The sequence below is a fragment of the Enterobacter cloacae complex sp. IR5441 genome (genome assembly GCF_049238215.1).
GTDB lineage: Bacteria > Pseudomonadota > Gammaproteobacteria > Enterobacterales > Enterobacteriaceae > Enterobacter > Enterobacter hormaechei_C.
This window is the reverse complement of sequence record NZ_JBMKIA010000001.1, coordinates 114,814-171,472: the sequence shown is the minus strand read 5'-3', so window position 1 is coordinate 171,472 and position 56,659 is coordinate 114,814. Positions and strand designations below refer to the sequence as shown.

Genomic DNA, 56,659 nt, shown 5'->3' with positions numbered 1-56,659 from the left:
TAGGCCCGCGCAAGCGAAGCGCACCCGGCAAAATCTTCTCAAAAGCCGCCTCCGGGCGGCTTTTTTCATGGCGAAATCTGGAGAGTGGCACGCAAAAGTGGTATAACAAATCATTCGCCGTACCCTGCCTGGAGCGCATATGGAAATCACCGAATCACGTCGTTTATATCAACAACTTGCCGCCGAGCTGAAAGATCGCATCGAGCAAGGGGTCTATCTTGTCGGTGATAAACTTCCCGCTGAGCGTTTCATTGCGGATGAAAAAAGCGTCAGCCGTACGGTGGTCCGCGAAGCCATCATCATGCTGGAAGTGGAAGGATATGTTGAGGTACGCAAAGGTTCCGGCATTCATGTGATTTCCAGCCAGGCGAAACACTCCCCCACCCCGGACGAAAGTCTGGAGTTTGCCAGCTACGGTCCGTTTGAGCTTCTCCAGGCTCGCCAGCTGATTGAAAGCAACATTGCGGAATTTGCTGCGACGCAGGTGACCAAACAGGACATCATGAAGCTGATGGAAATCCAGGATCACGCGCGTAAAGAAAAATGTTTCCGCGATTCCGAATGGGACCTGCAATTCCACGTCCAGGTCGCCCTTGCGACTCAGAACACGGCGCTGGCGGCAATCGTTGAAAAAATGTGGACTCAGCGCGTTCACAACCCGTACTGGAAGAAATTACACGATCACATTGATTCCCGCACGGTAGATAACTGGTGTGACGACCACGACCAGATTCTTAAGGCTCTGATTCGTAAAGATCCGCATGCGGCGAAACTGGCAATGTGGCAGCACCTGGAGAACACCAAACAGATGCTGTTTAATGAAACAAGTGATGACTTTGAATTTAACGCTGACCGCTATCTTTTTGCCGATAATCCGGTCGTTCACCTCGATACCGCGACCAATCTCGCAAAATAACGCCCCGAACTGCTGGCAGGCGCACCGCCGCGCCTTCCGGCCAGACAGGGTAAGAAAACCTCTATAGTGTCAGCCTTTGTAAAATTTCTCGCTCCCCTCCGTGGCTTACGCCAAAATCGTGTTTCCCCTCAAATTCTGTGACGCAGAACGTCGGGCTTTGTTACAATTGGATTCACTTCGTTATTTTGTAAGTTAGTGCTTGCTAACCAGCCAATTAACAGGGAACAGTGTTGGCCACACATCAATGTGTCCGCGAGCGACCATAATGAAATCATAACAATGTCGCCGTGCTGTTTTCCCGAATGACAGGCGTGACGTTAACCGATTTCCAGGAACACTGAATGGAACTTTTGACCCAACTACTGAACGCCCTCTGGGCTCAGGATTTCGAAACGCTGGCCAACCCGTCCATGATTGGCATGCTCTACTTTGTGTTATTTATGATCCTGTTCCTTGAGAACGGTCTGCTGCCTGCTGCCTTTTTACCCGGCGACAGCCTGCTGGTGCTGGTCGGGGTGCTCTGTGCAAAAGGGGCGATGGCTTTCCCGCAAACGGTCCTGCTTTTGACCATTGCCGCCAGCCTGGGCTGCTGGGTGAGTTACATTCAGGGGCGATGGCTGGGTAACACGCGAATCGTTCAGAACTGGCTTTCGCACCTTCCGGCCCATTACCACCAGCGAGCGCACCACCTTTTCCATAAGCATGGGCTTTCCGCCTTACTGATCGGCCGCTTTATCGCATTCGTACGCACCCTGCTGCCCACCATTGCGGGCTTGTCCGGCCTGAGCAGTACGCGCTTCCAGTTCTTTAACTGGATGAGCGGCTTGCTGTGGGTGCTGATCCTGACCACGCTCGGCTACGCGCTGGGTAAAACGCCGGTCTTTATGAAATATGAAGATCAGCTGATGTCTTGCCTGATGCTACTGCCCGTCGTTCTGCTGGTGTTTGGCCTGGTCGGGTCCCTGGTCGTACTGTGGAAGAAGAAATACGGAGCCAGGGGTTAACGATGGTTATCTCCCCGCTCGCGCTGCGCCGCTTCTCTTACGCTATCGTCGCGCTGATGATGTTCAGCGCTCTTATCCTGCTGTGGTCTGCGCTACAGCATCAGGAGTCGACGCTGGCTATCCGTCCTGTGAGCCAGGGAACCAGCGTGCCGGATGGTTTTTCCATCTGGCATCATCTGGACGCAAACGGGATCCGCTTTAAGAGCATCACGCCGCAAGACGATGTGCTGCTGATAAAATTTGACTCCAGTGCGCAAAGCGCCGCGGCGAAAGCCGTGCTGGACCGCACGCTGCCGCAGGGTTACATCATTGCGCAACAGGATGATGACAGCCACGTAGCCTCCTGGATGTCACGGTTACGCGACACGTCGCATCGATTTGGTTAACGACTAAGATTCCGAATATTTTCACCTACTTTGGTGAAACTCCCGTTTACTTACTATGCTTAAGTACGCGGAGCACCCCTCAGATGTTCTCCGCATAGTTCTGGAACACGGCTTACGCCGTAACACAATGGAAGGTTTCTATAATGAAATACCGCATCACTCTGGCTCTGGCCCTTTTTTCTTTAAGCACAGCTTCCTTCGCTATGTCTCTTTGTCAGGAGAAAGAACAGGATATCCAACGCGAAATCAGTTATGCCGAAAAGCATAAAAATCAGCACCGGATCGACGGGCTGAAAAAAGCGTTGAGCGAAGTGAAAGACAACTGTACGGACAGCAAACTGCGTGCCGATCATCAGAAAAAAATCGCTGAACAGAAGGACGAGATAGCCGAGCGCCGTCAAGACCTACAGGAAGCGAAAGAGAAAGGTGATGCGGAAAAAATTGCCAAGCGCGAGAGGAAGTTGCAAGAGGCGCAGGACGAACTGAAAGCGCTGGAAGCTCGCGATTATTGAGTTAACGGAAATCTCAACAGGAGAGAATCATGTCAAAAGATACAACTTCAGAAAATCTGCGCGCTGAACTGAAATCCCTGGCGGACACCCTGGAAGAGGTGCTGAACTCTTCTGCGGATAAATCGAAAGAAGAAGTAAGTAAACTGCGCAGCAAAGCGGAGCAGGCACTGAAAGAGAGCCGTTACCGTCTGGGCGAAACCGGTGATGCGCTGGCGAAACAAACCCGCGAAGCGGCAGCGCGCGCAGACGAATATGTACGTGATAATCCATGGACGGGTGTAGGTATTGGCGCCGCAGTGGGTGTGGTGCTGGGTGTCCTGCTGACGCGTCGTTGATTATGGAAGATCCACGTCACGCACAAGGGCCTGCTAAAAACGTCCTCGGCATCGGCCAGCGTATTCTTACGACGCTGGTCGGGATTGCCGAAACGCGCGTCCGGCTTGCGGTAGTGGAGCTGGAAGAGGAGAAAGCCAACCTCTTCCAGATGCTGCTCATGCTTGGGCTTACGATGCTCTTTGCCGCGTTTGGTCTGATGAGCCTGATGGTGTTAATCATCTGGGCTATCGATCCACAGTATCGTCTGAACGCGATGATTGCGACTACCGTGGTTCTGCTGGTGGCGGCGCTGATAGGCGGTATCTGGACCCTGCATAAAGCGCGCACGTCGACCTTCCTGCGCCATACGCGCCAGGAGCTGGCCAACGACCGCGCCCTGCTGGAGGATGATAAGTCGTGAGCGACAAAGCCGAACGTCAAAAGCGGAAAGCGTATCTGTTGAGCCAAATCCAGCAGCAGCGGCTGGATTTGTCTGCCAGCCGTCGAGATTGGGTTGAAGCCACGCATCGGTTTGACCGCGGCTGGAACACGGTCCTGAGCCTGCGCTCATGGGCGCTGGTCGGCAGCAGCGTGATGGCGATCTGGTCGGTTCGGCATCCTAACATGCTGATCCGCTGGGCACGCCGCGGCTTTGGCGCCTGGAGCGCCTGGCGTCTGGTGAAAACCACGCTGCGACAACAGCAGTTGCGCTAGCCTTCTTGCCGGGTGACGCTGCGCTTACCCGGCCTACGATTGCGTGTAGGCCGGGTAAGGCGTAGCCGCCACCCGGCAAAACCCCCTCCCTTACTCAATATCTTTGAAGAAGATTAACAGTTTTCCTTGCTAACATTTGCCATCCGCCCCGTTTACACTCCTCTCCATCGACAGCAAAGACGCGGTATCTACCCGAATTTGCACGCAAATAACGTTTAGCCGCTGATGTGGTTTCCTGGAGAGTAAAATGAAAAAATTAGAAGATGTTGGTGTACTGGTAGCGCGTATTCTGATGCCTGTTCTGTTCATCACCGCAGGCTGGGGCAAAATTACCGGCTATGCGGGTACTCAGCAGTATATGGAAGCGATGGGCGTGCCGGGGTTCCTGCTGCCACTGACCATTCTGCTTGAGTTCGGCGGCGGCCTGGCAGTGCTGTTCGGTTTCCTGACCCGCACCACGGCGCTGTTCACCGCAGGCTTTACCCTGCTGACCGCGTTCATCTTCCACAGCAACTTTGCGGAAGGCGTGAACTCCCTGATGTTCATGAAAAACCTGACCATCGCGGGCGGCTTCCTGCTGCTGGCTATCACGGGTCCGGGCACCTACAGCATCGACCGTCTTCTGAATAAGAAGTGGTAAGCAGGCTATACTGATTACATTCAAAGCGAGGAGACATCTCCTCGCTTTTGCTATCTGACGGAGGAGTAAAAAATGGGACAACTCGTAGACGGCGTCTGGCAGGATGTCTGGTATGACACCAAATCCACCGGTGGACGCTTTAAGCGCTCTGTTTCGGCCTTCCGTAACTGGCTGACCGCCGACGGCGCACCCGGCCCGAGTGGCGAAGGGGGCTTTGCGGCGGAAAAAGATCGTTATCATCTGTATGTTTCTCTCGCCTGTCCGTGGGCGCACCGCACGCTGATTGTGCGCAAACTTAAAGGTCTCGAATCGTTAATTCCGGTTTCGGTGGTCAACCCGCTGATGCTGGAAAACGGCTGGACGTTCGACAGTGGCTTCCCGGCCGCGACGGGTGATGAGCTTTATCATCACGATTTCCTGTATCAGCTCTATCTGCGCGCCGATCCGCACTACACCGGACGCGTAACGGTGCCTGTGCTGTGGGACAAGAAAAACCAGACGATCGTCAGCAATGAATCCGCTGAAATCATTCGCATGTTCAATACCGCGTTTGACGCGCACGGTGCCCGCGCCGGGGATTACTACCCGGTTGAGCTGCGCGAGAAAATTGACGAGCTGAACGGCTGGATCTACGACAACGTTAACAACGGCGTCTACAAAGCGGGCTTTGCCACCAGTCAGGAAGCGTACGACGAAGCGGTCGGCAACGTGTTTGGATCCCTGGAGCGCCTGGAGCAGATCCTCGGCCAGCATCGTTATTTAACGGGCGATCGCCTCACCGAAGCAGACATCCGCCTGTGGACGACGCTGATCCGCTTTGATCCGGTATATGTCACCCACTTCAAGTGCGACAAGCATCGCATCAGTGATTACCTGAACCTGCACGGTTTCCTGCGCGACATCTATCAGATGCCGGGGATTGCGGAGACGGTCAATTTTGACCATATTCGCACCCACTATTTCCGCAGTCATAAGACCATCAACCCAACGGGCATTATCTCCATTGGCCCGTGGCAGGACCTGGATGAACCGCACGGGCGCGACGTGCGTTTCGGATAATTATTTAGGGAATCAATTGATTCCCTTTTTTAATTCACAGCATACATCTATCCTTACCTCGATCGCTTAGAAAACAAGTGATTGACTGATTAAGAGGCAAGGAAAAATGGACTGGTATTTAAAGGTACTGCGCAACTACGTTGGATTTGGTGGCCGTGCCCGCCGTAAAGAGTACTGGATGTTCGTTCTGGTGAACTTCGTTCTGATTATGGTGCTGGGCATTGTGGACAAGATCCTCGGCTGGGAACGCGAGGGGGGTGAAGGCATTCTCACCACCATTTATGGTGTGTTAGTTCTGCTGCCTTCATGGGCCGTACTGTTTCGTCGTCTCCACGACACAGATCGTTCGGCGTGGTGGCTGCTGTTGCTGTTGATCCCGCTTATCGGCTGGATCGTGATTTTGATTTTCAACTGTCAGAGCGGAACGCCGGGCGAAAACCGCTTTGGTCCGGATCCTAAGGCAAGCGCGTAAATTCTGCCCGGTGGCGCATACGCTTACCGGGCCTACGCTTATTTGTTGTGGTGGGCAAAGAGCCTGGGAATTTCACGCAAACACCACGATTTGGCTTCGCCCATGCTGTCACGACGCCACGCCATAATGATATCCACTTCGCTGGTGTATTCCGGGCTGACGACGCGCAGCCGCCCTTCTGCAATGTCCTTTTCGACAAACGGATACGGCATAGTCGCCACGCCCAGCCCCGCCAGGAGCGCCTGTCGCTTATCTTCCAGCGACGTTACCGTCAGTCGCGGCTGTTTATCCAGCAACTGTACCGTTAACACCGGGCGCTCTCGGGCGGTATCCGCGACCGCCACACCGCGGTATTTCACGCGCGTGACCTCAGAGAGCGGCTCCGGCTCCTGATGGATCGGGTGATCCGGGGCGGCGACGTAGACGTTCATCACGCTGTACAGTTTGCGCGAATTGATTTCTGACGATGAGCGGAAATGCATGTCCGGCGCAATCACGATATCCGCCCTGCCCGTCTCAAGACGCTCCCACGCCCCGGCCAGCACCTCAGTGATGATCGACAGCTGGGTATTGGCTTTCGCGGCCAGTCTGTCTACCAGCGGGAACAGCGCCTCGGTGGGCACCAGCGCTTCGGTCACCAGCGTCAGATGGGTTTCCCAGCCGCGGGCCAGCGCTTCGGCATCCGTCGTGAGCTTATCCGCCGCTTCCAGCAATACGCGGCCGCGCTCCAGCAGCATCCGCCCAACGTTGGTGAATTTTGTTCGATGACCTGAACGGTCAAAGAGCACAACATCCAGCTCCTCTTCCAGCTTTTGCATGGTATAGCTCAGGGCAGACGGAACGCGCCCCAGTTCATCTGCCGCCGCGGCAAAACTGCCGCGCCTGTCAATCGCGTCCATGACGCGAAGCGCCTCAAGCGTCAATGCTCTCTCTTTAGCCATCTCGTTCTCATTCAGGAAATTTGAACATACCAGGCAGAATATCTGGCTAACAATGCAGCGTCCATACCTTTACCATTGATTTAGTGTAAAGAGAGGTCAAGTTTATGATTACGACAAGAACAGCGAAACAGTGCGGACAAGCCGATTTCGGTTGGTTGCAGGCCCGCTACACCTTTTCCTTTGGACACTACTTTGACCCTAAACTCCTCGGTTACGCTTCACTGCGCGTATTGAATCAGGAAGTGCTCGCCCCGGGCGCGTCCTTCCAGCCGCGCACGTACCCTAAAGTCGATATCCTGAACCTGATCCTGGAAGGCGAGGCAGAATATCGCGATAGCGAGGGCAATCATGTCCAGGCAAAGGCTGGCGAGGCGCTGTTAATTTCCACGCAGCCAGGTATTAGCTACAGCGAGCATAACCTCAGCAAAGATAAAACGCTGACCCGCATGCAGCTGTGGCTGGATGCCTGTCCGGAGCGGGAAAATCCGCTGGTGCAAAAAATCGATCTGAAGGGCGGTAAACAGCAGCTGATTGCCTCGCCAGACGGCAGCAAAGGCAGCTTGCAGTTACGCCAGCAGGTGTGGCTGCACCATATCGAACTGAAAAAAGGTGAACAGGCGAGCTTCCAGCTTCATGGCCCGCGTGCCTATTTGCAGTCCATTCACGGAACGGTGCATGCGGTCACGCATACGGAAGAGAAAGAAGCGCTCACCTGCGGTGACGGGGCGTTTATTCGTGACGAAGCGAATATCACCCTGGTTGCCGATACGCCGCTGCGCGCGCTGCTGATTGATTTGCCGGTTTAAGATCAACACGCCCCCTCGCTCGATCGGTTCCCTCTCCCTATGGGAGAGGGTTAGGGTGAGGGATAACGGGTTGGATTAAATCACAACACCTTACTCGCCATAATCTCAATGATCTGCCGGTCCGTCGCCTGCATTGAGCGGCACGCCAGAGCGCACAGGTTAGAGATAGACTGTTCCACGTCGTGCGCCACAATCCCCTCGTTACCCGTCACGGCAGTGTCATCCAGCGCCATCATCACGGCTTTCCAGGCGCTGGTGACGCTGGTCGAGACCTTCATTGCGCAGCTGTTAGAGGCTCCATCGCAGATCATCCCGCTCACGTCGCCGATCATACTGCCGATCGCCATGGCAATGGTCTGGTAAGATCCGCCCATCAGCCACGCCATCCCCGCCGCTGCCCCCATTCCGGCCGTTGTCGCCGCGCACAACGCGGACAAGCGCGGAAGCTGGTAATGAATATAGATAGCCGACAGATGCGAGAGCATCAGCGCCCGCGCCAGCCGTTCGTCATCGGCCTGAACGTGCTCAGCCACCACCACTACCGGCATGGTGGCGGTGATGCCCTGATTCCCGGAACCCGAGTTGCTCATCGCCGGCAGCGTCGCGCCTCCCATGCGGGCATCCGAGGCTGCGCTGGTGCGGATAATAATGTCTGAACCCAGATCCTGCGCCATCCAGCCGCGTGCGCGCTGTTTATTGAGCGTCGCGCCAATATGCAGCCCCCAGTTGCCACGCAAACCTTCGCGGGAGAGCGCATCGTTCAGCCGCCCCGCATCGAGGATAAAGCGGATCGCGTCGAACGGCACCTGCTCTACAAACTCAAGGATCTGCGACAGCGTGGTGGTCGAGAGTACCGCCAGCGGATCGTCGTTGTTCTGGCTCTGACGATCGTCAAGCCTGAAGCGCGTTTCGCCCTGACAAACTACCTCCACCACGCGAGTGTGCCCGCCAGCGATGGTCACCATCGCCGAGGATTCACCGACGTAAACGCAGGCGCGTGAATAGAGGATCTCCTCGCACGGCTCCTGCAATTTCACCTGCACCAGACCTGCGTTCAGCAGTGCTTTGGCGCGCGTTAGCGCCTCGGCCGACGCGTCTTTCAACACCTCCAGCCCGGCGTGTGCATTACCGCCTGTCGCCCCCAGCGCGGCCGCGATGGGTAAACCGACCATACCGGTGCCGGGCACCGTTACGCCAAGCCCGTTTTTCATCAGGTTCGGCGATACCCACGCCTCGATACGCGTCACCTCACCGTCAAGCTGTCCGGCAGCCATCGCGCACGCCAGCGCCAGCGAGACGGGTTCGGTACAGCCCAGCGCAGGCTTTACCTCTTCCTGCACGGCGCGAATAAAATGGTTCCATAAAGGATTAATTTGCTCAGACATCGTTACGACCTTATTTAACCTCATGAGAAGGCGAGGAAAGGAGAAACACAAAGCAGCAGCCCGGTAATCACAATAATCACCAGCGATACGCCTTTATATTTATGAAGTGCGGGCACTTTGTAGACCAGCCACGCCGGAATTAAGCAGCCCACCATCCCGAAAATAGGGCTACAGATGGAGGTGAAGCTCAGCACCGGCGCGTTTAACACAATCGCGCTCCAGGCCAGCAGGATAGCGAACAGCATAATCCCGCGCTGGACGGTGCTTTCATTGATTTTCTCCGCCGGCATTTTGCGGCGCAGGATGTTCATCACGATGCCCTGCGTCGCCTCACGAAAGCCGAGATAGACGCCAAAGAACGCGGTCATCACGGCAAAAATGTTGAGGATCACGCTGACGATTTTGACCCAGCCCGCACCGTCACCGCTGATGAACTGTGCTGCGATTGCCAGGGCGGAAATATTCTGCTCGTAGGCTTTTACCGCCTCGTCGTGCCCCATCGCCAGCGTAAAGGAGACCGCGTAGAAAAAGACCGTCACAAACAGCACGCCAAAAGCGATATTCATTGCCCGCAGCGCTTTATGACGCGCCACCTCAACGGATTTTTCCCGTGAACGATAGGAAATCACCATCGGGCTTAATGTCTGAATAAACAGAATGGAGGTTAAGGTGAAAGGCAGCGTAATAATGGCGTTTTTAATCAGCAGGCCCATCGGCGGCAGCATACCGACGTTGGCTAAATGCCAGAGGCCAATCATCGAAAGCCCCAGCGCCGCCACCACAAATAATTTGGTCAGCACCATCAGGCTGGAGACTTTAAACAGCAGTTTTTCACCGCGCGACGAAATGGCGACCAGAATGCAGATCAGGAATAAGCCGTAGAACGGATTTTCCGACAGCAAACCGTCGGTTACGCCGAAGGTGTGTAGGTAGGATGCGCTGTCGTTGGTGATAGCCGTGGAATAGACAAACATCCAGATCACCAGCATCACGAAATAAAGCGCACCCAATAAGATGCCCCAGTTTTTACCTAAATAACCGCTAATGACGCTCGGGTAATCTTTGCATTCCGGTGATTCCGCCAGCGTATTAATAAACAGGCGCTGGAACAGGTACATAGCCGGATAACCAATTATCGACGAGAGTAAAAACACCCACAGCCCCATTAACCCGACCTGCACAGGAAGAAAAACGATGCCCGCGCCGATAGCCATCCCGATACTCATGATGACCCAGCCCGTATCGGTGCTGTCGAATTTGATCGCCTCTCGCCATTCGCTTTCGCTCATTCCCGCCCGCCTTGCCGCAGGGGAATCACTCACAATCACACTGCTGTTTGTTGCCATATTCATTGGGCACTCGCTTATTTTGTAGGGTAACTGGTTGTTTTTATAAGGTTCCGATCGCCAGCGATTGCGAGTCAGAGGGTGCAGGTGTGAGTTATTGATATGGGAAGATCATATCCGGAGCGCGGGAGAAAAAAGTCACAACTTTTATAGGGATTTTCTAAAGCGAGAGAATAATATTACTTCGGGATAGCAGAAAGGAGAGTAAGTTTTCTAAAATTGACGGCGTTCACAAAATTAAAAGCCTCCCCATTTGAGGAGGCTGAAGATGAAGCCTGTATTACATCGCCTGCGTAAACGTCCTCGAAATCACGTCCTGCTGCTGCTCGCGCGTCAGGGCGTTAAACCGCACCGCATAGCCTGAAACGCGGATCGTCAGGTTCGGATAGTTCTCCGGATGGGCAATGGCATCCAGCAGCATCTCCCGGTTCATCACGTTGACGTTCAGGTGTTGCCCGCCCTCAATGGTCGCTTCGTGGTGGAAGTATCCGTCCAGCAGCCCGACAAGGTTGGTTTTGCGCACCGGCTCGTCCTTGCCCAGTGCCTGCGGCACGATGGAGAAGGTGTAGGAGATCCCGTCTTTGGCGTAGGTGAACGGCAGCTTGGCGACCGAGGTTAACGACGCCACCGCCCCTTTTCTGTCGCGCCCGTGCATCGGGTTGGCGCCAGGCGCAAACGGCGTGCCGCCGCGACGTCCGTCCGGCGTGTTGCCGGTCTTCTGCCCGTAAACCACGTTGGAGGTGATGGTCAGGATCGACTGCGTCGGTACCGCGTTGCGGTACGTCGGCAGCGCCTGGATTTTCTTCATAAAGCGCTCAACCAGATCGCAGGCGATACTGTCCACGCGATCGTCGTTGTTGCCGTACTGCGGATAGTCGCCTTCGATGACGAAATCGACCGCCAGACCGGTGTGGTCGCGCACCGGTTTTACCGTGGCGTATTTGATGGCCGACAGGGAATCCGCCGCCACCGACAGCCCGGCAATGCCGCAGGCCATGGTGCGGTAGACGTCCCGGTCGTGCAGCGCCATCAGCGAGGCTTCGTAGCTGTATTTATCATGCATGTAGTGAATGAGATTCAGCGCGCTGATGTACTGTACCGCCAGCCAGTCCATGAAGTGATCGAGGCTCGCCATTACGGTGTCGTAATCCAGTACCTCATCCAGCAGCGGCTCGGTTTTCGGCCCCACCTGGATCTTCAGCTTCTCATCCACCCCGCCGTTGATTGCGTACAGCAGCGTTTTCGCCAGGTTGGCGCGTGCGCCGAAGAACTGCATCTGCTTGCCGATCACCATCGGGCTGACGCAGCAGGCAATGGCGTAGTCGTCGCTGTTGAAGTCGGCGCGCATCAGATCGTCGTTCTCGTATTGCAGCGAGGAGGTGACGATCGACACCTGCGCGGCGTATTTCTTGAACGCGATCGGCAGTTGTTCGGACCAGAGGATCGTCAGGTTTGGCTCCGGCGCAGGCCCCATGGTGTGAAGGGTATGCAGGTAGCGGAAGCTGTTTTTGGTCACCAGCGTACGGCCATCCAGCCCCATGCCGCCAATCACTTCCGTGGCCCAGATCGGATCGCCGGAGAAGAGCGTGTCGAACTCCGGCGTGCGCAGGAAACGTACCATGCGGATCTTCATGATGAAGTGGTCGATCAGCTCCTGGGCCTGCACCTCATTCAGCCTTCCTGCCTGCATGTCGCGTTCAATGTAGATATCGAGGAACGAGGCCGTGCGCCCCAGCGACATCGCCCCGCCGTTCTGGGATTTCACTGCGGCAAGGTAGGCAAAGTAGACCCACTGCACCGCTTCCTGCGCATTCATCGCCGGACGTGAAATATCAAACCCATAGTTCGCCGCCATCTGCTGGATCTGGAGCAACGCACGTTTATGCTCCGCCAGCTCCTCGCGCAGGCGGATCGTGGCCTCCAGTTCTTCTCCGCGCTCCAGTTTCCCCTGGAGATCGGCGAACTGAAGTTCACGCTCGCGCACCAGATAGCTGATGCCGTACAGCGCCACGCGACGGTAGTCGCCGATGATGCGTCCGCGCCCGTAGCCGTCCGGCAGACCGGTCAGCACCCCCGATTTGCGGCAGCGCATCATCTCCGGGGAGTAAACGTCAAACACGCCCTGGTTGTGGGTTTTGCGCAGATCTGTGAAGAGATATTCAAACTGCGGATCCATCTCGCGACCGTAGGCTTCGAACGAGCTGCGGATCATGTTGATCCCGCCGTACGGATGCAGGGCGCGCTTGAGCGGCTTGTCGGTTTGCAGGCCAACGATCGTCTCCAGCTCCTGATCAATATAGCCCGGCCCGTGCGCGGTAATAGTAGTGGCGATGTTGGTGTCAAAATCCACCGGAGCGTGAGTAGCATTCTCCTGACGAATGCCGACCATCACCTTCTGCCACAGCGCCGTCGTTGCTGGCGTCGCCTGCGCGAGGAAAGCTTCATCGCCTTCATAAGGGGTGTAGTTATGCTGAATAAAATCGCGCACGTTAATGGCGTTTTTCCATTCTTCACCGCGAAACCCGGCCCATGCGTCGCTGTAAGGCGCGACGCCCGTATCGATTGTTACTTTCATCAGATTCTCGCTTTATCAGGCGTAAGCCGCAGCCGGAGTAACCTTCCCAAGACGGAGGGCGTCCAGTGCGATCATTTTTTCTTCATTGGTAGGGATCACCGCGCAGGCCGCGCGGGACGACTCGGTAGAGATCACGCGCTCGCCCGCGCTGCCCGGCAGGGCATTTTTGGACTCGTCGAGGATGATGCCAAACACCTTAAGATGCTCCACCACCAGCGCGCGGATAAGCACGGAGTTCTCACCGATCCCGCCGGTAAACACCACGCCATCCAGACGGTGCAGGGACGCGGCATGACCGGCGATATGTCGCGCAATCCGGTGGACGAAGGTCTTTATTGCCAGCCGCGCCCGCTCGTTGCCGTCATGCCAGGCTTTCTCCAGCGCGCGCAAATCGGAGGAGATGCCAGAGATCCCCAGCAGCCCGGACTCTTTGTTGACCACGCGCTCCAGATCCTCGAACGACTGGCCGGTCTGCCGGGCAATCCACGCCATCGCGCCAAAATCCACGTCGCCGCAGCGCGTGCCCATCACCAGTCCTTCAAGCGGCGTCATCCCCATGGACGTGTCCACGCTTACGCCGTTACGCACCGCGCAGATGGACGCCCCGTTGCCGAGATGGGCAATCACCAGGCCGCTGTCATCGGGAGAGAGCCCGAGCAGCGCGTGCGCCTGCGCCGACACGTAGCGGTGAGAGGTGCCGTGGAAACCGTAGCGGCGCACGCCCAGCTCTTCAAAATAGCGGTACGGCAAGCCGTACAAATACGCCTGCGGCGCCATGGTCTGGTGGAAGCTGGTATCAAATACCGCCACCTGCTGCACGCCGGGGAACAGGCGCCCGGCGGCTTCCACGCCGCTCAGGTTGGCGTAGTTATGCAGCGGCGCCAGCGGGGAGACCTCGCGGATCTGCGCCATCACCTCTTCCGTGATCAGGGTCGACTCGCTGAAGAGGTCGCCGCCGTGGGCAATGCGATGGCCAATCAAGGCCACGCTGCCCATCAGGTTGCGTTTCTCCAGCTCCAGGGCGATGGCGGCCAGCGCCCCTTCGTAGTCCTGGTGAGCCAGTCTGACCGGCTCCCCCCCATTCACGGAAATAAAGGCTTTTTCTGTGTTGATGCCGTCCGCAATGCCCGTCATCAGGGCATCGCAGCCTGCGGCGTCCAGCACCGAGAACTTAACGGAGGACGATCCGCAGTTAATGACCAGTACTACCGGAAACTCAATCATGGTATGGCTCCGCTCTTCCTGAGCTTTGGTTTAAAACAGTTTGTACACGATGTTCAGAATGGTCAGCAGGCCGACCACGGTTACGAAGATGTTCTCGGTCCGGCCTTTGTATTTCGCCAGCGCAGGCGCCTTGCGGATGGCGTACATCGGCAGCAGGCACAGCAGAGAGGCGATAATTGGCGCGCCCATGGCTTCAATAAGGTCCAGGATGTTCGGGTTGGCGTAGGCCACAATCCAGGTGGAGCCCATGATGAAGACCATGCTGATGGTGTTCAGCTTGCCCACGGAGACTTTCTTCTTGTCGCCCTTGTAACCGAACTTGAGGATCAGACCGTTCAGCCCCTCCAGCGTGCCCAGATAGTGGCCGAAGAAGGATTTAAAGATAGCGACCAGCGCGATGATGGAGGCGCCGTATTCCAGCACCGTGGCGAACGTGGATTTACTGCCTGACATCGACGCGAAGTGGTTCGCCAGGTAAGAGAGCACCGGAATGTTCTGCGCTTTGGCGTCCGCCATGTTCTGCGGAGAGAGCGTAAACAGGCAGCTAAAGGCGAAGAACATCACCACCGCCACCATCAGCAGGCTGGCGCGACCAATGATTTTGGAACATTTCTGCTCGGTAAACTCTTTCCCGAACTCTGGTTCGTACTCTTCGCGTTTGGAGACCACAAACGAGGAGACGATAGGCGAGAAGTTGAAGGAGAAGACCATGATGGAGATCCCCAGCCACACCGTGACCAGAATGCCGTCATGACCGGTGAAGGCGATATCGCTCAGGTTAACCTGGTCGATCACCGCCGAGTTCCAGTACGGGATCAGCGAGAGAGAAATCAACACCAGGCTGGCGATGAACGGGAACACAAGGTAGCTCATCACTTTCACCATCAGGTCTTTACCGAACCAGATAACAAAAGCCATCAGCAGCAGCAGGAATAGCGCCACCACGCCGCGGTTCAGGGCGGGCATCTGGAGCTGGTTTTCCCAGAAGGTCATAAAGGTGTTGGTAATGGTGACGCCGTAAATCCACAGCAGCGGGCAAATGGCAAAGAAGTAGAGGAAGGTGATCACCACCCCGCCGGTCTTACCAAAATGCTCCTCCACCGTTTCGGTGATGTTGCCGGAGACGTTACTGCCGGACAAACACAGACGCGCCAGTGCGCGGTGGCAGTAAAACGCAATCGGAAACGCGAGTACCAGCATCAGCAGGATAGGGATCAGGCCGCCAAAGCCTGCACGGATAGGGAAGAACAGCACGCCTGCGCCAATGGCGGTACCAAACAGGCCGAGCGTCCAGGTGGTATCCGATTTACGCCAGGTGGACGTTTTTGTCTGGCCAACGATAATGCTTTCTGTGTTGCTCATAAGTCATCCTTTATGCGTCAACGAAGCCGGTAATTTGGGAAACACGGGAGAGATCGATATTGCCGCCGGAAATAATGCAGACGGTTTTTCGGCCCTGAATATAGTGGTCCAGCTTGCCGCTTAATAACGCCGCGCACGCCAGCGCACCGGCACCTTCCGTGACCACCTTATTTCGCTGAATAAGCGCGATCATGCTGTTGCGAATCTCGTCTTCGCTGACCAGCACAATGTCATCGACTAATTCACGAACAATTTCGAAGGTTAAATTACCTGGGCGAGACACGTCGCAGCCGTCAGCTAATGTGCCGGTAACACGATGACTGGTTATTTCTCCGGCCTGATACGATGCCGCCATTCCGTGCACATTTTCAGACTGCACGCCGATAATATTGATAGTTGGGTTGATGGATTTAATTGCTGTCGCAATACCGGCAATTAAACCGCCGCCGCCGATGGGGACAATCACGTTATCCACGTCATATAAATCTTCGAGGATTTCCAGGCCGATGGTGCCCTGGCCGGCAATGACTTTCGGATCGTCGTAAGGCGGGATAAAAATGCGCCCTTCCATCTCGACGATTTCGCTCACTTTGGCGATGGTGTCGTTAAAGTTTTCGCCGTGCAGCACCACTTCGGCAGAGTAGTCACGCGTGGCGGCAACCTTGGATTTCGGCGCGCCCATCGGCATGACCACTTTGCCGTCGATGCCGAGCATGGCGCAGGAGAGAGAGACCCCCTGCGCGTGGTTCCCTGCGGAACAGGCCACCACGCCCTTGCGTTTTTCCGCATCGGTCAGCGAGCTTAATTTATTAAACGCCCCACGTATTTTAAACGAACCGGTACGCTGCATATTTTCAAATTTCAGGAATATCTCACCCTTACACCGTTCGCTCAGATAATTCGAGCGCGGCATACCGGTTTTATAGATCTTTCCCGCCAGTCTTTTTCTGGCGTCCTGAATATCTTCAATGGTCACCGGGAGATCGTAAGTAATGTGCATAATATCCTCGTTATAATAATTCATTGTTTTCAGGCAAAGTCAGGGTATCAGAGCGTTAAAAAGCGTCGCTCCGGGTGTTTTAAATCATCATTATTTCTATCGTCGTTTTTCGATATTCATCGACGAATATTGTTTTGCCAGTTCAACTAATACTGACGCCGATTTTTTAATACTGTAATTTTTTGACCACACGGCGGCATAACGCGCCACGGGTAATTCATCTTCCACCGGCAGAACAATAAACTGGTCCGAGCCGAATGGCGCAATCATGTCACGGGGGATCACCGTCAGGTAATCGGCATTGAGGACAAGGTTATAGATGGTGACGACGGAATCGGTCTGGACGATGTTTTCAATGCTGATGTGGTTGTCTTGAAGGGTGGTCAGGAGTTCGTTGTAGTAGCCCATATCGGTTTGCGGCATCACCCACTGCTCGTGCGTGAGCGATGCCAGTCTGGTCGGGCCGGTGCACGTTCGTGATTTACTCGCCACCAGCACAAACTCGGATTCAAACAGTGGCTCAACGTGAAGATCCTGAAGCTGCATCCCGTCGCTCAGCGTGCCGATGGCGAAATCCAGCCGGCCATCGCGAATGGCGGGCAGGAATGAAGAGAGCTGCGCTTCATACATTGAGACACGCGCTTTCGGGAACACTTCCTTGAATTTTTTGATCATCCCGGACAGGAAGGTGAAGCCAATCAGCGACGGATAGCCAAAAGAGACGTCCATGACGGTACTGAAACTGAGGCTGTTAATCTCGCTCACCATGTTTTTCATTTCGCGGGTGATCGACTCAGCGTAGGACAGCAGCACCTGACCGGCGGCAGTGAGTTTTACGCCGGTGTTCTTACGCACCATCACTTCCACCCCAAAGTAGGATTCGATGTCGCTGATGATTTTGCTGACGGCAGGTTGCGTCAGCCCCAGTTGTCTTGCAGCAGAACCTATGGAGCCACTTTTGATGACTTCCTGAAATACCACGAGGTGCTGTGTTTTCGGTAGAATAATAGTATTCATAATATTCTGCGCTTATTTCCCTATGACGCAGCGGATTCTACCCAATATTGTTTCAGGGGGTATGTGCTGTTACTCACAATTTGCCAGGACGCTCTGTTTTCAACCGCACCCGAAATCTATTTATGTCTTTATAAATCAAATACTTATTACAATAAAAATACGCATTTACGCTGATATTGATCAATAAAAAACGCGGTAATAAATTTATTTTATGGCAATAACCAGCGTGAATTTTTTTGCCTTAAAAATATTAATAAAGGCTATCTTTCAGGCAATTAAAGGTTAATAAAACACCATTGTTCCTTTAAAACATTTTTGTGGTTTATCAACTTTACCAGGAATATTTATTCAATTTCCGGTTAAAGAGTGGGATATATCACACATTCACCAGAAGAATGTTTTTAGATTCAATATTAAATTATCAAATGAATAACATTCGGCATCACTGACTAAACATTTACAACATCTGCTCAACACTAAAATTTTCTAATTTTATAGCGTTAAATTTTGTGATTGCGATCATGCGCAGCAGATGAGAGGAACACAAAGTCAACCAAATAGTGAAATGTGCTTAGCGTCGCAAAATTGAGAATTGATGTCGTTTGGCGCTTCGCTTACCCGGCCTGCAACCTTCAGAAAACAAAAACCCCGCCGAAGCGGGGTTTCGTAAGAAGTTGAAGCTGACCGATAAGCCGGGTTCTGTCGTGGACAGTCATTCATCTAGGCCAGCAATCGCTCACTGGCTCAAGCAGCCTACCCGGGTTCAGTACGGGCCGTACCATGTGAACCCCTATTTGGCCTTGCTCCGGGTGGAGTTTACCGTGCCACGGACTGTTACCAGCCGCGCGGTGCGCTCTTACCGCACCCTTTCACCCTTACCTGATCCCGCTTGCGCGGGCCATCGGCGGTTTGCTCTCTGTTGCACTGGTCGTGGGTTTCCCCCCCAGGCGTTACCTGGCACCCTGCCCTGTGGAGCCCGGACTTTCCTCCCCTCCGCCCGTCTCCCCCGAAAGGGACGACGACGAAGCGGCGACTGTCTGGTCAGCTTCGGCGCGCAGTATAGAGGGTTTGCGCGCCGCTGTCACCCCTGGCTACGCATGCCTACCTGCAATGTGGCCGCGATATTCCGCGAGGCGCGGTAAATGTTGTCATACGCTCCCTGGAACGCCTCTTCCAGTGAACCGATGCGGGTCAGTACGCTGAACACCGCGTCGATGCCGTACTGATGCACCACACCCACATCCTGCGTCAGACTTCCGGCAATCCCGATCACCGGCTTATGGTATTTTTTGGCGACGCTCGCCACGCCTACGGGCACTTTGCCATTAATGCTCTGGCTGTCGATGCGCCCTTCCCCGGTCAGCACCCACGTGCAATCGTGAATATGTTCTTCAAGATTGAGCGCCTGAGTGACAATCTCGATGCCGCTTTTCAGCTCAGCGCCCAGGAAGGCCATCAGCGCCGCGCCCATGCCGCCCGCGGCGCCAGCCCCCGGAACCCGGTTGACGTCAATGCGCAGTGATTTTTTGATCACCCCGGCGTAGTGGCTAAGATTGGCGTCGAGTTCGAGGATCATCTCCTCCGTGGCGCCTTTTTGCGGGCCAAAGATACGCGACGCGCCGCTTTCACCGACCAGCGGATTCGTCACGTCACAGGCGACGCGGATTGCGCATCCCTGAAGACGCGGATCGAGATCGGAAATATCAATCCGGTTAAGCGCCATCAGGCTGCCGCCGCCGTAGCCGATCTCCGTCCCGTTCGCATCCGTAAACTTCGCGCCCAGCGCCTGCATCATACCCGCGCCCCCATCGTTGGTTGCGCTCCCGCCGATACCGATAATGATGTTGCGCGCGCCTTTATCCAGCGCGCTGAGGATCAGCTCCCCCGTCCCGCGCGACGTCGTGACCAGCGGGTTACGCTGCGCGGGAGGAACAAGCACCAGGCCGCTGGCGGCGGCCATCTCGATAAACGCGGTGGTACCGTCGCCCGAGATCCCCCAACTGGCCTTCACCTTTTCCCCTAACGGGCCGGTGACGACAGCCTGCTGCCAGGTGCCCTGCGTCGCAGCGATCATCGCTTCAACCGTACCTTCTCCGCCGTCAGCAACGGGAACAGACACGTAATGAGCGTCGGGGAAAATTTCCCGAAATCCTTTTTCTATCGCCTGCGCCACCTCGGTGGCAGGCAGGCTTTCTTTATAAGAGTCTGGCGCGATTACGATTTTCATAGTTGTATGCCTGAGCCGTAGGCCCGGTAAGCGTAACGCCACCGGGCGGGACGTCATTAGCGAGCAATTTCAACCTTCGCCAGTTTTTCGTAATAGCACGCTAACGCGCTGTGATCAGCGGTGCCCAGACCGTCCGCACGCAGCGCCTGCATCATCTCCATGACGGCGGCAGTCAGCGGCAACTGCGCGCCCACGCCGTGGGAGGTATCCAGCGCATTCGCCAGATCCTTAATGTGCAGATCGATGCGGAAGCCCGGCCTGAAGTTACGATCCATCACCATCGGCGCCTTGGCATCCAGCACGGTGCTGCCCGCCAGACCACCGCGAATGGCCTGATAGACCAGATCCGGATTAACGCCCGCTTTGGTGGCCAGCGTCAGCGCTTCGGACATGGCCGCGATGTTTAACGCCACAATCACCTGGTTTGCCAGCTTGGTGACGTTGCCTGCGCCAATTTCACCGGTGTGCACCACGGAGCCAGCCATGGCTTTCATCAGGTCGTAGTATTTGTCAAACACGGCTTTATCGCCCCCCACCATCACCGACAAGGTGCCGTCGATGGCTTTCGGTTCGCCGCCGCTGACCGGCGCATCCAGCATTTCCACGCCTTTCGCTTTCAGCGCCTCGCTGATTTCGCGGCTTGCCAGCGGTGCGATAGAACTCATGTCGATCACCACCAGACCCGGCTTCGCGCCGTCGATAATGCCGTTCTCACCCAGCGCCACCTCTTTCACGTGCGGGGAGTTTGGCAGCATGGTGATAATTACGTCGCACTGCTCAGCAATCGCTTTTGCGGTTGTCGCCGTTTCTGCGCCAGCCGCAATCACCTCTGCCACCGCGTCTGAATTCCGATCTAAAACCACCAGTGAGTAACCTGCTTTGATGAGGTTTTTGCTCATTGGTTTGCCCATGATACCCAGGCCAATAAAACCCACTTTCAGCGTCATAATCTGTTTCCTCAATGATGGTTATTTTTTAAAAGCGTCCGCTAATTTCTGCGTGGCGGCGCGGAATACGCCGAGATCGCTGCCCACGGCGACAAACGTTGCGCCCCACTCCAGGTAGCGGCGGGCATCGGCTTCCACTGGCGCCAGAATGCCGCACGGTTTACCGTGCGCTTTGGCACGGGCAAAAATGTGCTGAATTGCGCGCTGCACGTCCGGATGGCTGGCGTTGCCCAGATGACCAAAGGCGGCCGCCAGATCGCTCGGGCCGACGAAAATGCCGTCTACCCCCTCCGTCGCGGCAATAGCGTCGACGTTATCGACCCCCTGCTGGCTCTCGATCTGAACCAGAATGGTGATGTTCTTGTTGGACTGGGCGAAATAGTCCGGCACGGTGCCAAACATGTTGGCGCGGTGCGAGACGGACACGCCGCGGATCCCTTCCGGTGGATAGCGGGTCGCCGCCACGGCCAGCACCGCTTCTTCTTCCGTTTCAACAAACGGGATCAGGAAGTTGTAGAAGCCGATATCCAGCAGACGCTTGATGATCACCGGCTCGTTGGTGGGCACACGCACCACCGGCGCGCTGTGGCTGCCTTTCAGCGCCATCAGCTGCGGAATAAACGTGTTGATATCGTTTGGCGCATGTTCGCCGTCCAGCACCAGCCAGTCGAACCCGGCCAGGCCCAGCACTTCGGTGCTGATGGGGTTGGCCAGCGCAGACCAGCAGCCAATCTGAATCTGGTGCGCCGCGAGGGCCGCTTTAAATTTATTCGGGAAGATGTCGTTACTCATTACTTATACCTTTTTTAATTCCGCAGTTTTAGCCAGTAGCTTTTCTTATTTATTCCGACTCAGCGTCAGCGTTATATTTATTTTCCTGACTGAATTTTGGCGTTATAAAATCGTCATTCAGTATAATCGTCACCACCCGGCAGCACATTGTCTCAATGCTCAATTATCTAACGGGAGTGGCACGCTATTTTGAGCATATGCCCAACACAGTGGGCGCTGATGCACAGAATCAACGATTAGTGGTTCGGGAGCGATCGCGATCACATTCTCACCTTTCCTCTCCTGGCATTCTTTATTTCCTCAATAAGAAACAATTAACCATCTGGCTATATTTAGTATCAGATATTTTGCTGGAGAAGAGTGAACAATGGCCGATATTGAAATTCGACAGGCGTCGCCGACGGCGTTCTATATAAAAGTGCACGATACCGATAACGTGGCGATTATTGTCAACGACAATGGCTTAAAAGCTGGCACCCGCTTTCCGGATGGCCTGGAGCTGATTGAGCACATTCCGCAGGGGCATAAAGTCGCACTGGTCGATATCCCGGCGCAGGGCGAAATCGTGCGCTACGGCGAAGTCATCGGCTATGCGGTGCGCGCTATCCCGCAGGGTAGCTGGATTGAGGAGTCGCTGGTTGAGCTGCCCACCGCCCCGCCGCTGGAGTCGTTGCCGCTGGCTACCCGCGTCCCTGAGCCGTTGCCTCCGCTGGAGGGTTATACCTTCGAGGGTTACCGCAACGCGGATGGCAGCGTGGGAACCAAAAACCTGCTTGGCATCACCACCAGCGTGCATTGCGTGGCGGGCGTAGTGGATTATGTGGTGAAAATTATTGAGCGCGATCTGTTGCCGAAATACCCCAACGTTGACGGCGTGGTGGGTCTTAACCACCTGTACGGCTGCGGCGTGGCGATCAACGCGCCCGCAGCGGTCGTGCCGATCCGCACGATTCACAATATCGCCCTTAACCCAAACTTTGGCGGTGAGGTCATGGTGATTGGTCTCGGCTGTGAAAAATTGCAGCCAGAACGCCTGTTGCAGGGTACTGAGGATGTGAAAGCCATTCCGGTTGACGATGCCAGTGTTGTGCGACTTCAGGATGAACACCATGTCGGCTTCACATCGATGGTCGACGACATTTTACAGGTGGCAGAGCGCCATCTGGAGAAGCTGAACAAACGCCAGCGTGAAACCTGCCCGGCCTCTGAACTGGTCGTTGGGACACAGTGTGGCGGCAGCGATGCGTTTTCCGGCGTCACCGCCAACCCGGCAGTCGGTTATGCCTCCGATCTGTTCGTGCGCTGCGGCGCCACGGTGATGTTCTCCGAAGTCACCGAAGTACGTGATGCTATCCACCTGCTCACGCCGCGCGCCGTCAACGAAGAGGTGGGCAAACGCCTGCTGGAGGAGATGGCCTGGTACGATAACTATCTCGACATGGGCAAAACCGACCGCAGCGCCAACCCGTCTCCGGGTAACAAGAAAGGCGGCCTGGCCAACGTGGTGGAAAAGGCCCTCGGGTCGATTGCCAAATCCGGCCAGAGCGCGATTGTGGAAGTGCTCTCCCCTGGCCAGCGACCAACCAAACGCGGTCTGATCTACGCGGCAACGCCTGCCAGTGATTTCGTGTGCGGTACCCAGCAGGTGGCGTCCGGCATTACGGTACAGGTCTTTACCACCGGGCGCGGCACGCCGTACGGCCTGATGGCGGTACCGGTGATCAAAATGGCGACCCGCACCGAGCTGGCAAACCGCTGGTATGACTTAATGGATATCAACGCGGGCACCATCGCCACCGGGGAAGAGAGTATTGAAGAGGTGGGCTGGAAGCTGTTCCACTTCATTCTGGATGTGGCAAGCGGGCGGAAGAAAACCTTCTCCGATCAATGGGGATTGCATAACTCGCTGGCGGTGTTTAACCCGGCGCCGGTGACGTGATGGCCCCTCACCCTGTCCTCTCCCCACCAGGGAGAGGGTTAGGGAGAGGGGAAAAGCCTCTTTAGACCAGCACCACATCGATCCCGCTTTTGCGTAATCCTTCAAGGCTTTCCGCCGGAATGCCTTCATCAACGATAATCATGTCGATCCGCTGAGTATCAATGATTTTATGCAGGCTTGAACGGTTAAACTTGCTGGAGTCAGTGACAACGATAATACGCTCCGCCACCTCGCACATTTTGCGGTTCAGACGGGCTTCATCCTCGTTGTGCGTACTCACCCCCCGGTCGAGATCGATGGCATCGACACCCAGGAACAGCAGGTCAAAATGGTAATTCTGTAAGGACTGCTCCGCCTGGTCGCCATAGAAGGACTGCGACTGACGGCGCAAGTGCCCGCCGGTCATCAGCAGCTCTACGCCCTCCGCTTCCAGCAGCGCGTTTGCCACGTTCATCCCGTTGGTCATGGCAATGACATCGGTGTGCTGGCGCAGCATGCGGGCAATTTCAAAGGTTGTGGTGCCGGAGTCCAGAATAATGCGGTGACCCGGCTTCACCAGTTCAGCCGCCGCCTGCGCGATGCTGCGCTTCACTGCCGTATTAAGGGAACTTTTGTCCTCAACGGACGGCTCCACGCCGGGGGCATTGCCTTCGCAAATCAGCGCGCCGCCGTAAGCGCGAACGGCAATCCCCTGCTTTTCCAGAAAGGCCAGATCGTTACGGATCGTCACCGTCGACACGCCGAATAAAAGAGAAAGATCGTTAACCTGCACGCTTCCCTGCGCCCGCAACCGCTGAATGATCTGCTCTCGCCTTTCACTGGTGCCGGTGATGCGCTTCTCTGCGGATGAATCGGTGCTGCTCATACGAGCTCCTTAGTAAATACACTTTCGTTTCATTTCGTTTTGCTTATTAACGCCTTTCTTTTGAGGGAATGCAAGCCCTGTATGGTGTGCGGACGCAAGCTTAATCGCCGCTGAAACCTTTCATTATGTTTCTTTTGTGAAACAGATCGGAAAACTATTATCTTTCGTTTTATTTTTACCTCACCATAATGCAGTATCAAATGAAACAAAACGAAAGATTAATACCAACACCATCCGAAATGGAGAGGAAAGTGAAACATCTGACAGAAATGGTGGAACAACATAAACGGGGGAATACAAACGGGATTTATGCCGTCTGTTCCGCACATCCACTGGTACTTGAAGCTGCACTACGTTACGCCCATTCACAACAGACGCCCCTGCTGATAGAAGCCACCTCAAACCAGGTGGATCAGTTTGGCGGTTATACCGGTATGACGCCCGCCGATTTTTATGGGTTTGTCTGCAAGCTGGCGGGATCTCTTGGTTTCCCCACCTCGCAGCTGATCCTTGGCGGCGATCATTTAGGTCCAAACCGCTGGCAAAACCTGCCGGCTTCGCAGGCGATGGCGAACGCCGACGATCTGATCAGAAGCTACGTGGCGGCCGGGTTTAAAAAAATTCACCTCGATTGCAGCATGTCCTGCAAAGACGACCCGGTTCCGTTAACCGATGCAATCGTTGCCGGGCGTGCCGCTCGGCTGGCTAAAATTGCCGAAACCACCTGTCTCGAGCAATTTGGCGTAGCCGATCTGGTCTACGTTATCGGCACGGAAGTTCCGGTTCCCGGTGGGGCACACGAGACGCTGACCGAGCTTGAGGTCACCACGCCAGAGGCGGCACGCGCCACGCTTGAGGCACACCGCCACGCATTCGAGAAGGAAGGGTTAAGCGACATCTGGCCGCGCATTATTGGCCTGGTGGTTCAGCCTGGCGTTGAGTTCGACCATGCGCAGGTTTGTGACTATCAACCGCATAAAGCCGTCGCGCTGAGCGAGATGGTTGAAGCCTACGACACGCTTGTATTTGAAGCACACTCTACCGATTACCAGACGCCGCAGGCGCTGCGCCAGTTGGTGAAAGATCACTTCGCCATTCTGAAAGTCGGCCCTGCGCTAACCTTCGCGCTGCGCGAAGCGCTGTTCTCACTGGCAGCAATTGAAGAAGAGCTGCTGCCGGCAAAAGCCTGCTCAGGGCTGCGTCACGTCCTGGAAAACGTGATGCTCGATCGCCCGGAATACTGGCAAAGCCACTATCACGGCGACGGCAATGCCCGTCGCCTGGCGCGCGGTTACAGCTATTCCGACCGCGTGCGCTATTACTGGCCAGACAGCCAGATTGACGACGCCTTTGAGCGGCTGGTACGCAACCTGGCGGATGAACCGATCCCGCTGCCGCTGATCAGCCAGTATCTGCCGTTGCAGTACAGCAAAGTTCGCGATGGCGCTCTCAGGTCCACACCACGGGAACTCATCCTCGACCACATTCAGGACATACTCCAGCAGTACCATGCCGCCTGCGAAGGCGTAACGACTCAACACGCATAATTAAAAAGAGGAAAACGCTATGCCAAACATTGTCTTATGCCGCATTGATGAACGCCTGATCCACGGTCAGGTGGGCGTACAGTGGGTGGGGTTTGCGGGGGCGAACCTGGTGCTGGTGGCAAATGACGAGGTTGCAGACGATCCGGTTCAGCAAAACCTGATGGAGATGGTGCTGGCGGAAGGCATCGCCGTGCGTTTCTGGTCCCTGCAAAAAGTGATCGACAACATTCATCGCGCCGCCGACCGGCAGAAAATTCTGCTGGTCTGTAAAACACCGGCTGATTTTTTAACGCTGGTCGAGGGCGGCGTGCCCATCACCCGTATTAACGTCGGAAATATGCATTACGCCAGTGGCAAACAGCAAATTGCCAAAACGGTATCTGTAGACGCGAACGATATCGCCGCGTTTAACGGCCTGAAGGCGGCCGGAGTGGAATGCTTCGTTCAGGGCGTTCCAACAGAGACTGCTTTGGATCTCTTTAAACTGCTCTGAGGGATTCACAATGGAAATCAGTCTGTTGCAGGCTTTCGCGCTGGGGCTTCTCGCCTTTATCGCGGGCCTGGATATGTTTAACGGCTTAACACACATGCACCGTCCGGTGGTACTCGGGCCACTGGTTGGCCTGATTCTGGGCGATTTGCACACCGGAATTCTGACCGGCGGTACGTTAGAACTGGTCTGGATGGGACTCGCGCCGCTGGCGGGCGCGCAGCCGCCAAACGTGATTATCGGCACCATCGTTGGCACGACATTTGCCATTACTACAGGCGTGAAGCCGGATGTCGCCGTTGGGGTCGCCGTGCCGTTTGCCGTGGCGGTTCAGATGGGGATCACTTTCCTCTTCTCGGTGATGTCCGGCGTGATGTCCCGCTGCGATCGCATGGCGGCTAACGCAGACACCCGTGGTATTGAACGGGTCAACTATCTGGCACTGCTGGCGCTCGGCGTCTTCTACTTCCTGTGCGCGTTTCTGCCCATCTACTTCGGGGCTGAACATGCGAAAACCGCCATTGACGTGCTGCCGGAACGTCTGATCGACGGTCTCGGCGTCGCGGGCGGCATCATGCCAGCGATCGGCTTCGCCGTGCTGCTGAAGATCATGATGAAAAACGTTTACATCCCTTACTTCATTATCGGCTTTGTCGCCGCGGCCTGGCTGAAACTCCCGGTGCTGGCGATTGCCGCGGCTGCGCTGGCGATGGCGCTGATCGACCTGCTGCGCAAATCGCCTGAACCCACGGCGCCTGCCGCCCAGAAAGAGGAATTTGAAGATGGCATCTAATCACACCACCCTGCCGGGCGTGTCTGAAAGTGAAGAGACACTGCTGACCGGCGTGAATGAAAACGTCTACGAAGACCAGAGTATTGGCGCTGAGCTAACGAAAAAGGATATTAACCGTGTCGCCTGGCGTTCCATGCTGCTACAGGCCTCGTTTAACTACGAGCGTATGCAGGCCTCCGGCTGGCTGTATGGGCTACTGCCCGCGCTGAAAAAGATCCACACCAATAAGCGGGACCTGGCGCGCGCCATGAAAGGCCATATGGGTTTCTTTAACACCCACCCGTTCCTGGTGACCTTCGTCATCGGCATTATTCTGGCAATGGAGCGTTCCAAGCAGGATGTGAACAGCATCCAGAGCACTAAAATTGCCGTCGGCGCACCGCTCGGTGGCATTGGTGACGCCATGTTCTGGCTGACCCTGCTGCCCATCTGCGGGGGGATTGGCGCCAGCCTGGCGCTACAGGGATCCATTCTTGGCGCGGTGGTCTTTATCGTGCTGTTTAACGTGGTGCATCTCGGCCTGCGTTTTGGTCTGGCGCACTATGCCTACCGAATGGGGGTCGCCGCGATCCCGCTGATCAAGGCCAACACCAAAAAGGTTGGTCATGCTGCGTCCATTGTCGGGATGACAGTGATTGGTGCGCTGGTGGCAACCTATGTGCGCCTGAATACCACACTCGAGATTAAAGCCGGGGATGCAGTCGTCAAACTGCAAACCGATGTGATCGACAAACTGATGCCCGCCTTTCTGCCGCTGGTCTACACCCTGACCATGTTCTGGCTGGTACGCCGTGGCTGGAGCCCGCTGCGCCTGATTGGTATCACCGTGGTGCTGGGCGTTGTCGGTAAATTCTGTCACTTCCTGTAAAAAGCAAAGAGGTTGCGATGTTAGGCATTATTTTGACGGGTCACGGCGGTTTTGCCAGCGGGCTGGAACAGGCGATGAAGCAAATCCTCGGCGAACAGCCGCAGTTTATCGCCATCGATTTTCCGGAAAGCTCCACCACTGCGCGGCTGACCGCGCAGCTTGAGCAGGCAGTGAATGAACTGGATGCAGAGCACGATATCGTGTTTCTCACCGATCTTCTCGGCGGTACGCCGTTTCGTGTGGCCTCTACCCTCGCGATGCAGCGCCCCGGCAGCGAAGTGATCACCGGCACCAATCTCCAGCTTTTGCTGGAGATGGTTCTGGAGCGCGACGGATTAAGCAGTGAAGCCTTTCGTTTGCAGGCGCTGGAGTGCGGCCATCGCGGCCTGACCAGCCTGGTGGATGAACTTGCACGCTGTCGCGAGGAAGCGCCCGCCGAGGAAGGGATATGAGGCAGCTGCTGCGCGCGCGTCGTCTGCTTACCGGGCAGGGCTGGCTGGATGACCATCAGCTGCGTATGGATAGAGGCGTCATCACCGCCATCGAGCCGATTCCGGCAGGGGTTAATACCCGCGAGGCAGACCTGCTTTGCCCGGCATACATTGATATCCACGTCCACGGCGGCGCGGGTGTGGATGTGATGGATGATGCGCCCGACGTGCTGGACCGGTTAGCCATGCACAAAGCGCGTGAAGGCGTGGGGGCGTTTCTGCCTACCACCGTCACCGCTCCGCTGGAGGCGATCCATGGCGCGTTACGGCGCATTGCCCGGCGCTGTCATGCCGGTGGCCCCGGCGCGCAGATCCTGGGCAGCTATCTGGAAGGCCCGTACTTTACACCGCAGAACAAAGGGGCGCACCCGCCAGAACTGTTTCGCGAACTGGATCTCGCGGAACTTGATGAGCTGATTGCGGTTTCGCAGAACACGCTGCGGGTGGTGGCGCTTGCTCCGGAAAAAGTGGATGCCCTGAAGGCGATCCATCACCTCAAGCAAAAAGGGATACGCGTCATGCTGGGCCACAGTGCCGCTACATACGCGCAAACCCTCGCCGCATTTGATGCAGGCGCAGCCGGGCTGGTGCACTGCTACAACGGCATGACGGGGTTACACCACCGGGAGCCCGGCATGGTTGGCGCCGGGCTTACGGACCCACGCGCGTGGCTGGAGCTTATTGCCGACGGGCATCACGTTCATCCTGGAGCCATGCGGCTATGTTGTTGCTGCGCGAAGGATCGTACGGTGCTGATTACCGATGCCATGCAGGCGGCGGGTATGCCTGATGGGCGCTATACGTTGTGTGGTGAAAATGTCGAGATGCAGGGCGGCGTTGTCCGCACGGCCTCAGGCGGGCTGGCGGGCAGCACGCTCGCGCTGGATGCCGCCGTGCGAAATATGGTGGAGCATACGGGGATCGCCCCAGAAAACGCAATCCATATGGCCTCGCTGCATCCTGCTCGTCTGCTCGGTATGGATCACCTGCTGGGAACGTTAGCGCCAGGCAAACGCGCCAATGTTCTTGCGCTGGATGCGGGTTTACACCTCCGGCAGATCTGGATCCAGGGTCAGGCTCTTTCCCTGTAGCCCCTTCACAGTGTGCCCTGTTGGCCTTACGGAAGACGATCGTAAGGCCTTTCTTTTCCTTTCCTTGATTTTCGCCTTTCCTTTCGCGATCACACTTTTCGTTTTATTTCTTTTTCGCCATTGAACTTTCGATTTCTTTTCTATAAATTTTATTTAACTGCTAAAGTGAACAAGTGAAACGAAACGAAAGATAGCGACACATTTACCAGCGTCTGATGTGGAATTCACACGACTAAGGACTGAGTTATGCCACAAACCACTATCGCCACCACCGGCACCTGGACCGAAAAAGAGATCCGCCAGCAGCCAGCCAGCTGGCTTCGCTCGCTCAACAATATTGATAATCTGCGCACGTCGATCGACAGTTTTCTGACGCCACTGTTGCGCAAGCCCGATCTGCGGATCGTTCTGACCGGCGCGGGCACGTCCGCTTTTATTGGCGACATCATTGCGCCATGGCTTGCCAGCCACACGGGGAAAAACATCACCGCGATACCTACGACCGATCTGGTCACCAACCCGATGGATTATTTCAGCCCTTCGCACCCGCTGCTGCTGGTCTCTTTCGCCCGTTCTGGCAATAGCCCGGAGAGCGTCGCCGCCGTTGAGCTGGCGAATCAGTTTGTACCGGAGTGCTACCACCTGTCGATCACCTGTAATGAAGCAGGCAGCCTGTACCAGAATGCCGTCGACAGCGATAACGCCTGCGCTCTGCTCATGCCAGCCGAAACGCACGATCGCGGGTTCGCGATGACAAGCAGCATCACCACCATGATGGCGAGCTGCCTGGCGGTATTCGCACCGGAAACGATCAACAGCAAAACGTTCCGCGACGTGTCCGATCGCTGTCAGGCGATCCTCACATCGCTTGGCGATTTCAGTCCCGGCGTCTTTGGTAACGAACCGTGGAAACGCATTGTTTATCTGGGCAGCGGTGGATTACAGGGCGCCGCACGGGAGTCTGCGCTGAAGGTGCTGGAGCTGACCGCCGGCAAGCTGGCGGCATTCTACGATTCGCCAACGGGTTTCCGTCACGGGCCTAAGTCGCTGGTAGACAACGAAACGCTGGTCGTCGTGTTTGTCTCCAGCCATCCGTATACGCGTCAGTACGATCGGGATCTGCTCGCCGAGCTGCGACGCGATCGTCAGGCCATGCGCGTGGTAGCCATTGCAGCCGAAACGGATCCGGTCATTGAAGCTGGCCCGCATATCCTGCTGCCGCCTTCCCGTTCATTTAACGATATGGAGCAGGCGTTCTGCTTCCTGATGTACGCCCAGGTCTTCGCACTGACACAGTCTCTGCACGTTGGCAATACGCCGGATACGCCATCCGCTAGCGGTACGGTTAACCGTGTGGTCCAGGGCGTCGTTATTCATCCGTGGCAGGCTTAAGAGGACAGGCTCATGAGTATTATTTCTACCAAATATCTTTTGCAGGACGCACAGGCGAAGGGCTATGCCGTTCCGGCCTTTAACATCCATAACGCCGAGACGATCCAGGCGATCCTCGAAGTCTGTAGCGAAATGCGATCGCCGGTGATCCTCGCGGGTACGCCGGGGACGTTTAAACATATTGCGCTGGAAGAGATCTACGCCTTGTGCAACGCGTATTCCCTTACTTATGACATGCCGCTGGCGCTACACCTCGATCACCACGAATCGCTGGACGACATTCGCCGCAAAGTCCATGCCGGCGTACGTAGCGCAATGATCGACGGTAGCCATTACCCCTTCGAACAAAACGTCAAGCTGGTGAAATCGGTCGTCGATTTCTGCCACCTCAACGACTGTAGCGTCGAGGCCGAACTGGGCCGACTGGGCGGAGTGGAAGATGACATGAGCGTAGACGCCGAAAGCGCGTTCCTGACCGACCCGCAGGAAGCAAAACGCTTTGTCGAAATGACAGGCGTGGACAGCCTCGCCGTTGCCATCGGTACCGCGCACGGTCTTTATACCAAACGCCCAAAAATCGACTTCCAGCGGCTGGCCGAGATCCGCGAGGTAGTGACAGTGCCGCTGGTGCTGCACGGTGCGAGTGATGTGCCGGATGAGGATGTGCGCCGCACCATTGAGCTGGGCGTCTGCAAAGTTAACGTCGCAACAGAGCTGAAAATCGCCTTCTCTGACGCAGTCAAAGCCTGGTTTGCCGAGAACCCACAGGGCAACGATCCGCGCTTCTACATGCGCGTCGGCATGGATGCCATGAAAGAGGTGGTCAGAAGCAAAATCACCGTTTGCGGCTCGGCGAACCGGCTGCTGCTTGCGACTGAAGCCTGAACCCATCGCGCATAACGTTAGTACCTAAAAAAATAACTATAAGCCTCGCAAATATGAAGGCGCGTCCTTAAGCCGGACAGCGCCTTCCATTATCCTAAAAATCCGAGGAGTCCCTACATGACACAGGAAAAGTCGTTTAAATCGAAAGCGTGGGAGTTTTTCCAGAGCCTGGGAAAGACGTTTATGTTCCCGGTCTCACTGTTGGCCTTTATGGGGTTGTTGTTAGGTATCGGTAGTTCTGTCACCAGCCCTTCCACCATCAAAAGTTTTCCCTTTCTGGGCGGCGAGTTAACGCAGCTCACCTTTGGTTTTATCGCCATGGTCGGCGGCTTTGCTTTTACCTATCTGCCGCTGATGTTTGCCATGGCGATCCCGATGGGCCTTGCCAGACGTAATAAAGCGGTGGGCGCTTTTGCCGGATTCGTTGGCTACATGCTGATGAACATGAGCATCAACTACTACCTGACCGCCACCCACCAGCTTGCGGATGCCGCCACCATGAGACAGGTGGGACAATCCATTGTGCTTGGCATTCAAACGCTGGAGATGGGCGTGCTCGGCGGCATTGTGGTAGGGGTGATCACCTACTTCCTGCACGAACGTTTCCAGGACACGGTGCTGCACGACGCGTTTGCCTTCTTTAGCGGCATTCGTTTTGTGCCCATCATTACCGCCCTCACCCTGTCGCTGGTCGGCTTGTTTATCCCCCTGCTGTGGGAATATGTGGCAATGGGCATTGCCGGGATTGGTCATATCATCCAGAGCACCAGCGTCTTTGGGCCATTCCTGTATGGTGTGGGCGTACTGCTGCTCAAACCTTTTGGCCTACACCACATCCTGCTGGCGATGGTGCGCTTCACCCCGGCGGGCGGCATTGAGATGGTTAACGGCCAGGAAGTGGCCGGTGCGCTGAACATTTTCTACGCCGAGCTGAAAGCTGGCCTGCCGTTTAGTCCGCACGTTACGGCATTTTTATCGCAAGGGTTTATGCCGACCTTTATCTTCGGCCTGCCTGCCGTGGCTTACGCTATCTACCGCACCGCGCGCCCGGAAAACCGTCCGGTGATTAAAGGGCTGCTGCTTTCAGGCGTGCTGGTTTCAGTTGTCACGGGTATTTCAGAGCCGATTGAGTTCCTGTTCCTGTTTATTGCCCCTGTGCTTTACGCGTTTCATATCGTTATGTCTGGCCTGGCGCTGATGGTGATGGCGCTGCTCGGCGTCACCATCGGCAACACCGACGGCGGCATTCTGGATCTGCTGATCTTCGGCGTCATGCAGGGGATGTCGACCAAATGGTATCTGCTGTTCCCGGTGGGTATCGCCTGGTTTGCTATCTACTTCTTCGTCTTCCGCTGGTACATCCTCAGGCACGATATTAAAACGCCGGGCCGTGAGGTTGACGCGCAGGGTGCTCTCCAGGCGGTGGAAGCCAATACCCGGGCACGTGGAAAATCGAAATACGATCATGGGCTTATTCTTCGCGCGCTTGGCGGTAAAGAGAATATTGAGTCGCTCGACAACTGCATTACCCGCTTACGTCTGGTGGTAAAAGATATGGGGCTTATCGACCAGCAGGCGCTGAAGGCCGCGGGCGCCTTGTCAGTAGTGGTGCTTGATGCCCACAGCGTTCAGGTGATCATCGGTCCGCAGGTGCAGAGCGTCAAATCCGGCATTGAAGCCTTAATTTAACAGGGGGACGTTGTGTTTGATTTCGACAGAATCATTGAGCGTAAAAGCGATAAATGCCGTAAATGGGATCATACGTTTGTGTGCTCGCGTTTCGGTGATGTCCCGGAGGGATTTATCCCGCTGTGGATAGCAGACATGGATTTCACCTCGCCACCCGCCGTGATTGAAGGCTTCCAGCGCATCGTGGAGCATGGCACCTTCGGTTACACCTGGTGCTTCGACGAATTCTACGATGCGGTCATCGCCTTCCAGCGCACCCGTCATCAGGTTGAGGTGCATAAGTCATGGATCACCCTGACCTACGGCACCGTTTCCACGCTGCACTATACGGTTCAGGCGTTCTGCAAACCCGGCGACTGCGTGATGATGAATACCCCGGTGTATGACCCGTTTGCGATGGCGACACAGCGACAGGGCGTGCGGGTGCTTGCAAATCCGCTGAGCGTGAAGGAAAACCGCTATCAGCTGGATTTTAATCTGATTGAAGTTCAGCTCAAAACTCACCGTCCAAAACTGTGGTTCTTCTGCTCGCCGCATAACCCCTCGGGCCGAATCTGGCGCGCGGATGAGATACGTCAGGTGTCCGATCTCTGTAAGCGCTACGGCACGATTCTGGTGGTTGATGAGGTTCACGCCGAGCACATTCTGGACGGTACATTCGTCAGTTGTCTGACTTCGGGCTGTGCCGCCCAGGACAACCTGATTGTGCTGACCTCCCCCAATAAAGCCTTCAACCTTGGCGGGCTAAAAACATCCTACTCAATGATTCCAGACGATTCGCTGCGCCAGCGTTTCCGCCAGCAGCTGGAGAAGAACTCCATTACCTCGCCCAATATCTTCGGCGTGTGGGGAATTATTCTGGCTTATCAGCAAGGTCTGCCATGGCTCGACGCGCTGAATGGTTATCTGCGCGGCAATGCCCGCTACCTTGCGGATGCCATTCAGACCCATTTCCCTGCATGGAAGATGATGAACCCGGAGTCGTCGTATCTCGCCTGGATAGACGTCAGTGCGGACGATCGCAGTGCGACGGCGCTAACTCAACATTTCGCAAAACAGGCTGGCGTGGTCATTGAAGATGGCAGCCACTACGTACAAAACGGCGAAAACTACCTGCGTATTAACTTCGGCACCCAGCGCTACTGGCTGGAACAGTCCATCAACCGAATGCTGAAGCATTACTGATAAGGATCTTACCCCGATGAAAAAAATGCTCACTCTCTCGCTGCTGACTCTCTGTGTTTCTCATGGTGCGGCGGCAGCAAACTACGCGCTCAGTAACGACAATATTGCCCTTTCGTTTGATGATGCAAACGCAACGGTAGTGGTAACGGACAGCAAAGCTAACCATCCGCTCACGCCCCAGGAGTTGTTCTTTCTGACGCTACCGGATGAAACAAAAATCCACACCGCTGATTTCAAAATCAAGCACGTCGAAAAGCAGGACAATGCGATAGTCATCGACTTTACGCATCCGGATTTTATCGTAACGGTGAAACTGAACCTGGTGAAGGGAAAATACGCCAGCATTGGCTACACCATCGCCGCCGTCGGGCAGCCGCGGGACGTAGCGAAAATTACCTTCTTCCCGACGAAGAAGCAGTCTCAGGCACCTTACGTTGACGGGGCGATTAACAGCTCGCCAATCGTGGCCGACTCGTTCTTCATCCTGCCAGACAAACCGATTGTGAATACTTACGCTTATGAAGCCACCACGAACCTCAACGTGGAGCTGAAAACGCCAATTCTGCCTGAGACACCGGTTAGTTTTACCACCTGGTTCGGCACTTTCCCGGAAACTAATCAGCTGCGCCGCAGCGTAAACCAGTTTATCGATGCCGTGCGTCCGCGGCCTTATAAGCCTTACCTGCACTACAACAGCTGGATGGACATCGGCTTCTTTACCCCTTACTCCGAGCAGGATGTCATTGGGCGGATGGACGAATGGAATAAAGAATTTATTGCCGGACGCGGGGTGGCGCTGGACGCGTTCCTGCTGGACGATGGCTGGGACGATCGCACCGGACGCTGGCTGTTTGGCCCGGCATTCAGCAACGGTTTTGGCAAAGTCAGGGAAAAAGCCGACAGCCTGCATAGCTCGGTTGGGCTGTGGCTTTCTCCGTGGGGCGGATACAACAAGCCGCGCGATATTCGCGTCTCGCATGCAAAAGAGTATGGTTTCGAAACCGTAGACGGCAAGCTGGCGCTGTCGGGGCCGAACTATTTTAAAAACTTTAACGATCAGATCATCAAGCTGATCAAAAACGAGCATATTACCTCGTTCAAGCTCGACGGAATGGGTAACGCCAATTCGCATATCAAGGGCAGCCCATTTGCATCGGATTTTGACGCGTCCATTGCCCTGCTGCACAACATGCGCAGCGCAAATCCGAACCTGTTTATCAACCTGACCACCGGCACCGACGCCAGCCCGTCCTGGCTGTTCTATGCTGATTCAATCTGGCGTCAGGGCGATGATATCAACCTGTACGGCCCCGGCACGCCAGTGCAGCAGTGGATGACCTACCGCGATGCCGAAACCTGGCGATCCATCGTGCGTAAAGGTCCGCTGTTCCCGCTGAACTCACTGATGTACCACGGGATCGTCAGCGCAGAGAACGCTTACTATGGACTCGAGAAAGTGCAAACAGACAGCGATTTTGCCGATCAGGTCTGGAGCTACTTTGCAACCGGAACTCAGCTTCAGGAGCTGTACATTACGCCGTCCATGCTGAATAAGGCGAAGTGGGATACCCTGGCGCAGGCGGCGAAATGGTCGCGTGAGAATGCCAGCGTGCTGGTGGATACTCACTGGATTGGCGGTGACCCAACTTCGCTTGAGGTTTACGGCTGGGCCTCATGGAGTAAAGACAAAGCGATTTTTGGCTTACGAAACCCGTCGGATAAACCGCAACGTTACTTCCTGGATTTAACCAAAGATTTTGAGATCCCCGCAGGAGAGCGTTCCCAGTTTACCCTGAAAGCCGTGTACGGCAGTAATTCGACCGTACCAGAGGAGTATAAAAACGCTGTGGTGATTACGCTGCAACCGCTGGAAACGCTGGTGTTTGAGGCGATGCCGGGGAAATAGTGAGGCTTTGACACGGTGTAGGCCGGGTAAGGCGAAGCCGCCACCCGGCAAAACAGGCGGCAGGGTCTTACTCCCCCTGCTGCTCCAGCGCATATTTATACAGCGCATTTTTCTTCACGCCGTGGATCTCCGCCGCCAGCGCCGCCGCTTTTTTCAGAGGAAGTTCAGCCTGTAGCAGGGCCAGCGTACGCAGCGCATCGGCAGGCAGAGCGTCTTCCTGCGCTTTGTGGCCTTCGACAATCAGCACCATTTCGCCCTTGCGGCGGTTTTCGTCTTCTTTCACCCACGCCAGCAGTTCGCCGACCGGCGCACCGTGAATGGTTTCCCACGTTTTGGTCAGCTCGCGCGCCAGCACCACGTAGCGCCCTTCGCCCCAGACGGTCACCATATCCTCCAGGCTTTCCAGCAGACGGTGAGTGGATTCGTAGAAGATCAACGTACGCGGTTCGGCTTCCAGATCCTTTAATACATCGCGGCGACCTTTGGATTTAGCTGGCAGGAAACCTTCGTAGCAGAAACGATCGGACGGCAGACCCGCAGCGCTTAACGCCGCAATCGCCGCGCACGGCCCCGGCAGCGGCACAACGCGGATGCCAGCTTCCCGGCAGGTGCGTACCAGATGGTAGCCCGGATCGTTGATCAGCGGCGTTCCCGCATCGGAGACCAGCGCGATGTTCTGCCCTTCTTTAAGCTTCGCCACCAGCGTTTCGGCTTTTTGTTGCTCATTGTGATCGTGCAGGGCAAACAAACGGGCGTTGATGGCAAAGTGTTGTAGCAGTAAACCGGTATGACGGGTGTCTTCAGCCGCAATTAAATCAACAGCTTGCAATACGGTGAGCGCACGTTGGGTAATATCAGACAAATTCCCGATAGGAGTAGGTACAATATAAAGCTGGCCTTGAGAATTATCTGCCGTTTCGTGTTGTTTCATTGTTTCGTCCGTATTGCCGATTTAATATTGAGCATTGCGTAAAAAAATCACTGGATACAGTATGGTACCGTTAACGTTTCTTCGAAAAAAAGCCGCGCACAGCGTGCCCCTCCTGCTGGCAGCCCTGATCTTTACCGGCTGCGGCACCCAGGCACCTGACCAGAGCACTGCTCATATGCAGGGATCCGCTCAGGCTGATTCTGGCTTTTATCTGCAACAAATGTCGCAGAGTACAAATGATACCAGGATCAACTGGCAATTACTCGCCATTCGTGCACTGCTGAAAGAAGGGAAAACCCAGCAGGCCGCCGAGCTGTTCAGCCAGCTGCCGCAGGATCTTAACGACACTCAGCGCCATGAGCAGACGCTGCTGTCGGCAGAACTGAAGGTCGCGCAAAAAGATTACGACGGCGCGAAGAAGATCCTCGGCACCATCGATCTCAGCACGCTGGATAAAAACCAGCAGGCCCGTTTCTGGCAGGCCGGTATCACCGCTGAGCAGGGTCGCCCTTCCCTGACGCTACTCCGCGCGCTGATTGCCCAGGAGCCTCTGCTCGCGGGTGCAGACAAGCAAAAAAATATTGACGCAACCTGGCAGGCGCTCGCCTCCATGACCCAGGATCAGGCCAAGGCGCTGGTAATCAACGCCGATGAAAATGTCCTGCAAGGCTGGCTGGATCTGCAACAGATGTGGTTCAACAACCGCAGCGATCCGAACATGCTGAAAGCCGGCATTACCGACTGGCAAAAGCGTTACCCGCAAAACCCGGGAGCGAAAATGCTGCCAACGCAGCTGGTGAACGTGCAAAACTTTAAGCCCGCCTCCACCAGCAAAATCGCCCTGCTGCTGCCGTTAAACGGTCAGGCTGCGGTGTTTGGTCGCGCCATTCAGCAAGGTTTTGAAGCCGCGAAAAACGGCACCACCGCCGTCAGCGGCAGCGCGGTTCCGGCGCAGGCTGCACAGGCGGCGAATGTGAATGACGTTGTCAGCCCGTCCGCCGCCGAAACCAGCGACCTGACCACCGCGCAAACCCCTGCGCAGGGCACCATGCAGAATCCGGTTACCGCCCCAACGACGCAGCCTGCTACCCCAGCGCCTGCGGCAACACAGGCCCCGGCTGAAACACCGGCGCCCGCGACGGCAGAACAACCTCAGCCGCAAACCGCGCAGCCGGAACAGCAGCCAGCAACCCAGCCGCAGGCTGTGGCCACCACCAGCGCTTATCCTGGTGCAGAGTTGAAAATCTACGACACCAGCGCCCAGCCGCTTGACCAGGTGCTGGCGCAGGTTCAGCAGGACGGGGCCAGCATCGTTGTCGGCCCGCTGTTGAAAAACAACGTGGAAGCGCTGATGAAGAGCAACACCACGCTGAACGTGCTGGCGCTTAACCAGCCTGAGCAGGTTCAGAACCGCGCCAATATCTGTTACTTCGCCCTCTCTCCGGAGGATGAAGCCCGCGATGCGGCCCGCCATATTCACGAGCAGGGCAAGCAGGCGCCGCTGCTGCTGATCCCACGCAGCACGCTGGGCGATCGCGTTGCCAACGCGTTTGCGCAAGAGTGGCAGACCCTTGGCGGTGGCGTGGTGTTGCAGCAGAAATTTGGCTCAGCTTCCGAACTGAGAGCGGGCGTGAACGGCGGGGCAGGTATTGCCCTCAACGGTAGCCCGGTATCCGCCAGCCTGCCGCAGCAGCAGAGCGTCACCATCGGCGGTCTGACGATCCCGGCGCCACCTACCGACGCGCAAATCAGCGGCGGCGGTAAAGTGGATTCGGCATACATCGTCGCTACCCCGGAAGAGATCGCCTTTATCAAACCGATGATCGCCATGCGTAACGGCAGCCAGAGCGGCGCAACGCTCTACGCCAGCTCACGCAGCGCACAGGGTACCGCAGGCCCGGATTTCCGTCTGGAAATGGAAGGACTGCAATACAGCGAGATCCCCATGCTGGCAGGCAGCAACCCGCAGTTGATGCAGCAGGCGCTGGGCGCGGTGCGCAATGACTATTCCCTGGCGCGTCTGTACGCGATGGGCGTCGATGCCTGGGCGCTGGCAAACCACTTCACCCAGATGCGTCAGGTACCGGGCTTCGAGCTTAACGGGAATACCGGCGATCTGACCGCCGATCAGGATTGTGTGATTAACAGGAAGTTATCATGGCTCAAATACCAGCAGGGGCAGATTGTCCCGGCCAGTTAAGCCGTAAACAGACCGGCGACGCGTGGGAGTTAAAGGCGCGTCGCTGGCTTGAAGGCAAAGGACTGCGCTTTGTCGCCGCCAACGTTCGCGGGCGCGGCGGCGAGATTGACCTGATCATGAAAGACGGTCAGACCATCGTGTTTGTTGAAGTTCGCTACCGACAGTCGTCCCGTTTTGGCGGTGCTGCCGCCAGCGTGACGCTCGCCAAACAACAAAAATTATTACAGACTGCCCACTTGTGGCTTGCCCGCCATAATGGGAGTTTTGATACTGTGGATTGCCGTTTCGATGTGGTAGCCTTCACCGGAAATGCGATCGACTGGCTTAAAAACGCGTTTGGCGAAGACGCATAAATAAGATTTTAAAGGGATACCGTGCTCGAACGAATTAAAGTGTGCTTCACAGAAAGCATTCAAACGCAGATTGCCGCGGCGGAAGCCCTTCCGGACGCGATCTCGCGTGCGGCGATGACGCTGGTTCAGTCGCTGCTCAACGGCAACAAAATCCTCTGTTGTGGCAATGGCACGTCCGCTGCTAACGCACAGCATTTTGCTGCCAGCATGATCAATCGCTTCGAAACCGAGCGCCCGAGTTTACCTGCCATTGCACTAAACACCGATAACGTGGTCTTAACTGCGATTGCCAACGATCGTCTGCATGACGAAATCTACGCCAAGCAGGTGCGCGCCTTAGGCCATGCCGGAGACGTGCTGCTGGCGATCTCCACGCGCGGTAACAGCCGGGATATCGTTAAAGCGGTTGAAGCGGCAGTGACCCGGGATATGACGATTGTCGCCCTGACCGGTTACGACGGCGGAGAGCTGGCTGGCCTGCTGGGGCCGCAGGATGTGGAGATCCGCATTCCTTCGCACCGTAGCGCCCGCATCCAGGAGATGCATATGCTCACGGTGAACTGCTTATGCGATCTGATCGATAACACGCTTTTCCCTCACCAGGATGATTAAGGAGTTCTCATGAAGGTTTTATCGGCCCTTGCAGTCGTGATGTCTGCATTACTGCTTCAGGGATGCATCGCTGCCGCTGTAGTCGGCACCGCAGCGGTCGGCACCAAAGCAGCGACCGATCCGCGCACCGTTGGGACGCAGGTGGATGACGGTACGCTTGAGCTGCGCGTAAACAGTGCGCTGTCGAAAGACGAGCAGATCAAGAAGGAAGCACGCATCAACGTGACGGCTTATCAGGGCAAAGTGCTGCTGGCAGGCCAGGCGCCAAATCCTGAACTCGCCTCGCGCGCCAAACAGATCGCGATGGGTGTGGAAGGCACGGCGGAAGTGTTTAACGAGATCCGCCAGGGCCAGCCGATTGGTCTCGGCACCGCGTCATCTGATACCTGGATCACCACCAAAGTGCGTTCCCAGCTGCTGGGTACCGACCAGGTGAAATCCTCAAACGTGAAAGTGACCACGGAGAACGGCGAAGTATTCCTGCTGGGTCTGGTGACGGAACGTGAAGGGAAAGCGGCGGCGGATATCGCCAGCCGGGTGAGCGGCGTGAAACACGTCACCACCGCCTTTACTTACATTAAGTAATTACCACCTGACTACAGGCCCGGTAAGCGCTAGCGCCGCCGGGCTTTTTTCACACAAGCGCCATACTCCCCACAATAACTCCGCTCAACGCCACCAGCCCCGCAGTCAGCCACAGCGCTTTCGCCGGGAATGACTTACGCAGCATGATAAGCGACGGCAGGCTCACCGCCGGCAGCGTGATGAGCAGCGCCAGCGCCGGTGCGGTCCCCATACCAGCCATCATCATGGTCTGAATAATCGGGATCTCCGCCGCGGTTGGGATCACAAACAGGCACCCGGCCACCGCCATCGCAATCACCCACATCAGCGTGTTGTCGATAGCGCCATCCGCATGCGGGAACAGCCAGACGCGCGCCGCCCCCAGCACCAGTACGGCCAGGATATAGACCGGAATGGTGCTCCAGAAAAGCTGCCACAGCGCTTTGCCCCAGCGAGCAAAGAAACTGCCCTGCGGCTCGCTGACGTCCAGCTCAACGGAGGCAGGCCCGGCCTCGTTGTCTTTCACCAGGTGCTGCACCAGCGTAGCGACAAGCACCACCGTCAGCAGGCCAGCCGCCAGACGGATAAACGCAAAATGCCAGCCGAGAACGAAGCCCATAAACACCAGCGTTGCCGGGTTCAGCAGGGGGTTACCCATCCAGAAGGCAAGCGCGCCGCCCATCGACACACGCTGTCGGCGCATACCCGCCGCCACCGGTGCGGCGCAGCAGGAGCACATCATGCCCGGCAGGGAGAAAATCGTCCCCAGCAGCGTGCCCTGCAAGCGCGGCTGTCCCAGGGTTTTCACCAGCCAGTTACGCGGGATAAGTACCTGAATCAGCGAGCCCAGCAATACGCCCAATACCGCCGCTTTCCAGACGGCAAGAAAATAGACCATGGCGTAATCCCACGCCGCGCGTAGCGGGCTGGAATCGGCCTGCGCGAGAATCGATTTACCGATGCTGTGGGTGTCGGCGGCGGTGAAGGCTTTACCGTAGTACGGCTGCCATTTCACATACCAGAGGCCAATGATGACCAGGAGAAAGAAGAGTGCGGGCTTCCACCACTGAACAGGTGTTGCCGCCTGAGATGAAGACTGACCAGTCATACCATTCCCCGGAAGGTGTTATTTAATAAGCCGGGGAAGTTTACACCTCGCCCTGCGCGATTTCACGCAGTTTTGCCGAAGGGATAATATTAACCCCCTCCTGCGACGGAGCCAGCGCCTCTTTTAGCATCGCCAGCGCGACATCCCGCGCCTCGATGGACTTCCAGTTACCCGGCAGAATGCGAAACAGCGGAGCGAAAAAAGACTCGTTAAAACGACGTTCGTCACGGTGCCCCATCAGCATGGAAGGCCGCGCGATGGTCAGGCGCTCCCATTTCTGCGCGATTAACGCCTCTTCCATTTTGCCCTTCACCTGGTTGTAAAAAAACGGCGAGCCTGCGTTCGCGCCGTGCGCGCTGACCACCAGGAAATGTTTTGCGCCCAGCTTTTTCGCCGTCAGGGCGGTATCCACCACCAGTGTGTAATCCGCATGGACAAAAGCTTCTTTACTACCCGCTTCCCGTCGGGTGGTGCCAAGGCAGCAAAAGGCGATATCAATGGGATCCTGCACCTGCGCCAGCGCGTCGGTGAGCTGTGGATCGTGCGGGTTATAGACGCCGGTGATATCCAACAGCGGGCGACGCGTCGGGGCGGCGATATAATTGATATGCCGATCCTGGATCAGCAGCCGCAGCAGATGTCCACCCACCAGCCCGGTTGCGCCGGTAATCAGTACCTGACTCATCTTATCCCCTTTACAGAATTGTCCGTTTGCGTTCTGGGCCTGCTCTACCACACTTAAAAGTCTGTTACCGGTAAGTATTTACCACAAACGGGAAAAAAACAGTCTGAAGCGAAAACAACGGAGGAAGCATGGGTAAAAAAATCGCAGTCTTGATTACCGACGAGTTTGAAGATTCAGAATTTACGTCGCCAGCAGAGGCATTCCGCAAGGCGGGCCACGAGGTGGTCACCATCGAGAAAGAAGCGGGTAAAACCGTGAAGGGCCATAAGGGCGAAGCCAGCGTGACCATTGACGAATCCATTGATAACGTCAGCCCGTCGGATTTCGACGCCCTGCTGTTACCGGGCGGTCATTCACCGGATTCCCTGCGCGGAGACGAGCGTTTCGTCACCTTTACCCGTGACTTCGTCGGCACCGGTAAACCGGTATTTGCCATTTGCCACGGTCCGCAGCTGCTGATCAGCGCCGAGGTGGTACGCGGGCGTAAGCTCACCGCGGTGAAGCCGATCGTTATCGATCTGAAAAACGCGGGAGCCGAGTTCTACGATCAGGAAGTGGTGAACGATAACGATCAGCTGATCACCAGCCGTACACCGGACGATCTGCCAGCGTTTAACCGTGAAGCGCTACGCCTGCTCGGCGCGTAACCAGTGCAGCTTCTTGCCAAAGCCCAGGGTGTTGTCGGTAAATTTCAGCTCATCAAGGCGGATTTCCCACACCGGGGCTTTTAGCGCCGCGGCCACCGGGAAGCGGCGCGTATAGCGTTTACGTTGCGCGTCGCTCTCCTCACCTTCCAGGCGACGAATTTCGCCTTTAAACTGGACCCCGCGGATCAGCGCAACGGTTTTAGGCTGACCGTTTACCGTGCCCGCCACTTTTGCCCGCTGGCCCGTCATCTGCGCATGCCGCGTTTTATCTTCGCTCATCACGTAAAAGGCCACTCGCTCGGGATCGTAGTAATAAAAGGCATTTGCGCACCACATCTCCTCGTCTTTACAGACGCACCAGGTCACGACATGCTGCTTTGCCAGCCAGCGGTTAATGGCGGCCAGTGTTTCCATTTTCGCTCTCTCTCATGCTATGGTGCGTTCACCTTAACATACTGAATCTGTTTACCGTGTGCTGGTTTCTCTATCTTGTCCGAACCGCTGATAACGCACTCTACACCGGGATCACTACCGATGTGGCACGGCGTTTTTTACAACATCAAACGGGGAAAGGGGCGAAGGCGCTGCGGGGGAAAGGTGAACTTCAGTTAGCGTTTTCAGCCGCCGTGGGCGACAGATCCCTGGCGCTCAGGCTGGAATACCGCATCAAGCAGCTGACGAAGCGCCAGAAAGAGCGTCTCGTCAACGGGGACGGCTCTTTCGAGGCGCTACGCGAAAGCCTGCTTAAAAACGATTGAAATGATCGTGGTACTCCACCAGACCGGTAACGCCGTCGAGCGCATCATCCGCCAGAGGATGCACCAGGAAAGATGTTTCCGTGCCCGGCCAGTGGCAGCGCAGATCGTATCTGGACGCTGGCTTAAAACCTAAACGTTCGTAGAACGCCGGATCGCCCAGAACGACGACAGCGGCATAGCCAAATTCATTCAGTGAATCCAGCCCTTCATAGACCAGCTGGCGCGCCAGGCCCTGGCCACGGTAGTTTTCATCCACAGCCAGCGGCGCCATGCCGACCCACTGTAACTCTTCACCCTGCACAATCACCGGGCTGAAGGCCACGTAGCCGACCACCTGCCCTTCATCGTCGGTGGCAACCAGGCCCAGCGTAATCAGGCCATCTTCGCGAAGATCGTGAACCAGTTGGGCTTCGGCGTCGCCTGCAAAAGAGCGGCGTAACAACGCATCGATACCCGGCGCATCAATCCCAATTTCGACTCGAATCAGCATGGCTCACCTACTGAAGTGTGTTTACTGTCCGGCGGGGTTTTTAGCCCGGCCTCAACGAAATCTGCCATTTGCATCAACATCATACGCAGCGCTTTCGGCATCTGCTCCAGCTCAATGGCATCCATTAAATTTTTGACGTACAGACCGAGCTCCGTGTCGCCTTCAATCACCAGACGACGCTGGAAGAAGAGGGTGTCCGGATCCTGTTTGCGCGCGACGATCATCAGCAGATCGCTGGCATCCGCGCTAAAGCTGACATCCGCCTCGGCGGTTTCACGGACGATCAGCCGATCGTTCTCAACGGAAGTAAACCAGCGCAACCCGATATCGCGCACTTCAATCTTTAACCAGCGGCCTTCCAGAAACTCCAGCTCACCGTCCTGTAGCGCCTGGCGGAACTGCCAGCTCAGTACCTGTTCCAGCACCTGGCGTTTAAGCGCGAACGGCGCCAGTTTTACCGGCACGCTCAGCATTGATGGACCAAATTGTACGAGACGTGAACGCAGTTTATCCAGCACGAGCTTTACTCCCTGATAGCTATAGTCCTGCTATTTTGCCATATCCCGACAAGAAGATAGCGGCGTAAATCAACAAACCGTTGTCCGGTATACCTCATTATTGGTGCCATCAATACGCCATTAGCTGCCTTAAATCAAAAATTGTCGCGTATGGGTTAATTAAAATCCCAGCTCGTTAACATTTTTTACGATCCCTGCGATCGACAACATCGGGATAAATTATGGAGCTGCTCTGCCCTGCCGGAAACCTTCCGGCGCTTAAGGCGGCCATCGAAAATGGGGCCGATGCGGTCTATATCGGGCTGAAAGATGATACCAACGCCCGCCATTTTGCGGGTCTTAACTTTACGGAGAAAAAGCTTCAGGAAGCCGTTAACTTCGTTCACCAGCACCGGCGCAAACTGCACATCGCCATCAATACCTTTGCCCATCCTGATGGCTATGCCCGCTGGCAGCGCGCCGTGGATATGGCGGCCCAGCTGGGCGCCGATGCGCTGATCCTGGCTGACCTCGCCATGCTTGAGTATGCGGCAGAACGTTATCCGCATATTGAGCGCCACGTCTCTGTTCAGGCATCGGCCACCAATGAAGAGGCCGTGCGTTTTTATCATCGACACTTTGACGTAGCCCGCGTGGTGCTGCCGCGCGTGCTCTCTATTCATCAGGTTAAGCAACTGGCGCGCGTCACGCCAGTGCCGCTGGAGGTTTTTGCCTTCGGCAGCCTGTGCATCATGGCTGAAGGCCGCTGCTATCTTTCTTCCTATCTCACCGGGGAATCGCCAAATACCGTCGGCGCCTGCTCGCCTGCCCGCTTCGTTCGCTGGCAGCAAACGCCGCAGGGACTGGAGTCACGCCTGAATGACGTGTTAATTGACCGCTATCAAGACGGTGAAAACGCGGGGTATCCGACACTGTGTAAGGGCCGCTATCTGGTGGACGGCGAGCGCTACCACGCGCTGGAGGAGCCCACCAGCCTCAACACGCTGGAATTGCTGCCGGAACTGCTGGCCGCCAATATTGCCTCGGTGAAAATCGAAGGCCGCCAGCGCAGCCCGGCCTACGTGAGCCAGGTGGCGAAGGTGTGGCGTCAGGCCATCGACCGCTGCATGGCGGACCCGCAAAACTATGCTCCACAAGCGGCCTGGATGGAGACGCTCGGCGCGATGTCTGAAGGCACCCAAACTACGCTCGGCGCGTACCACCGTAAATGGCAGTGAGATAATCATGAAATATTCATTAGGGCCGGTGCTTTACTACTGGCCAAAAGAGACGCTGGAAGATTTTTACCAGCAGGCGGCTAACAGCAGCGCCGATGTGATTTACCTCGGCGAAGCGGTGTGCAGCAAGCGCCGCGCCACCAAAGTGGGCGACTGGCTGGATATGGCGAAAAACCTGGCCGGCAGCGGCAAGCAGGTGGTGCTCTCGACGCTGGCGCTGGTACAGGCGTCCTCTGAACTGGGCGAGCTGAAGCGCTACGTCGAAAACGGTGAGTTCCTGCTGGAGGCGAGCGACCTGGGCGTGGTAAACCTGTGCGCCGAGCGTAAGCTGCCCTTTGTCGCCGGACATGCGCTGAACTGCTATAACGCCGTGACCCTGCGCCTGCTGCTCACACAGGGGATGACCCGCTGGTGCATGCCAGTAGAGCTCTCCCGCGACTGGCTGGCCAACCTGCTCACACAGTGCGAAGAGCTGGGCATTCGCAACAAGTTTGAAGTAGAAGTCCTGAGCTACGGCCATCTGCCGCTGGCCTACTCTGCCCGCTGCTTCACCGCACGTTCCGAAGATCGCCCGAAAGACGAGTGCGAAACCTGCTGCATTAAGTACCCGAACGGCCGCAGCATGCTGTCGCAGGAGAACCAGCAGGTGTTTGTCCTCAACGGCATTCAGACCATGAGCGGTTACGTCTATAACCTCGGCAACGAACTGGCGTCAATGCACGGGCTGGTGGATATGGTGCGTCTTTCGCCGCTTGATACCGGTGTTTTCGCGATGCTGGACGCCTTCCGCGCCAACGAAAACGGCGCCTCGCCGCTACCGTTGACCGCAAACAGCGACTGCAACGGTTACTGGCGACGTCTCGCCGGGCTGGAATTGCAGGCGTAAAAAAGGCTCACTTTGTTAACAACGGTTATCATTTTTTAATGCAGTATTAAAGATTGACCGTCGACAAAGTGAGCTGTTATGACTGACAAAACCATTCCGTTTTCGGTGCTGGATCTGGCGCCGATCCCACAAGGCTCCTCGGCCAGAGAAGCCTTCACGCACTCTCTCGATCTTGCTCAGCTTGCCGAAAAGCGCGGCTATCACCGCTACTGGCTGGCGGAGCACCACAATATGGTGGGCATCGCCAGCGCCGCCACCTCGGTGCTGATTGGCTATCTGGCGGCGAATACCACCACTCTGCACCTGGGCTCCGGCGGTGTGATGCTGCCGAACCACGCCCCGCTGGTGATTGCCGAGCAGTTCGGGACGCTGAATACCCTTTATCCGGGCCGTATTGATCTAGGGCTTGGCCGCGCGCCGGGCAGCGACCAGCCGACCATGCGCGCCCTGCGTCGCCATATGAGCGGCGATATCGATAACTTCCCGCGCGATGTGGCCGAGCTGGTGGACTGGTTTGACGCGCGGGATCCGAACCCGCACGTGCGTCCTGTGCCGGGGTACGGGGAAAAGATCCCGGTATGGCTGTTAGGCTCAAGCCTGTACAGCGCGCAGCTCGCCGCTCAGCTGGGGCTGCCGTTCGCGTTCGCTTCCCACTTCGCACCGGATATGCTGCATCAGGCACTGCATCTTTATCGTACGCACTTCAAACCGTCTGAACGTCTGGAGAAGCCGTATGCGATGGTGTGTATCAATATCATTGCCGCCGACAGCAACCGCGACGCGGAATTCCTTTTTACCTCTATGCAGCAGGCGTTTGTGAAGCTGCGTCGCGGCGAGACGGGCCAGCTGCCGCCGCCGGTAGAGAATATGCATCAGCTGTGGTCGGCCTCCGAGCAGTATGGCGTGCAGCAGGCTCTGAGTATGTCGCTGGTGGGTGATAAGGCGAAAGTGCGTCACGGGCTGGAGGCGGTGCTGCGTGAAACCCAGGCGGATGAGATTATGGTTAACGGCCAGATTTTCGATCACCAGGCGCGTCTGCATTCGTTTGATTTAGCGATGCAGGTGAAAGAGGAGTTGGTGGGGTAGTTTTTTGCTTTGCCCGGTGGCGCTTCGCTTACCGGGCCTACATTCTTTTCTCCCTCTCCCATGGGGAGAGGGCCGGGGTGAGGGGTTCAGACCGCACGTTTTACTGATACACAGGCAACAGATTAAAACTCGACAGCACGTGGACCACCGCGTTGCCGATACCAAATACCAGGATCAGCGCAATCATCGGTTTTCCGCCCCAGACGCGGAATTTCGGGCTGCCGAAGCGCTTACGTGATTTGCGCGCCAGCAGCGCCGGTACAATCGCCGCCCAGATGGTGGCCGCCAGTCCTGCATAGCCGATGGCGTACAGGAAGCCGTTCGGCCACAGCAGGCCGCCCACAATCGGCGGCAGGAAGGTCAACAGCGCGGTTTTGAAGCGCCCCATCGCAGAGTCATCAAAACCAAATAGATCCGCCAGATAGTCAAACAGGCCCAGCGTCACGCCGAGGAATGAACTCGCCACCGCAAAGTTCGAGAAGACCACCAGAAGCAGATCCAGGCTGCGGCTGTTCAGCACGCCGCTCAGCGCCTGTACCAGCACATCAATGTTACCGCCCTTCTGCGCAATGCCGATAAATTCCGGACGCGGGATGTTACCCATCGTCCCCAGCAGCCAGATCACATACAGCCCCAGCGCCAGCAGCGTGCCGTAAACCAGGCATTTCACGATGGTGCGCGGATCCTTGCCGTAGTATTTCATCAGGCTCGGTACGTTGCCGTGGTAGCCGAACGACGCCAGACAGAATGGCAGCGTCATCAGCAGGTACGGCGTGTAGGAGGTGTTCACTTCCGCATCGTTAAACAGCGTGGCCGGCGTGACGTGCCCCAGCAGGCTGCCGAAGGTCAGAAAGAAGGTGATGACCTTTGCGCCCAGCACGATCGCCGTCATGCGGCTGACCGCTTTGGTGCTCATCCAGACGATAAACGCCACGCCCAGCGCGAAGCAGATACCCGCCAGACGCGCCGGAACGTTCAGCGACATCTCTGAGAAGGTGTGATGCAGAATCGACCCGCTCGCTGAAATGTACGCGTAGGTCAGGATATAGAGAACAAACGCGATGGACAGCCCGTTCACCAGGTTCCAGCCTTTGCCCAACAGATCCCGGGTGATGGTGTCGAAGCTGGAGCCAATGCGGTAGTTCAGGTTTGCTTCAAGGATCATCAGCCCGGAATGGAGCATGCAGAACCAGGTGAAAACCAGCGCCGCCAGCGACCAGAAGAACCACGCACCGGACATGACCACAGGCAGGGAAAACATCCCGGCACCAATGATGGTTCCGCCGATGATCACCACGCCGCCAAGCAGCGAAGGTGACGTTTGGGTGGTGGTTAGTGTTGCCATGCGGCCTTATCTCCAGTGAAAAATGTGGTTCTGCATTTGAGTGCGTTGCACTGTACCAGTACAAGAGTACAAAAGGAATAAAAAAAGCCCCGATAGCAACTATCGGGGCTGTATATTTTACTTTACGTCAGAAGCGAAAGGCTTACGCGTCACCGAAACGACGACGGCTGGCGCCTTCTTCACGGCGTGGACCACGGTTTTCGCGGCGCTCACCGGAGAAACGACGGCCTTCACCACCGCGACCTTCGCTGCGACCGCCTTCACGACGCTCGCCACCGAAACCGCGACCACCGCCACGACGTTCGCCGCCACGGTCAGGACGTGGCTGTGCATCGCCCAGCAGCTGCATGTTCATCGGCTTGTTCAGGATGCGGGTGCGAGTAAAGTGTTGCAGTACTTCACCCGGCATGCCTTTTGGCAGCTCGATGGTGGAGTGGGAACCGAACAGCTTGATGTTACCGATGTAACGGCTGCTGATGTCGCCTTCGTTAGCGATCGCGCCAACGATGTGACGAACTTCAACACCATCATCACGGCCCACTTCAATGCGATACAGTTCCATTTCGCCAGCGTCACGACGCTCGCGACGTGGACGGTCTTCACCACCACGCTCTGGACGGTCACCGCGTGGACCACGGTCGTTACGGTCGCCACGACGTTCGAAGCGATCGTCACGGTCACGGAACTCACGCTTAGGACGCATCGGCGCATCAGGTGGCACGATCAGGCTACGTTCGCCCTGCGCCATTTTCAGCAGTGCTGCGGCCAGGGTTTCCATGTCCAGCTCTTCGCCTTCAGCGACAGGCTGGATCTGGGACAGCAGCGCACGGTACTGATCCAGATCGCTGCTTTCCAGCTGCTGCTGTACTTTCGCGGCGAATTTTTCCAGACGGCGTTTGCCCAGCAGTTCTGCGTTTGGCAGCTCGGCTTCTGGAATGGTCAGCTTCATGGTGCGTTCAATGTTACGCAGCAGACGACGCTCGCGGTTCTCAACGAACAGCAGCGCACGGCCTGCACGACCCGCACGACCGGTACGACCGATACGGTGAACGTAAGACTCGGAGTCCATCGGGATATCGTAGTTTACAACCAGGCTGATACGCTCAACGTCCAGGCCACGTGCTGCCACGTCGGTTGCAATCAGGATATCCAGACGACCGTCTTTCAGACGCTCCAGAGTCTGCTCACGCAGGGCCTGGTTCATGTCGCCGTTCAGCGCTGCGCTGTTGTAGCCGCTACGCTCCAGGGCTTCAGCCACTTCCAGGGTCGCGTTTTTGGTACGAACGAAAATAATCGCCGCATCAAAATCTTCCGCTTCCAGGAAACGCACCAGCGCTTCGTTTTTGCGCATGCCGTATACAGACCAGTAGCTCTGGCTGATGTCCGGGCGAGTGGTCACGCTGGACTGAATACGCACTTCCTGCGGCTCTTTCATGAAGCGGCGGGTAATGCGACGGATCGCTTCTGGCATGGTTGCAGAGAACAGAGCGGTCTGATGACCTTCCGGGATCTGCGCCATGATGGTTTCTACGTCTTCGATGAAGCCCATACGCAGCATTTCATCGGCTTCGTCCAGTACCAGACCGCTCAGTTTAGAGAGGTCCAGGGTACCGCGCTTCAGGTGATCCAGCAGACGGCCCGGCGTACCGACAACAATCTGTGGACCCTGGCGCAGGGCGCGTAACTGCACGTCATAACGCTGGCCGCCGTACAGGGCTACCACGTTTACGCCGCGCATATGTTTAGAGAATTCCGTCATGGCTTCAGCAACCTGAACAGCCAGTTCACGGGTTGGAGCCAGGACGAGGATCTGCGGCGCGCGCAGGTCCGGATCAATGTTGTTCAGCAGCGGCAGCGAGAATGCTGCGGTTTTACCGCTACCAGTCTGGGCCATGCCCAGCACGTCACGACCAGAAAGCAGGTGTGGGATACACTCAGCCTGGATCGGAGATGGTTTTTCGTAACCCAGATCGTTAAGGGCTTCAAGGATAGGAGCCTTCAGGCCCAGATCTGCAAAAGTGGTTTCGAATTCAGCCATGTAGTACAAGTGCCTCGATATTAATGGCGGCCAGTCTACTTAGCTCATCGTGAAAATGATTAGCAATTTTCATTGAAAAGTGTGAACCGGCTCAAATTAGGTGTATTGACGAACTACAACGCCCTCACCAGTGAAGGTGATGGCAATCAAAAGATTACGGGCTGATGTTTATGTCGTCAGCTATTGCTGGTCCGATTCTGCCAGGTCGTCTTGCTCCTGGCCCAAGAGCGATAATTCCAACAATGCATAACGGTGCTCAACGAAGTTATGTACGTTGTTAGCAACCGCTAATTTGAACAGTGCCGTAGCGCTGTCCATATCCCCCAGACTTAGGTAGTACTTACCTAAATAGAAGTTGGTTTCACTGAGATGCTCAGCGAGCGAGGTGTTATCCGTTGCGTCCGCCTTGAGGCGTTCCATCAGCGTTGCTTCGCTAATGTTGCCCAGGTAGAACTCGACAATGTTCCATCCCCACTGTTCCTTGTCCGATTTCTCGAAGCGCTGTTTCAGTGCTTCTTTGGCCTGCTTCTCATCGAGCTTCTGCTCAACGATGTAAAGCCACAGGCTGCGGAAAGGATCATTAGGATCGTCTTGATAAAACGCCAGCAGATCATCTTGCGCTAACTTATCACGACCGCCGTAATACAATGCGATACCGCGATTCAAGTGCGCGTAGTTGTAAGTTGGATCAAGCTCAAGTACAGAATCAAACGCTTCATAGGCAGCATCAAAATTGCCTGCCTGCGTTAAATAAATGCCTAAGTAATTGAATACTTCAGGCATATCAGGTCGAATCGCCAGCGCTTGTGAAAAATCATTTCGCGCCAGTGCCCTCAGACCGAGACTATCATACAACACTCCGCGCTCATATAAAAGCTGTGCGCGTTCGTCATCGGTTAAAGCCCGACTGGCAAGTATTTGTTCCATGCGTGCCAGAATGACTTCCTGCTGCAAAGTCGGTTGCAATGGCACTGCGAGGACTTCGCTCTTACGCCAGGCAGAGTTGCTGCATCCTGCCAGCGTTAAAGCTGTCGCAACGAAACACCAGCGCAAAAAAGGCTTCATTTCCCACTCCCGAAGACAACTATTGGATGAACGTCCTGTCCCCCGGCGGCTTAACAAGGCGTCCTGCCTGATAATAAGCCCTCCGCCTGCGCGGAGGGCAAATGGCAACCTTACTCGCCTTGCTGTTCAGCAGCCGGAGCTTCCGGCGCCGCAGCAGGCTGAGACTGCTCGGTTGCTTCTTTAATGCTCAGACGGATACGGCCCTGGCGGTCAACTTCCAGAACTTTCACCGGTACTTCCTGACCCATTTGCAGGTAATCGGTCACTTTCTCAACGCGCTTGTCAGCGATCTGAGAGATGTGTACCAGACCTTCTTTACCGCCACCGATGGCAACGAATGCGCCAAAGTCAACGATACGGGTCACTTTACCATTGTAGATACGGCCCACTTCGATTTCTGCCGTGATCTCTTCGATACGACGGATAGCGTATTTCGCTTTCTCGCCGTCGGTTGCTGCGATCTTCACAGTACCGTCATCTTCGATTTCGATGGTGGTGCCCGTTTCTTCGGTCAGTGCACGGATAACAGAACCGCCCTTACCGATAACATCTTTGATCTTGTCTGGATTGATCTTGATGGTGTGGATACGTGGAGCGAACTGAGAAATGTCGCCACGCGGCGCATTAATCGCCTGTTCCATCACGCCCAGGATGTGCAGACGCGCACCTTTAGCCTGGTTCAGAGCAACCTGCATGATCTCTTTGGTGATACCTTCAATTTTGATATCCATCTGCAAGGCAGAGATACCGTCACGGGAACCCGCTACTTTGAAGTCCATATCGCCCAGGTGGTCTTCGTCGCCCAGAATGTCAGACAGAACAACGTAGTTGTCGCCCTCTTTCACCAGACCCATTGCGATACCCGCAACGGCGGCTTTAATTGGCACGCCTGCATCCATCAGCGCCAGAGAGGCACCACACACGGAAGCCATAGAAGAGGAACCGTTGGATTCGGTGATTTCAGACACCACACGTACGGTGTACGGGAATTTGTCTGCTTCTGGCATCACTGCCAGCACGCCGCGCTTCGCCAGACGACCGTGACCAATTTCACGACGCTTCGGTGAGCCAACCATACCGGTTTCGCCCACAGAGTACGGAGGGAAGTTGTAGTGGAACAGGAAGCTGTCAGTACGCTCGCCCATCAGTTCGTCGATGATCTGTGCGTCACGTGCGGTACCCAGGGTCGCGGTTACCAGCGCCTGCGTTTCACCACGGGTGAACAGCGCAGAACCGTGAGTACGTGGCAGTACGCCAGTACGCACGTCCAGACCACGGATCATGTCTTTTTCACGGCCATCGATACGCGGCTCGCCTGCCAGGACGCGGCTACGAACAACGTTTTTCTCGATGGCGTGCAGGATTTCGCCAATCTCGTTAGCGTCCAGCGTTTCGTCTTCGGCAACCAGGGTCGCGGTCACTTCAGATTTGATCACATCAACCTGAGCATAGCGCTCCTGTTTGTCGGTGATGCGGTATGCGTCGCTCAGACGAGATTCTGCCAGTGCAGCAACGCGTGCGTTCAGCGCCTCGTTCACCGCTTCTGGCTGCCAGTCCCAACGTGGTTTACCGGCTTCTTTCACCAGGTCGTTGATGTTCTGAATAACGATCTGCTGCTGCTCGTGGCCAAATACCACAGCGCCCAGCATCTGATCTTCGCTCAGCAGTTCAGCTTCGGATTCAACCATCAGAACCGCTGCTTCAGTACCGGCAACAACCAGGTCCAGCTTACTCTCTTTCAGCTCTTCCTGAGTTGGGTTCAGTACGTACTGGTCGTTGATGTAGCCAACGCGCGCGGAACCGATTGGGCCATTGAATGGAATACCAGACAGTGACAGGGCCGCAGATGCGCCGATCATAGCAACGATGTCCGGGTTAACCTGTGGGTTAACGGAAACAACGGTCGCAATAACCTGAACTTCGTTTACGAAGCCTTCCGGGAACAGCGGACGAACCGGGCGGTCAATCAGACGCGCGATCAGGGTTTCGCCTTCGCTTGGACGGCCTTCACGACGGAAGAAGCCACCCGGGATTTTACCGGCAGCGTAGGTACGCTCCTGGTAGTTAACGGTCAGTGGGAAGAAGTCCTGACCTGGTTTAGCTTTTTTCTGGCCAACTACGGTAACGAATACAGCGGTGTCATCCATGCTTACCATAACGGCAGCAGTAGCCTGACGCGCCATCATGCCGGTTTCCAGCGTGACGGTATGCTGACCATACTGGAATTTACGAACGATCGGATTCAGCAAAATTCTGTCCTTTCTTAAATGTTTGAAAGCACACCTCAGGTGTGCTGACGATTTAACCCGACCTTCTTCGCATCCTCGCGACTAATGACAACCGACACCCTCATGGGTGAAGCCTCTCATTAGCCGCGCGAACCTCTGCAATGAAGATCATTTATAGCAACAATACAATAGTTTCCATTGAATTGCTGCCGTCTGGTTGAAAAAAGGGGCCATCAGGCCCCCTTTTCTGAAACTCGCAAGAATTAGCGACGCAGGCCCAGACGCTCGATCAGCGCGGTGTAGCGTGCAACATCTTTACGCTTCAGGTAGTCGAGCAGTTTACGACGCTGAGAAACCATACGCAGCAGACCACGACGGCTGTGGTGATCTTTTTTGTGCTCTGCAAAGTGACCTTGCAGGTGGTTAATCTGTGCAGTCAGCAGTGCAACCTGAACTTCGGTAGAACCGCTGTCGTTAGTACCACGACCAAACTCAGAAACGATTTTAGCTTTAGCTTCAACGCTTAGAGACATTTTCAAACTCCAAAGTATAAAGAATGTAAGGATGCCGATCTCTAATTCAGCTATCCCATGTACGCCCCGCAGATTGTTAAACAATTTACCAGGCGTTAAGCGGCGATATTCTACTCGTCTCCCCTGCTTATCGCAAGGTGAGGCGTTATCACCGTCACGCTTCGACCGGATATTCGACGACCAGACGACGCGGCGCCACACGCCCTTCGCCGTCCATTTCGCCCATACCGATGAATTTCCCTTCGTCACCTTCCGTCACGCGTACCAGGCCCTCAAGCGGCGCCCCCGATGTGCGAACCGGGTTTCCGTTCTTAAAGTAAACGGACGATGTTAAAGGAAGATTAACAACCGGGAAGTCCACTGCCGGACTGTCCATTGGCATCAGCAGCGGGTCCAGCAGATCGGCTGGCGCAACGCCCTGCGCTTGCGCCTGCTCAACCAGGGCGTGCAGATGCTCAAGCGTCACCATGCGTTCGACCGGATATTTGCTGACCGCCAGACGACGCAGATAAATCACATGCGCGCCGCAGCCCAGCTTTTCACCGAGGTCATCAATGATGGTGCGGATATAGGTCCCTTTCGAACAGTGTACTTCCAGCTCGAGTTCATCACCT

Annotated in this window: 57 protein-coding genes and 1 other RNA gene (1 of these 58 cut by a window edge); 32 read left to right on the top strand and 26 right to left on the bottom strand. The window is 56.0% G+C overall.

Going from position 1 to position 56,659, the window contains the following annotated elements; translation table 11 throughout:
* Positions 1 to 139: 139 nt before the first annotated feature.
* The 10 genes from exuR (at position 140) to ACOTX5_RS00790 (ending at position 6,018) form a co-directional block, all read left to right on the top strand.
* On the top strand, positions 140 to 916 hold the full coding sequence (exuR, locus tag ACOTX5_RS00835) for a transcriptional regulator ExuR (protein ID WP_003862635.1): 777 nt from the start codon (positions 140 to 142) through the stop codon (positions 914 to 916).
* Between the two features lie 341 nt (positions 917 to 1,257).
* Complete coding sequence (gene yqjA / locus ACOTX5_RS00830; protein ID WP_003862638.1) at positions 1,258 to 1,920, top strand: DedA family general envelope maintenance protein YqjA; 663 nt, start codon at positions 1,258 to 1,260, stop codon at positions 1,918 to 1,920.
* Between the two features lie 2 nt (positions 1,921 to 1,922).
* Complete coding sequence (gene mzrA, locus ACOTX5_RS00825) at positions 1,923 to 2,306, top strand: EnvZ/OmpR regulon moderator MzrA (RefSeq protein WP_003862640.1); 384 nt, start codon at positions 1,923 to 1,925, stop codon at positions 2,304 to 2,306.
* Positions 2,307 to 2,449: 143 nt separating this feature from the next.
* Positions 2,450 to 2,818: a DUF1090 domain-containing protein gene (locus ACOTX5_RS00820; RefSeq protein WP_045911535.1), complete on the top strand. Its 369-nt coding sequence runs from the start codon at positions 2,450 to 2,452 to the stop codon at positions 2,816 to 2,818.
* Between the two features lie 29 nt (positions 2,819 to 2,847).
* Positions 2,848 to 3,153: a DUF883 family protein gene (locus ACOTX5_RS00815; protein ID WP_003862645.1), complete on the top strand. Its 306-nt coding sequence runs from the start codon at positions 2,848 to 2,850 to the stop codon at positions 3,151 to 3,153.
* Between the two features lie 2 nt (positions 3,154 to 3,155).
* Positions 3,156 to 3,554, top strand: coding sequence for a phage holin family protein (locus tag ACOTX5_RS00810; RefSeq protein ID WP_003862647.1), 399 nt, complete (start codon positions 3,156 to 3,158; stop codon positions 3,552 to 3,554).
* Positions 3,551 to 3,847 (top strand): YqjK-like family protein, encoded by a 297-nt coding sequence (locus ACOTX5_RS00805; protein WP_003862649.1) that lies wholly within the window; start codon positions 3,551 to 3,553, stop codon positions 3,845 to 3,847. Before ACOTX5_RS00810 ends, ACOTX5_RS00805 begins: the two co-directional genes overlap by 4 nt.
* A gap of 247 nt (positions 3,848 to 4,094) precedes the next feature.
* The gene (locus ACOTX5_RS00800) at positions 4,095 to 4,487 is read left to right on the top strand and encodes a DoxX family protein (protein WP_039269694.1); all 393 of its coding nucleotides are present in this window, start codon (positions 4,095 to 4,097) and stop codon (positions 4,485 to 4,487) included.
* 72 nt (positions 4,488 to 4,559) lie between these two features.
* Entirely contained in the window at positions 4,560 to 5,546 is a 987-nt protein-coding gene (locus tag ACOTX5_RS00795; protein ID WP_039269693.1) for a glutathione S-transferase family protein, read from the top strand.
* Positions 5,547 to 5,652: 106 nt separating this feature from the next.
* Entirely contained in the window at positions 5,653 to 6,018 is a 366-nt protein-coding gene (locus ACOTX5_RS00790; protein WP_015571946.1) for a DUF805 domain-containing protein, read from the top strand.
* A 38-nt stretch (positions 6,019 to 6,056) separates the two neighbouring features.
* On the opposite strand, the gene yhaJ is transcribed toward ACOTX5_RS00790, so the two are convergent.
* Entirely contained in the window at positions 6,057 to 6,959 is a 903-nt protein-coding gene (gene yhaJ / locus ACOTX5_RS00785; protein ID WP_045911536.1) for a DNA-binding transcriptional regulator YhaJ, read from the bottom strand.
* Between the two features lie 104 nt (positions 6,960 to 7,063).
* Between yhaJ and ACOTX5_RS00780 the strand changes: the two genes are divergently transcribed.
* Entirely contained in the window at positions 7,064 to 7,765 is a 702-nt protein-coding gene (locus ACOTX5_RS00780) for a pirin family protein (protein ID WP_017382430.1), read from the top strand.
* 80 nt (positions 7,766 to 7,845) lie between these two features.
* Here the strand turns inward: ACOTX5_RS00780 and ACOTX5_RS00775 are convergent, their stop codons facing one another.
* The 11 genes from ACOTX5_RS00775 to garL form a co-directional block, all read right to left on the bottom strand.
* Positions 7,846 to 9,150: a serine dehydratase subunit alpha family protein gene (locus tag ACOTX5_RS00775; RefSeq protein ID WP_015571948.1), complete on the bottom strand. Its 1,305-nt coding sequence runs from the start codon at positions 9,148 to 9,150 to the stop codon at positions 7,846 to 7,848.
* Between the two features lie 20 nt (positions 9,151 to 9,170).
* Positions 9,171 to 10,502 carry an amino acid permease gene (locus tag ACOTX5_RS00770; protein WP_017693942.1) on the bottom strand — a complete coding sequence of 444 codons (1,332 nt, stop codon included), beginning with the start codon at positions 10,500 to 10,502 and terminating at the stop codon, positions 9,171 to 9,173.
* Positions 10,503 to 10,776: 274 nt separating this feature from the next.
* Positions 10,777 to 13,071, bottom strand: coding sequence for a formate C-acetyltransferase (pflB, locus tag ACOTX5_RS00765; RefSeq protein WP_045911537.1), 2,295 nt, complete (start codon positions 13,069 to 13,071; stop codon positions 10,777 to 10,779).
* Positions 13,072 to 13,086: 15 nt separating this feature from the next.
* Entirely contained in the window at positions 13,087 to 14,295 is a 1,209-nt protein-coding gene (tdcD, locus tag ACOTX5_RS00760; protein ID WP_045344033.1) for a propionate kinase, read from the bottom strand.
* A gap of 30 nt (positions 14,296 to 14,325) precedes the next feature.
* Positions 14,326 to 15,657: a threonine/serine transporter TdcC gene (tdcC, locus tag ACOTX5_RS00755; protein WP_006812083.1), complete on the bottom strand. Its 1,332-nt coding sequence runs from the start codon at positions 15,655 to 15,657 to the stop codon at positions 14,326 to 14,328.
* Positions 15,658 to 15,667: 10 nt separating this feature from the next.
* Entirely contained in the window at positions 15,668 to 16,657 is a 990-nt protein-coding gene (gene tdcB / locus ACOTX5_RS00750) for a bifunctional threonine ammonia-lyase/L-serine ammonia-lyase TdcB (RefSeq protein ID WP_023304478.1), read from the bottom strand.
* A 96-nt stretch (positions 16,658 to 16,753) separates the two neighbouring features.
* A complete protein-coding gene (gene tdcA / locus ACOTX5_RS00745; protein WP_006812085.1) occupies positions 16,754 to 17,674 on the bottom strand; it encodes a transcriptional regulator TdcA in 921 nt (306 codons plus the stop codon).
* A 672-nt stretch (positions 17,675 to 18,346) separates the two neighbouring features.
* An RNA gene (gene rnpB, locus ACOTX5_RS00740) (RNase P RNA component class A) lies at positions 18,347 to 18,723 on the bottom strand.
* Positions 18,724 to 18,755: 32 nt separating this feature from the next.
* Complete coding sequence (gene garK, locus ACOTX5_RS00735; protein WP_045911539.1) at positions 18,756 to 19,901, bottom strand: glycerate 2-kinase; 1,146 nt, start codon at positions 19,899 to 19,901, stop codon at positions 18,756 to 18,758.
* 56 nt (positions 19,902 to 19,957) lie between these two features.
* A complete protein-coding gene (gene garR, locus ACOTX5_RS00730) occupies positions 19,958 to 20,848 on the bottom strand; it encodes a 2-hydroxy-3-oxopropionate reductase (RefSeq protein ID WP_017382435.1) in 891 nt (296 codons plus the stop codon).
* A 21-nt stretch (positions 20,849 to 20,869) separates the two neighbouring features.
* Entirely contained in the window at positions 20,870 to 21,640 is a 771-nt protein-coding gene (garL, locus tag ACOTX5_RS00725; protein WP_003862676.1) for a 2-dehydro-3-deoxyglucarate aldolase, read from the bottom strand.
* A gap of 367 nt (positions 21,641 to 22,007) precedes the next feature.
* Between garL and garD the strand changes: the two genes are divergently transcribed.
* Entirely contained in the window at positions 22,008 to 23,579 is a 1,572-nt protein-coding gene (garD, locus tag ACOTX5_RS00720; protein WP_045911540.1) for a galactarate dehydratase, read from the top strand.
* 61 nt (positions 23,580 to 23,640) lie between these two features.
* Here garD and ACOTX5_RS00715 read toward each other — a convergent pair whose 3' ends face one another.
* Positions 23,641 to 24,444 carry a DeoR family transcriptional regulator gene (locus tag ACOTX5_RS00715; RefSeq protein ID WP_017693937.1) on the bottom strand — a complete coding sequence of 268 codons (804 nt, stop codon included), beginning with the start codon at positions 24,442 to 24,444 and terminating at the stop codon, positions 23,641 to 23,643.
* 239 nt (positions 24,445 to 24,683) lie between these two features.
* On the opposite strand from ACOTX5_RS00715, the gene kbaZ reads away from it, so the two are divergent.
* The 11 genes from kbaZ to ACOTX5_RS00660 all read left to right on the top strand — a co-directional run bounded on the left by kbaZ (position 24,684) and on the right by ACOTX5_RS00660 (position 36,781).
* The gene (gene kbaZ, locus ACOTX5_RS00710; protein WP_032682219.1) at positions 24,684 to 25,991 is read left to right on the top strand and encodes a tagatose-bisphosphate aldolase subunit KbaZ; all 1,308 of its coding nucleotides are present in this window, start codon (positions 24,684 to 24,686) and stop codon (positions 25,989 to 25,991) included.
* A 19-nt stretch (positions 25,992 to 26,010) separates the two neighbouring features.
* Entirely contained in the window at positions 26,011 to 26,484 is a 474-nt protein-coding gene (agaV, locus tag ACOTX5_RS00705) for a PTS N-acetylgalactosamine transporter subunit IIB (RefSeq protein ID WP_003861728.1), read from the top strand.
* Positions 26,485 to 26,494: 10 nt separating this feature from the next.
* Positions 26,495 to 27,274, top strand: coding sequence for a PTS N-acetylgalactosamine transporter subunit IIC (gene agaW / locus ACOTX5_RS00700; protein WP_003861730.1), 780 nt, complete (start codon positions 26,495 to 26,497; stop codon positions 27,272 to 27,274).
* Complete coding sequence (agaE, locus tag ACOTX5_RS00695) at positions 27,264 to 28,142, top strand: PTS N-acetylgalactosamine transporter subunit IID (RefSeq protein WP_017693933.1); 879 nt, start codon at positions 27,264 to 27,266, stop codon at positions 28,140 to 28,142. Before agaW ends, agaE begins: the two co-directional genes overlap by 11 nt.
* Before the next feature lie 17 nt (positions 28,143 to 28,159).
* Positions 28,160 to 28,594, top strand: a complete 435-nt coding sequence (gene agaF, locus ACOTX5_RS00690; protein WP_017382441.1) for a PTS galactosamine/N-acetylgalactosamine transporter subunit IIA — start codon at positions 28,160 to 28,162, stop codon at positions 28,592 to 28,594.
* Positions 28,591 to 29,724, top strand: a complete 1,134-nt coding sequence (nagA, locus tag ACOTX5_RS00685; RefSeq protein WP_023304484.1) for an N-acetylglucosamine-6-phosphate deacetylase — start codon at positions 28,591 to 28,593, stop codon at positions 29,722 to 29,724. Before agaF ends, nagA begins: the two co-directional genes overlap by 4 nt.
* 246 nt (positions 29,725 to 29,970) lie before the next feature.
* Complete coding sequence (locus tag ACOTX5_RS00680) at positions 29,971 to 31,116, top strand: SIS domain-containing protein (RefSeq protein ID WP_045911541.1); 1,146 nt, start codon at positions 29,971 to 29,973, stop codon at positions 31,114 to 31,116.
* 12 nt (positions 31,117 to 31,128) lie between these two features.
* A complete protein-coding gene (gene kbaY, locus ACOTX5_RS00675) occupies positions 31,129 to 32,001 on the top strand; it encodes a tagatose-bisphosphate aldolase subunit KbaY (protein ID WP_017693931.1) in 873 nt (290 codons plus the stop codon).
* A gap of 117 nt (positions 32,002 to 32,118) precedes the next feature.
* The gene (gene malX / locus ACOTX5_RS00670; protein ID WP_017382443.1) at positions 32,119 to 33,690 is read left to right on the top strand and encodes a maltose/glucose-specific PTS transporter subunit IIBC; all 1,572 of its coding nucleotides are present in this window, start codon (positions 32,119 to 32,121) and stop codon (positions 33,688 to 33,690) included.
* Positions 33,691 to 33,702: 12 nt separating this feature from the next.
* The gene (locus ACOTX5_RS00665) at positions 33,703 to 34,875 is read left to right on the top strand and encodes a MalY/PatB family protein (protein ID WP_023304486.1); all 1,173 of its coding nucleotides are present in this window, start codon (positions 33,703 to 33,705) and stop codon (positions 34,873 to 34,875) included.
* Positions 34,876 to 34,891: 16 nt separating this feature from the next.
* Entirely contained in the window at positions 34,892 to 36,781 is a 1,890-nt protein-coding gene (locus tag ACOTX5_RS00660; protein ID WP_023304487.1) for an enterotoxin, read from the top strand.
* A 67-nt stretch (positions 36,782 to 36,848) separates the two neighbouring features.
* Here the strand turns inward: ACOTX5_RS00660 and rsmI are convergent, their stop codons facing one another.
* Complete coding sequence (rsmI, locus tag ACOTX5_RS00655) at positions 36,849 to 37,712, bottom strand: 16S rRNA (cytidine(1402)-2'-O)-methyltransferase (RefSeq protein WP_000809144.1); 864 nt, start codon at positions 37,710 to 37,712, stop codon at positions 36,849 to 36,851.
* Positions 37,713 to 37,773: 61 nt separating this feature from the next.
* Between rsmI and ACOTX5_RS00650 the strand changes: the two genes are divergently transcribed.
* Genes ACOTX5_RS00650 through dolP form a run of 4 tightly spaced genes read left to right on the top strand, consistent with a single transcriptional unit; the run spans position 37,774 to position 41,462 of the window.
* Positions 37,774 to 39,912 carry a penicillin-binding protein activator gene (locus tag ACOTX5_RS00650; RefSeq protein WP_022651910.1) on the top strand — a complete coding sequence of 713 codons (2,139 nt, stop codon included), beginning with the start codon at positions 37,774 to 37,776 and terminating at the stop codon, positions 39,910 to 39,912.
* Positions 39,870 to 40,265, top strand: a complete 396-nt coding sequence (locus ACOTX5_RS00645; RefSeq protein ID WP_003861751.1) for a YraN family protein — start codon at positions 39,870 to 39,872, stop codon at positions 40,263 to 40,265. Before ACOTX5_RS00650 ends, ACOTX5_RS00645 begins: the two co-directional genes overlap by 43 nt.
* Positions 40,266 to 40,286: 21 nt before the next feature.
* Complete coding sequence (diaA, locus tag ACOTX5_RS00640) at positions 40,287 to 40,877, top strand: DnaA initiator-associating protein DiaA (RefSeq protein WP_003861754.1); 591 nt, start codon at positions 40,287 to 40,289, stop codon at positions 40,875 to 40,877.
* Between the two features lie 9 nt (positions 40,878 to 40,886).
* Positions 40,887 to 41,462 carry a division/outer membrane stress-associated lipid-binding lipoprotein gene (gene dolP, locus ACOTX5_RS00635; RefSeq protein ID WP_006812102.1) on the top strand — a complete coding sequence of 192 codons (576 nt, stop codon included), beginning with the start codon at positions 40,887 to 40,889 and terminating at the stop codon, positions 41,460 to 41,462.
* A 49-nt stretch (positions 41,463 to 41,511) separates the two neighbouring features.
* Here dolP and ACOTX5_RS00630 read toward each other — a convergent pair whose 3' ends face one another.
* Both ACOTX5_RS00630 and ACOTX5_RS00625 read right to left on the bottom strand, forming a co-directional pair.
* Positions 41,512 to 42,549: a permease gene (locus ACOTX5_RS00630; RefSeq protein ID WP_045911542.1), complete on the bottom strand. Its 1,038-nt coding sequence runs from the start codon at positions 42,547 to 42,549 to the stop codon at positions 41,512 to 41,514.
* A 40-nt stretch (positions 42,550 to 42,589) separates the two neighbouring features.
* On the bottom strand, positions 42,590 to 43,234 hold the full coding sequence (locus tag ACOTX5_RS00625) for an NAD(P)H-binding protein (RefSeq protein WP_045911543.1): 645 nt from the start codon (positions 43,232 to 43,234) through the stop codon (positions 42,590 to 42,592).
* Between the two features lie 128 nt (positions 43,235 to 43,362).
* Between ACOTX5_RS00625 and ACOTX5_RS00620 the strand changes: the two genes are divergently transcribed.
* Complete coding sequence (locus ACOTX5_RS00620) at positions 43,363 to 43,881, top strand: type 1 glutamine amidotransferase domain-containing protein (protein WP_015571965.1); 519 nt, start codon at positions 43,363 to 43,365, stop codon at positions 43,879 to 43,881.
* On the opposite strand, the gene ACOTX5_RS00615 is transcribed toward ACOTX5_RS00620, so the two are convergent.
* Positions 43,861 to 44,295 carry a YhbP family protein gene (locus tag ACOTX5_RS00615; protein WP_015571966.1) on the bottom strand — a complete coding sequence of 145 codons (435 nt, stop codon included), beginning with the start codon at positions 44,293 to 44,295 and terminating at the stop codon, positions 43,861 to 43,863. The genes ACOTX5_RS00620 and ACOTX5_RS00615 overlap by 21 nt on opposite strands.
* A gap of 14 nt (positions 44,296 to 44,309) precedes the next feature.
* On the opposite strand from ACOTX5_RS00615, the gene ACOTX5_RS00610 reads away from it, so the two are divergent.
* Positions 44,310 to 44,639, top strand: a complete 330-nt coding sequence (locus tag ACOTX5_RS00610; RefSeq protein WP_003861768.1) for a GIY-YIG nuclease family protein — start codon at positions 44,310 to 44,312, stop codon at positions 44,637 to 44,639.
* On the opposite strand, the gene ACOTX5_RS00605 is transcribed toward ACOTX5_RS00610, so the two are convergent.
* On the bottom strand, positions 44,626 to 45,129 hold the full coding sequence (locus ACOTX5_RS00605; RefSeq protein ID WP_015571968.1) for a GNAT family N-acetyltransferase: 504 nt from the start codon (positions 45,127 to 45,129) through the stop codon (positions 44,626 to 44,628). The genes ACOTX5_RS00610 and ACOTX5_RS00605 overlap by 14 nt on opposite strands.
* Positions 45,123 to 45,647, bottom strand: coding sequence for a ubiquinone anaerobic biosynthesis accessory factor UbiT (ubiT, locus tag ACOTX5_RS00600; protein WP_017382450.1), 525 nt, complete (start codon positions 45,645 to 45,647; stop codon positions 45,123 to 45,125). The genes ACOTX5_RS00605 and ubiT overlap by 7 nt, the downstream gene beginning before the upstream one ends.
* Before the next feature lie 221 nt (positions 45,648 to 45,868).
* On the opposite strand from ubiT, the gene ubiU reads away from it, so the two are divergent.
* From ubiU to ACOTX5_RS00585, 3 genes are all read left to right on the top strand, one after another.
* Positions 45,869 to 46,864: a ubiquinone anaerobic biosynthesis protein UbiU gene (ubiU, locus tag ACOTX5_RS00595; protein ID WP_003861773.1), complete on the top strand. Its 996-nt coding sequence runs from the start codon at positions 45,869 to 45,871 to the stop codon at positions 46,862 to 46,864.
* A gap of 7 nt (positions 46,865 to 46,871) precedes the next feature.
* The gene (locus tag ACOTX5_RS00590) at positions 46,872 to 47,750 is read left to right on the top strand and encodes a U32 family peptidase (RefSeq protein ID WP_032672050.1); all 879 of its coding nucleotides are present in this window, start codon (positions 46,872 to 46,874) and stop codon (positions 47,748 to 47,750) included.
* 78 nt (positions 47,751 to 47,828) lie between these two features.
* Positions 47,829 to 48,836: a luciferase-like monooxygenase gene (locus ACOTX5_RS00585; RefSeq protein WP_006812112.1), complete on the top strand. Its 1,008-nt coding sequence runs from the start codon at positions 47,829 to 47,831 to the stop codon at positions 48,834 to 48,836.
* 100 nt (positions 48,837 to 48,936) lie between these two features.
* Here the strand turns inward: ACOTX5_RS00585 and mtr are convergent, their stop codons facing one another.
* The 7 genes from mtr to truB all read right to left on the bottom strand — a co-directional run.
* The gene (gene mtr, locus ACOTX5_RS00580; RefSeq protein ID WP_045911544.1) at positions 48,937 to 50,181 is read right to left on the bottom strand and encodes a tryptophan permease; all 1,245 of its coding nucleotides are present in this window, start codon (positions 50,179 to 50,181) and stop codon (positions 48,937 to 48,939) included.
* A gap of 142 nt (positions 50,182 to 50,323) precedes the next feature.
* Entirely contained in the window at positions 50,324 to 52,219 is a 1,896-nt protein-coding gene (locus tag ACOTX5_RS00575; RefSeq protein ID WP_003861780.1) for a DEAD/DEAH family ATP-dependent RNA helicase, read from the bottom strand.
* On the bottom strand, positions 52,212 to 52,292 hold the full coding sequence (gene yrbN / locus ACOTX5_RS00570) for a protein YrbN (protein ID WP_097397692.1): 81 nt from the start codon (positions 52,290 to 52,292) through the stop codon (positions 52,212 to 52,214). The genes ACOTX5_RS00575 and yrbN overlap by 8 nt, the downstream gene beginning before the upstream one ends.
* Before the next feature lie 107 nt (positions 52,293 to 52,399).
* The gene (gene nlpI / locus ACOTX5_RS00565) at positions 52,400 to 53,284 is read right to left on the bottom strand and encodes a lipoprotein NlpI (protein ID WP_003861782.1); all 885 of its coding nucleotides are present in this window, start codon (positions 53,282 to 53,284) and stop codon (positions 52,400 to 52,402) included.
* A gap of 110 nt (positions 53,285 to 53,394) precedes the next feature.
* The gene (gene pnp / locus ACOTX5_RS00560; RefSeq protein ID WP_017693919.1) at positions 53,395 to 55,533 is read right to left on the bottom strand and encodes a polyribonucleotide nucleotidyltransferase; all 2,139 of its coding nucleotides are present in this window, start codon (positions 55,531 to 55,533) and stop codon (positions 53,395 to 53,397) included.
* Positions 55,534 to 55,775: 242 nt separating this feature from the next.
* Complete coding sequence (gene rpsO, locus ACOTX5_RS00555; protein ID WP_003861789.1) at positions 55,776 to 56,045, bottom strand: 30S ribosomal protein S15; 270 nt, start codon at positions 56,043 to 56,045, stop codon at positions 55,776 to 55,778.
* Between the two features lie 154 nt (positions 56,046 to 56,199).
* A protein-coding gene (gene truB, locus ACOTX5_RS00550; protein WP_017693918.1) for a tRNA pseudouridine(55) synthase TruB crosses the window boundary here: on the bottom strand, positions 56,200 to 56,659 show its 3' end. It continues 491 nt past the right edge of the window; 460 of the gene's 951 nt are visible here — the last part of the coding sequence; its start codon lies off the right edge, out of view — the gene reads right to left on this strand; it ends in the stop codon at positions 56,200 to 56,202.

Coding starts and splice junctions, on each gene's coding strand:
- exuR (WP_003862635.1), top strand. CDS start 140: ATGGAAATCACCGAATCACGTCGTTTATATCAACAACTTGCCGCCGAG.
- yqjA (WP_003862638.1), top strand. CDS start 1,258: ATGGAACTTTTGACCCAACTACTGAACGCCCTCTGGGCTCAGGATTTC.
- mzrA (WP_003862640.1), top strand. CDS start 1,923: ATGGTTATCTCCCCGCTCGCGCTGCGCCGCTTCTCTTACGCTATCGTC.
- ACOTX5_RS00820 (WP_045911535.1), top strand. CDS start 2,450: ATGAAATACCGCATCACTCTGGCTCTGGCCCTTTTTTCTTTAAGCACA.
- ACOTX5_RS00815 (WP_003862645.1), top strand. CDS start 2,848: ATGTCAAAAGATACAACTTCAGAAAATCTGCGCGCTGAACTGAAATCC.
- ACOTX5_RS00810 (WP_003862647.1), top strand. CDS start 3,156: ATGGAAGATCCACGTCACGCACAAGGGCCTGCTAAAAACGTCCTCGGC.
- ACOTX5_RS00800 (WP_039269694.1), top strand. CDS start 4,095: ATGAAAAAATTAGAAGATGTTGGTGTACTGGTAGCGCGTATTCTGATG.
- ACOTX5_RS00795 (WP_039269693.1), top strand. CDS start 4,560: ATGGGACAACTCGTAGACGGCGTCTGGCAGGATGTCTGGTATGACACC.
- ACOTX5_RS00790 (WP_015571946.1), top strand. CDS start 5,653: ATGGACTGGTATTTAAAGGTACTGCGCAACTACGTTGGATTTGGTGGC.
- yhaJ (WP_045911536.1), bottom strand. CDS start 6,959: ATGGCTAAAGAGAGAGCATTGACGCTTGAGGCGCTTCGCGTCATGGAC.
- ACOTX5_RS00780 (WP_017382430.1), top strand. CDS start 7,064: ATGATTACGACAAGAACAGCGAAACAGTGCGGACAAGCCGATTTCGGT.
- ACOTX5_RS00775 (WP_015571948.1), bottom strand. CDS start 9,150: ATGTCTGAGCAAATTAATCCTTTATGGAACCATTTTATTCGCGCCGTG.
- ACOTX5_RS00770 (WP_017693942.1), bottom strand. CDS start 10,502: ATGAATATGGCAACAAACAGCAGTGTGATTGTGAGTGATTCCCCTGCG.
- pflB (WP_045911537.1), bottom strand. CDS start 13,071: ATGAAAGTAACAATCGATACGGGCGTCGCGCCTTACAGCGACGCATGG.
- tdcD (WP_045344033.1), bottom strand. CDS start 14,295: ATGATTGAGTTTCCGGTAGTACTGGTCATTAACTGCGGATCGTCCTCC.
- tdcC (WP_006812083.1), bottom strand. CDS start 15,657: ATGAGCAACACAGAAAGCATTATCGTTGGCCAGACAAAAACGTCCACC.
- tdcB (WP_023304478.1), bottom strand. CDS start 16,657: ATGCACATTACTTACGATCTCCCGGTGACCATTGAAGATATTCAGGAC.
- tdcA (WP_006812085.1), bottom strand. CDS start 17,674: ATGAATACTATTATTCTACCGAAAACACAGCACCTCGTGGTATTTCAG.
- garK (WP_045911539.1), bottom strand. CDS start 19,901: ATGAAAATCGTAATCGCGCCAGACTCTTATAAAGAAAGCCTGCCTGCC.
- garR (WP_017382435.1), bottom strand. CDS start 20,848: ATGACGCTGAAAGTGGGTTTTATTGGCCTGGGTATCATGGGCAAACCA.
- garL (WP_003862676.1), bottom strand. CDS start 21,640: ATGAGTAACGACATCTTCCCGAATAAATTTAAAGCGGCCCTCGCGGCG.
- garD (WP_045911540.1), top strand. CDS start 22,008: ATGGCCGATATTGAAATTCGACAGGCGTCGCCGACGGCGTTCTATATA.
- ACOTX5_RS00715 (WP_017693937.1), bottom strand. CDS start 24,444: ATGAGCAGCACCGATTCATCCGCAGAGAAGCGCATCACCGGCACCAGT.
- kbaZ (WP_032682219.1), top strand. CDS start 24,684: ATGGAGAGGAAAGTGAAACATCTGACAGAAATGGTGGAACAACATAAA.
- agaV (WP_003861728.1), top strand. CDS start 26,011: ATGCCAAACATTGTCTTATGCCGCATTGATGAACGCCTGATCCACGGT.
- agaW (WP_003861730.1), top strand. CDS start 26,495: ATGGAAATCAGTCTGTTGCAGGCTTTCGCGCTGGGGCTTCTCGCCTTT.
- agaE (WP_017693933.1), top strand. CDS start 27,264: ATGGCATCTAATCACACCACCCTGCCGGGCGTGTCTGAAAGTGAAGAG.
- agaF (WP_017382441.1), top strand. CDS start 28,160: ATGTTAGGCATTATTTTGACGGGTCACGGCGGTTTTGCCAGCGGGCTG.
- nagA (WP_023304484.1), top strand. CDS start 28,591: ATGAGGCAGCTGCTGCGCGCGCGTCGTCTGCTTACCGGGCAGGGCTGG.
- ACOTX5_RS00680 (WP_045911541.1), top strand. CDS start 29,971: ATGCCACAAACCACTATCGCCACCACCGGCACCTGGACCGAAAAAGAG.
- kbaY (WP_017693931.1), top strand. CDS start 31,129: ATGAGTATTATTTCTACCAAATATCTTTTGCAGGACGCACAGGCGAAG.
- malX (WP_017382443.1), top strand. CDS start 32,119: ATGACACAGGAAAAGTCGTTTAAATCGAAAGCGTGGGAGTTTTTCCAG.
- ACOTX5_RS00660 (WP_023304487.1), top strand. CDS start 34,892: ATGAAAAAAATGCTCACTCTCTCGCTGCTGACTCTCTGTGTTTCTCAT.
- rsmI (WP_000809144.1), bottom strand. CDS start 37,712: ATGAAACAACACGAAACGGCAGATAATTCTCAAGGCCAGCTTTATATT.
- ACOTX5_RS00650 (WP_022651910.1), top strand. CDS start 37,774: ATGGTACCGTTAACGTTTCTTCGAAAAAAAGCCGCGCACAGCGTGCCC.
- ACOTX5_RS00645 (WP_003861751.1), top strand. CDS start 39,870: ATGGCTCAAATACCAGCAGGGGCAGATTGTCCCGGCCAGTTAAGCCGT.
- dolP (WP_006812102.1), top strand. CDS start 40,887: ATGAAGGTTTTATCGGCCCTTGCAGTCGTGATGTCTGCATTACTGCTT.
- ACOTX5_RS00630 (WP_045911542.1), bottom strand. CDS start 42,549: ATGACTGGTCAGTCTTCATCTCAGGCGGCAACACCTGTTCAGTGGTGG.
- ACOTX5_RS00625 (WP_045911543.1), bottom strand. CDS start 43,234: ATGAGTCAGGTACTGATTACCGGCGCAACCGGGCTGGTGGGTGGACAT.
- ACOTX5_RS00620 (WP_015571965.1), top strand. CDS start 43,363: ATGGGTAAAAAAATCGCAGTCTTGATTACCGACGAGTTTGAAGATTCA.
- ACOTX5_RS00615 (WP_015571966.1), bottom strand. CDS start 44,295: ATGGAAACACTGGCCGCCATTAACCGCTGGCTGGCAAAGCAGCATGTC.
- ACOTX5_RS00610 (WP_003861768.1), top strand. CDS start 44,310: ATGCTATGGTGCGTTCACCTTAACATACTGAATCTGTTTACCGTGTGC.
- ACOTX5_RS00605 (WP_015571968.1), bottom strand. CDS start 45,129: ATGCTGATTCGAGTCGAAATTGGGATTGATGCGCCGGGTATCGATGCG.
- ubiU (WP_003861773.1), top strand. CDS start 45,869: ATGGAGCTGCTCTGCCCTGCCGGAAACCTTCCGGCGCTTAAGGCGGCC.
- ACOTX5_RS00590 (WP_032672050.1), top strand. CDS start 46,872: ATGAAATATTCATTAGGGCCGGTGCTTTACTACTGGCCAAAAGAGACG.
- ACOTX5_RS00585 (WP_006812112.1), top strand. CDS start 47,829: ATGACTGACAAAACCATTCCGTTTTCGGTGCTGGATCTGGCGCCGATC.
- mtr (WP_045911544.1), bottom strand. CDS start 50,181: ATGGCAACACTAACCACCACCCAAACGTCACCTTCGCTGCTTGGCGGC.
- ACOTX5_RS00575 (WP_003861780.1), bottom strand. CDS start 52,219: ATGGCTGAATTCGAAACCACTTTTGCAGATCTGGGCCTGAAGGCTCCT.
- yrbN (WP_097397692.1), bottom strand. CDS start 52,292: ATGAAAATTGCTAATCATTTTCACGATGAGCTAAGTAGACTGGCCGCC.
- nlpI (WP_003861782.1), bottom strand. CDS start 53,284: ATGAAGCCTTTTTTGCGCTGGTGTTTCGTTGCGACAGCTTTAACGCTG.
- rpsO (WP_003861789.1), bottom strand. CDS start 56,045: ATGTCTCTAAGCGTTGAAGCTAAAGCTAAAATCGTTTCTGAGTTTGGT.